Consider the following 51,664-nt stretch of genomic DNA (forward strand, 5'->3'; position numbering starts at 1 on the left):
GTGCCACATCCGCTTTTCAATGACTGGATGATCGGGGTCTATCACCAGATATTCACCGTTAGTCGCTTTGAGTACATGCCCGTATTCAGCCGATTTGTAGACACGATCAGTCAGTTCTGTGCTTTCAGAAAGCACTTCAACCAACACCGTGGCCGATTCGCACATATCATCGTATGTTCGGTTTTTCTCACAGGAAACCATCACATCCGGATATCGGAATGATTTTACAAAAGCCGATTCGACCTTGAGCTTGACGTCGGATGAGAACACATCGCAAGGCTTGCCCACCAAATGATTACCCAATAATCGTGCAATGTTGGTAATCATTTTTCCATGTCGGATTGAACCCCCAGCCATTGCAACCACATATCCATCGATATATTCATGCCGGGTTTCCTGGGCTGCCTTCTCGTGGGAAAGGTAGGCTTCCGGTGTGATCAGTACATGGCTGATTTTTCGGGGCATATGATGGTCCTTAATTAGCGAACTACGTTCAAATATCTCGACAAAGCCTCTTCCTGCGCCTGAGCGACCAGTACAATAAAATCCTGATAGTCTTGTTGAGTATGTGCCTTATCCAGCGCCTCATAATAGGCCAGCCGATGTTCAGTTTTGATAATAACCGGCAGATAGCCGCTGGTCATTAAGTCGAAATTCATAAGCAATCTGGCAGTTCTGCCATTGCCATCGACAAAAGGGTGTATGCCTACAAAGTCAACATGAAAACGGGCAGCTCGCTCAACTGGGTGAGCACCCTGCTGCTCATACCATTCAATCAGCCTCTCCATTTGATGGGGGACATGCAAATGATCAGCAGGCGTATGCTGAGCACCTGCGATGATCGCATTCTCAGTACGATAAGCACCAGCATTACTGTCATCAATGTTTTTCAAAACAAGATGATGGATAGACTTGATAAGGCGCTCACTCAACACTTCATGTTTCGCCACCACCGCCTCAACCCACTCAATGGCTTCTTTATGATTAATAGCTTCGAAATGCTCCCGCATGGATTTTCCACCCACCGTAATACCTTCCAGTATCACTTTGGTTTCTTTCAGCGTGAGCGTGTTGCCTTCTATTGCATTTGAGTGATATGTCCACTCCACGATTAGCGCTTCATGCAGTGACTTAACGCTGTGTCTGGGCAATGGTCGCAGGGAATCTAATTCCGACTTTAGTGTATTGATGGTTTCAAACATGATGACAATCAGCCTGATAAAGGGGACTCTTGCTCCATCTTAGAGTATGTATCTGGGTGATAGAAGCAGGATGAGGGGCATTAAATTCAACAGACTTTGATTTTCAATGCAATTCAAGTCTACAATAAATTACATTAAACGTAATAATTTGTAGACCTGAATGACCAAAAAAGACAAACTCTTAACCGTCTTGTCAGACGCTACTGCTGCCGGTGGAGGCATTTACACAGCACAGGAAATAGCCTATTTGATTGGAGAGAAGTACTCCCCTGCTTTGACTAAATTTCTTGCTGATTGTGCCAAAAAAGGCTTAATTCGCAGAGTGGCGGCGGGACTGTTTGAAAGTACGCTGACGCCACCCGCCCCAACAACAGCCATCTATAAAATAGCGAAGAAACTACGTAATCATGTCATTAGCTACATAAGCCTTGAAAGCCAGCTCAGTCATACAGGCACTATCTCTCAAATCCCCATGGGTCGGCTAACCATCGTAACAAAGGGTCGTAGTGGAACCTTTACAACGCCATACGGAGTGATTGAGTTTACTCACTCAAAAAAATCGGTCAGCAGTATTTCACCCAATCTGTATTTTGACAGCACTGTAAACATGTACAGAGCAAACACTTCGCAAGCCATTGCAGACCTGAAAGACTGCAAAAGAAACCTACATATGCTGGAACGTTAAAATGTTAACTACACAAATTCAAAGCATAGTGCAATCAAACCCGGAATTTGCCGCCATCACCCCTGTGATAGAAAAAGAAATTCTTCATCACGATATTCTGCACGTCATGATCAAGCAGGGGGCAATGCAGCCACTCACCTTCATAGGCGGAACATCCCTTAGAATGTGCTATAACAGCTCCAGATTATCGGAAGATCTGGACTTTAACGGTGGGCATGACTTCAAGCCAAGCAATTTCGATGGTTTGGAAAATGATATCCAAAACTACATACAGAACAAATACGAAACAAACGTATGGGTCAACAAACCCAGTCAAGACAAACAGGGCGACACTTCCTCATGGAAGATCAGTATAGAGAAAGAAGCTAATCGTCCGGATTTACCTAGACAAAAAATGCATATAGACGTCTGCGCCATTCCATCATTTGATGTGAAGAAAAAAGCGCTTGCCAACCACTACCCTATTGTCGTACCTACTGAAGGACTGCTTGTTCCCGTTCAGTCTCTCGAAGAAACACTTGCGGATAAATTTATTGCTCTGGCCTACCGAGCCAGACGCATTAAACCCAGAGATGTATGGGATATTGTCTGGATAAAACAAAAAGGTATTAACATTTCTACAGCGCTGATTGACAAAAAACTGGAAGCAAGAAATAAAACCAAAACAGACTTCAAACAAGCACTGCTCAGCCAAATGTTAAAACTACTAAAAAACGACGAAGTACGAACAGACTTTGCTGCTGAAATGAGTCGCTTTATTCCCGAAAATATCAAACAGAGAACGCTTGACAACCCAGAATACTGGACTTATGTACAAACAGAAATCGAAACTATGTCAGACTCGATTCTCAAAAATGACAAGCCTCGAAATAGATTTGATATGAGTGTCTAGCAGCAAGCGCCCATCCTACTGCCAGCAGTCGTTGAATACTGATTGTATGGAGAGGGTCTGAAAATCAGATCATAAAAAGGAGCTGCCATCAGCTGGCCATTGTCGTCCATTAAGAATAACCAGATTCAATTTCTGGTACTCGTAAGCACCAATATTTTTGAAGTTATATAGCTACAAAACAGTGTTAAACGCAACAAATGACTGTATATACAGTCATTATATAGGTTTGCCAGTTTATGGTGACCGTTGATCACCACCAATAATAACCCCTTCAAACGCTGTCTTTTTATCAACCCCATCGGAACTCTGAAAACACCCCACGTACCAGCGTCCGGACACCTCAGGTTCAAGCATTTTAAGACTTGCTGAGCAGACAGGGTCAAAACCCTCTTCGTAACTACGGACGAAAACCCGCTTATCTTCTGGAAGCTGCTTTAAAAGTGAAATAAGCTCTTTAACTGTCATCTAATCAAGCCTTTACGTCTTAAATATGAACGACCAGTTTAAACCAGAAGAACTGCTTATCACGACTTGGAGCAGCACAAATAACCACCCCATTCCTCGTGCAAAAAACGGAGTAAAAATCGTTCACTTGCCAACGAAACTGATCGTTACCGTTGATGAAGAGCGAACCCAACATGCCAACAAATTAAAGGCCTTAACCAAGCTGGCTGAAAAACTGGATAAACTGGCCGAGTCGAAGTAAACAACTAAGAATATCTAACCCATCATTCACATGTAGTGGCAAGCAGCTACAGGTAGCTTTCTTACAGCACTTGCTCATCTGCCTCGACCAATGATTTTTACAGAAACGTCGCTTTAGTACACGACCACGATCACCCTAAATTCTACTGCCACAGATAACGACGTCAGACAATTATCAGTATTTTTTTCTATCAAAAAATACCAAAACTCGTACTTTTTCCTATGTAAAAGTACGAAAACCGCAAGTAACATCGGAAGATTCTAAAAGCTCGACAGCACTACGAGCTATGAGCTATGAGCTATGAGCCACAGCATAACCTTGTGGATTATTTGACTGCCACCGCCATGTGTCGATCATCATGTCCTGCAAACTTTTCTCGGCAACCCAACCAAGCTCTCTTTCTGCAAGGCTCGCATCGGCCCAGCAAGCAGCGATATCGCCTGGTCTACGATCTACAATCTGGTATGGAACAGTCTGATCAGAAGCTTGCTCAAATGCATCGATCATTTCCAGAACACTGTGTCCTTCTCCCATTCCGAGATTCCACGCCTTGAGTCCACACTCTGTATTCAGCTTTTCAATGGCACGAACATGCCCTTTGGCAAGATCGACAACATGAATGTAATCTCTTACACCTGTTCCATCATTGGTTGAATAGTCGCCACCAAATACAGAAAGTTTGTCACGCATACCAATAGCCACCTGACTGATATAGGGCATCAGGTTGTTTGGAATATCATTTGGATCTTCACCAATCATGCCGGAATGATGGGCTCCAATTGGGTTGAAATAACGCAGAAGAGCAATATTCCAGCGGCTATCTGAACGATGGAGATCCTCCAGGATTTCTTCGACCATTAGCTTTGAACGACCATAAGGGTTCGTAGCACCTAGCGGAGAATCTTCTTTTATTGGCAGACTGGTCGGATCACCATAGACCGTTGCAGAAGAACTGAACACCAGATTGAAAACACCTTGTTCAGCCATCTCCTCACACAAAGTCACCGTTCCGCTGACGTTATTATCGTAGTATCTGAGCGGGACAACAGTGGACTCACCGACAGCCTTCAATCCGGCAAAATGGACAACAGAATTGAAGCGGTGCTCACTAAACAGCTGCTTGAGTAGTTTGCGATCCCTAATATCACCTTCAACGAAGGTTACTTTTGCATCAGTTATCAATTCAACCCTGCGAATTGCTTCCCGCGAGCTGTTGCACAAGTTATCAAGAACAACGACTTGATAACCGTTAGTCAGAAGTTCAACACATGTGTGGCTTCCTATGTAGCCTGCTCCTCCCGTGACAAGAACTTGCTTTGTCATTAACTAACAATTCCCTTCAGATATTCTCGAAATGCGCCATTCAGTTCAGGATGTCGTAAAGCATACTCCACATTCGCTTTCATGTGTCCGAGCTTGCTACCACAGTCATAGCGGATGCCATCGAATTCATAGGCATAAATGGCTTGCTCTTCAAGCAAAGCTGCGATGGCATCTGTTAACTGTATTTCATTACCGGCACCACGTTGTGTATTTTCAAGCAACTCGAAAATGCGTGGTTGAAGTACATAACGACCGACGATAGAAAGGTTTGAAGGTGCCTCTTCAACAGGTGGTTTTTCAACAACACCTTGCAACTTATACAGACGGTCACTCAGGTCAATCGGATCGATAACGCCATATTTATTGACCTTTTCCATTGGAACCTGCTCAACAGCGACTACTGAACTAGCATCTTCATTAGCGAGATTGATCATGGTGTCAAGACAAGCAGTTTCATCGCAGTAAATCATGTCATCAGCCAGCAAGACGACAAAAGGCTCATCACCGACAATATCTTTCGCACATAAAACCGCATGCCCGAGGCCAAGAGCCTCTTGCTGGCGGACGTAAAAACAGTTAACGCCCTTGGGTAAAATATTTCTTACCGTATTCAGCAGCTCTTTTTTGCCTGCTTCTTCAAGTTTGTATTCAAGTTCAAAGTTTTTATCAAAATGGTCTTCGATAGGTCGCTTTGTCCAGGATGTAACAAAGATCAGATCGGTAATACCTGCTGCAATAGCTTCTTCAACAGCATATTGAATGAGAGGCTTATCAACAACAGGTAGCATTTCTTTTGGGCAGGCTTTTGTGGCTGGTAGAAAACGAGTTCCCATTCCTGCGACTGGGAATACGGCTTTTTTAATTTGAACTGACATTATCAATTAATATTATAAATATTTGATTGGAGAAATTTTGTAGCAATTAAGCTTTCAAAGTTTTGTAGACTGTGTTTAATCTGAGCCAAATAAATCGCGGGTATACACCTTATCTGCTACACCTGCTAATTCTTCAACCATACGATTTGAAACGATGACATCCGATATGTGCTTAAACTCTTCAAGATCTTTAATCACTTTAGAGTGATAAAACTCATCTTCATCAAGTACTGGTTCGTAAACAACTACCTCAATCCCCATGGCTTTGATGCGCTTCATTATTCCCTGAATTGCGGAAGCACGGAAGTTGTCAGAGCCTGTCTTCATAATTAGTCGGTAGATTCCTACCACTTTGGGGTCACGCTTAATAATTGATTCGGCAACGTAGTCCTTTCTTGTACGATTGGCTTCAACAATAGCACCAATCATATTGTTAGGGACATCCTGGTAGTTAGCCAGTAGTTGTTTGGTATCTTTTGGTAGGCAGTAACCGCCATAACCAAAAGACGGATTGTTGTAATGACCGCCAATGCGTGGATCAAGCCCAACACCATCAATAATTTGGCGAGTATCTAATCCATGTGTCTCAGCATAGGTATCAAGCTCATTAAAATAAGCCACCCGCATTGCCAAATATGTATTCGAAAACAATTTAACGGCTTCTGCCTCAGTAGAGTCCGTAAACAGTACAGGTATATCTTTTTTCAATGCACAATCTTCAAGCATTCCTGCAAAGCGTCGTGCACGCTCAGATTGTTCACCAATGATGATACGGGATGGATAAAGATTATCATGTAATGCTTTACCTTCACGAAGGAACTCAGGTGAAAAAATAATATTTTCACTGTTAAGCTCTTCCTTGATACGCCGTGTATAACCCACAGGAACTGTGGACTTTATCACCATAATTGCATGGGGGTTAATTTCCATGACATCTTTAATGACTGACTCTACCGAGCTTGTATTAAAATAGTTGGTTTCTGGGTCATAATCAGTTGGCGTAGCGATAATGACATAATCAGCATCAGAGTATGCAAGTTTTTTATCTGTTGTTGCTCGAAGGTTCAGGTCTTTGTTTGACAGATAGTTCTCAATCTCAACGTCCGCAATAGGTGACATACGGTCATTAATCATATCTACTTTCTGATGAACGATATCAACAGCCATTACCTGATAATGCTGTGCTAATAAAACAGCGTTAGACAGGCCTACATAACCTGTACCTGCTACTGAAATTTTCATTTGATTAAAATCTACTTGGAATATAAATTGGTTACTGTGCTAAGCAGGCTCTTACATCTGTCATAGGCACACAAATAGAATCAGGTGCTAAAAAGCGACGAGAGGTGGAATAATCATCACTTTGCTTGGGTTTCAGACCTCGATTAAGCTCAGCAATATGCCAGCGAGTCCAAGACTCCCAATAATCCAACCTAACAGGCGATATACCTCCAACACCATGTCCCGTGCTTACGGCAGTCATCAGTGAATCAGGCCGATGAGCACCAAAGGTTAAAGGTTCTACCACTCTGTGCATGGCTTTGCGACCAAATACCAGTTTTAGTCTTGCCAGAAACTCACTATCTGCGCCTGTTCTAACCAGATCCCATAAACCCGCTTTTGACGCCACTAATTCGCGCCGAAACATAGGTGACGCAGGATTCAACCGTAACAAGGTGTGTACTGGCCTAGCATAGAAAATACCGTCATCCTGCATTCTTACCCAATGTGCTGTAGTAAATACCAGAGAGCTATTTTCGATCAAAGGTCGAACCTGACGCTCAATTTTTAAAGGATGTGACCAGTCGTCAGAATCATGACAAATAACGAACTCACCTTTGGCATGTTCGAAACCAATTCTTTTGGCTACATATGTGCCAACATTAACCGGCAACTTGATATAAATAATTCGTTTGTCTTCCTTTACTAGCTTTTGAACTATCTCGGAAGTTCTATCACTGCTGTCATCGTCAATGACAATCAGCTCAATATTTTCCCATGTCTGGGTCAACAAAGAGCGAATTGATGTCTCAACCCGTTCCTCAGATTGGTAGGTCGTCATTAGGATACTGACAAGAGGTCCACTCACCTTTGGCAACTCTTCCAAAGAAAGCAGGTTATTGGGGCCTGGAGCAGTTGCTTTATTCTTAAGCGCCAATGCAGACAAGCCATGTGCTGCAAGGAAATTATTTAAAGTGACAAGTTGTTGGCTAGGAGACTGCTGATCAGAATTACTAAGATAAAGCTCTAACTCTGGCGTAGATTGTTCTGAACATTTAAGCACTTCTTTTGCCACTTGACAGGCTTTCATGCTCTGACCATTAGCCAGTAACAAAGCTGTGCGTAATGTAGCCGGTGCGTTGATATTTTTTATTAGTTCTAGACTTAAGTCAGGCTGAAAAGGTGCTAAGGCATTTGCCAGAGAATACTGTTGACGCTCAGACACCCCCTTACTAACCAAACGACGGGTATGGTCAACGGCTTCACCATGTGCACCAACTGCTGAAAAACTCACCGCTTTCGCATACCCACCTCGCCAACTACGCCAGTCGCAGGTAGATTGAACAACAGTTTTATAAAGCCCTAAACGATAGCACGCCCAAAGCGAGGCATCATTTTTAGGCACTGGCTCACTTCCTAAACAGGCCAATGCATTAGCAAACCTATTACGATTAAAATAATGCCAAAAGCGTAAGCGCTTTATCATTCAACTTGAGCCTTAAGAACAGCTCTATCCTGACGAAAACTTCTAATTGTTCTCGACATTATAACAGGAAGCAGAGGCCAGCTTAGCGGATTTTTACTGCACTTAATTAACACAGTGCCAATACGATAAGAAAGATGCTTTTTAACTTCATCAGCTTTATAGGCATCAGCATAACTAGCAATAGGAGGCAGTATAGCTTTACTGTTTTGTAAAGCTTTATCAGTCCTGAATTTTTTAACTTCTGTTCCTAAGGCAAAGGGCATAGACAACCACCCTGTAATAGAGCGTGAATGCTGAATGACAGTATTACCTAATCGGTAAGACAGCTGTTTCTTTACTCGATCTTCAGCCCCATATAAGAATGTTTGATTAGCACTTGAACTATGCCTGTCTGTGCTGTTCATCCCGTTTCTTTTAAGTAGTTGATTTTCAAAATAGAGTTTTTCCAACTCATTTTGAACTTTTTGTAGTTGCTCAACGAGAACTTCATTTCCGACATGGAATGTATTTACTGAAACTGCAACATGCAATCCTGTACTCTCAGAAGGTTGAAACATTGCCTTCTGTTGTGCAAGTTGCTGCCTAAGCAATTGCAATTCATCATCACGCTCTTTAAGCTCTGCTTTAGCTTTTTTTGAATCCTGGAAATATTTTTCTAATTTTTCCTGAGAACAAAGCAGCTGCTCACGCTGTTTATTTTGTTCCAATAAAAGCTCCTTGTTTTCCAGAAGCTTATTCTCTAAATCATTCTGTACCAAATGCAGCTGTTGCTGCAGCTTCTCATTCATTACGTCACCATTGTCTACAAGCTGAACTACTCAGATCTTCTAGTAAAATATATCTACAGGTATAACCAACTGAATTTCATCAATTAAATGAAGAATTTCAAGTTAGAAAGAGGAAGCAATGTCAATTTCCAATTTTAAGGAAAACTGAGCCTAATACATTTGCGGTAGTTAAGTAGTCGCAAACGCATCAGGCTAAGAGAGAAGCCACCTCAACTATTAAACTACATTAATAGATGATCACTTTGCTGGATTTAGTATTAAGGCAGCCTGACTTGCTCTTCTAGAATGTACTCAAGATCTGGTGAGGTTGCACGATAATCATTCCAAATTTTTTGGCTGAGTGAACGCATAAAATCTGAAGCTTCCTCTCTGAGCTTTCCTACTTTATCCATAGGAACCTCGGGTACTCCAGAGTCAATTAGTTCAATAATTTTTCGATCGTTGGGGCTGAAGGCTAGTTCTTCCCTATCAATTGATTTTAAGAATTGCTTAGCTTTTACAACTGGATTTACACAGATAGTAGGTACACCATACATTGTTGCAACAATTGTCGTGTGAAGCTTCATGCTGAGAACAAGACTGCATGCACCTATAGCACGGCTGATTTCGTCAAGATCCTCACTATAGACCGTTTCCTTACCAGGTATTTCCAGAAGTTTTGAGTTTTCGAAATCTTTTTTCCCATGCTCGCGTACCCCTCCAATAATATGCTGAATACGCCAACCCTGGGAGGCCATTTTTGCACCAATTTCTGCCAATAGTACATATTCACGTGGGTGCTTAATGTGGCGAGTAACTATTCCTAAAATTGGGGCACCTTTAGGTTTAGTTGCTTGAGGCAAGGGTAGTGCACACACTAGATCCGGATGATGGCCGACAGGCTGACTAGGGCATATATTTTCTTCAATCCATGTGCTAGAGCCAGGGTCACGTGTTGTTATTGATTTAACATTTTCATGGTTCAGGAATGATTTCCATTTGTTTACGATATCTGGATTTTTGTCTGGACGGTTGCGTTCCACACCAATGCCTGCAACATGTAGTGGACGGCGTAAATAATGTGGATGAATAAAATCACGATCGACTTTTGGTTTGTAAGCACAAAGTAAGTCTCCCCCGCCCAAGACAATTGCATCCATCAAGTCAACACGAGCTTTTGAAAAATCATTAAAATATTCTGGTCGTGGCAAATTCGACATAAGATGGAGTTCGGCCCAAGGTCCAAACCAATGCTGATAGGTCTGAACATAGAGTTCATCACCATAATTTCCTCGACCAAATGAGCCTGTAATTCCTACTCTGGGTACTTTTCTTAAATGATCAGCCGAAACTGAAACTGAAATCGCTGACTTGCTTTTATTACTAATTAGGTTTGAGATATTCATTGTTTTCACTACTATTTATATAAAGAAAACGAACTGTATTCGCAAAAAAAATGGCTTGTACTAAGCCATACGAAAGGAGTGACGATAACCACAACTTCCCTATGAAAATCGCTTCGAATTTAAACTTTAGGGAATGATGAGAAGTGAGCTAGATACAATTAGAATGAAGTTCTCGTGAAATATATCTGATAATGGAGTCTAATTTCAACCCCAAAGATAATGTCTTAAAGATACTTCGAGAATAATAAAGTTAATTTATAGATTCAAACTTATTCATAGCCGAAATAATAATTTGATGCATATCATAATATTTATATTCAGCAAGCCTGCCACCAAAAACCACTGATTCACACTCTTTAGCCAATTTTTCATATTTTTTATATAATGCACTATTCTCTGTGTTACCTATAGGGTAATAAGGCACACTATCATCTTTCCATTCTGCTGGTATTTCTCTAGTTACCAATGATTTCTTCGATTTATTTCCGGGCTGAAAATGCTTGTGCTCAATAATTCTTGTCCATGGCACATTTGCATCAGAGTAATTTACTACAGCATTTCCTTGTACATTTTCGGCATCATGCACTTCTGTTTGGAACTCTAAAGTTCTATATTCCAGCTCGCCAAATCTATAATCAAAGAACTCATCCACTTTCCCTGTAAAGACAACTTTACCAGCCAGATCATTTAATTCTTTTTTATTTTTAAAATAATCTACACCCAATCTTACTTCAATGCCATCAAGCATATTTTCAAACATGGCTGTATAACCATTCTCAGGGATACCCTGATACTTATCATTGAAATAATTGTTGTCCCATGTCAGTCGGACAGGAAGCCTTTTAATAATTGATGCAGGAAGTTCTTTAGGGTCTTTTTTCCATTGCTTCTTTGTATAATCCTTGATTAAAGTATGATAGATATCATGACCAACCAAGCTTAGTGCTTGCTCTTCCAGATTTAATGGCTCTCTATCAAGCTTTAAGCGCTGAGACTCAATTTTAGCGACTGCTTCCTCTGGCGTTTTAACTCCCCACATCTGGTTAAATGTATACATGTTGAAGGGTAGAGAGTAAGCTTTATCTTGGTGAATCGCAATAGGGCTATTTCTAAAGTTGTTAAATTCAGAAAATCGATTGACAAAATCCCAAACTTTTTTTTCATTACAGTGAAAAATATGAGGTCCATAGACATGGACATCAATATCCATTTCATGCTTTGTATAGCAGTTGCCTGCAATGTGATTACGCTTGTCTATAATCAGGCATTTTTTCCCCGCATCAGTTGCAAGACGAGCAAAGGTTGCACCAAATAATCCGGCACCTACAATCAGGTAATCATACATAATAAAACTCTACTTTAATCTTTTGAAAGGAAAGCTATTTCTTTGTCTGAAAAATCTTCAAGCAACTCTTCAGGGATTCTGGTTCTAGCCCACTTTAGCAAATCTGCACTGAACTTTCGCCAAGTGGACTCAATTTCCGCAGGGACACAATATTGCTTTATTTTCTCATTGGTGTATTCCAAAGCTGAAAACACCGACATTCGCCTGCTATCGCTGATATTGGTGATTTGCTCTCGATTGCTAAATTTTCTATGAACACACACTTCTTCATTTTTGTGTGCAATACTTTTTGCTGCAGAAATACTATGCCAATGGTATGGGATATCGTTATGAACAACGGTTCCACCAAAGAAAATATTCTCGTCTAGCAGGAGCTTAGTTTTAATGATCCGATTCCATGGATAATTAATTAAACCAGCGACAGCTTTTTTACGCTCATCATGTCCATTGCAATTATCGACAATTTTCCATAGTTCTGCATCAGCATTAAACATTCCACGACTTTTGTTTTCTTCATAAAATTCAATTCTATATTTGAAAAACATCAAGTCATGCTGCTTTTTCTTAGCCGCAATCACAGAGCGTTCTAATGCATCAGGATAAATGTAATCATCCGCATCAAGGAAGTAAGTGTATTCACCAGTGCAAAGAGGGATTATTGAGTTTCTTGCTCGCCCAGCACCGCGGTTTTTTTGTTGAAACAGGATAACACGCTCATCTTCTTTTTCGATTTTTTTGACAATGTCTACTGTGCTATCAGTTGAGCCATCATCAATAACAAGAACATTGATGGAGATTTTTTTTATCGCTAGTACAGATTGAATAGTTGATCTAATAAATTCCTCACAGTTATACGATGGAATAACAACTGTTAAATCAATATCTTGATATGCTGCCGTGCACTGTTTTACTCTGTTCGCAAAATTAGCTCTATCACTGATTGGTTCAATAACACCTTTACATTTATTGTAAATAATGCTCATTTGCTTTCTGATTAAATTTTCAACACGCTTATCCGATTGTCTCGCTGCGATCCAGTCACAACGATACCAGTAGTCATAAAATTCACGGGCAACATTCTTATCCACTTTTGGTGCCTGACAAATTACCTTGCTGGCAATAGTGTTCAAGTGGCTACAAATCGCAGAAAGCTTATAGGTGGAAGCGTCCATAGTTTGCCCTTCCCTTGCCATTCTGTGATAACTGATAACCTTTTCACAAAATACCATTTTTTCTGTCTGGCTCAATACAAACCAGTGCAATGGGTTATCTTCGTAAAAATAATCCCCTTCTGGGTAGAGAATTTCTTTGCTCTTTAGAAAATCAGCTCTATACAGCTTTCTCCAAGGTACTGGTGAAATTCTGAAAACCTGTGGATATTCTTTCGCAGAAAGAACTTCACCAATGGGTATCCCTTGCCAACTTGCACTGTCATAGCTCTTTGCAACAGAACGGTCATCTTCATGAAATGTGCAAAAATCCCCAACGACAATTTCTGCGGAATGTTGTTCTGCACAATTTACCAATTCGGCTAGTGCATTTGGTGTAATCCAGTCATCACTATCAACGAAACCAATATATTTACCTTTTGCATGCTTAATACCAATATTACTTGGAATTCCTGCACCACCTAAAGTATTAAAGTCCAAATGTATTGCTTTTATTCTAGAATCTTGAGATGCATGCATGTCGATTATTTTTTTTGAATTATCTGTTGATGCATCATTGACAATAATCAACTCAAAGTCTGAAAAACCCTGATTCAAAACAGACAGTATACTTGCATCAAGGTAGGGGCCTACATTGAAGACAGGCATTACAATAGAAAGTAATAGCTTACTCTCATTCGCAGCAGATCTATTTGTTTTTTTTGCTATTAAATCTAAGTTAAATCTTGCAGTGTCCCCAAGAACATCACAATGCTTAACTTTTTCATATTCGGCAATAGCCTTATCATATTGTCCCTGGCGCAAATAATGATTGCCTGCACTTAAACTCACTGAATTCTCCGACTATGTGTTAATGAAACCTGTGCATATAGACATTTCGCACAAGCTTTTGAATGGATAAAGCACTATCAAAACAACACTATTACTATTTTTTAATGCTTTAACTGTTATTATTTAGAAAATTAATTACCGCCAATCAACAATACGCTTCTTTGTCAACAAATATTTTAGTATTGCAAATTTATTACTATTAAAATCAAAGCCTTAGCACTACAGCAGCACTCATCGCCACCTGATAGACAACTTGCATGATGTCACTGGTATACTGCATTGTTTTCAGGTCAATTTGTGGCATTACCAGAATTTCATCGCCCGGCTTGACTTCATACTTTGTTAAACCGCTACTAAATAATCCGTTTTTATATTCAATACGAGATATCGAACCATCCCGATGCAATACCAGCACACGTGACTGGTCAGCTTTCTGTGAATAACCACCTGATGCGTTTACATAATCATTAATGCTATTGCCATCATCAAACACCATGGCATTGGGGAACATGACTTCACCATGAACCTGCACCAGAACAGTATTATTTGGAATAACAATCCGATCCTGATCCTTAAGCATCACATCCATACGATTCTGGCTTTGACCTAGTAAAACCTGACCCCGTGGATTCACCTGCCTTGCTCTGGCTACAAACTGAAGAATAGACTCAGCATCAGACTGCCTTAGTTGAGCTTCTCCGACACTTTTACTTCGTGCAGAAAGTGCAGTTTGTTCCAGTTGCTGCAGTTGAACATCCAGCATGGCTTTCTGACGTTGCGCTACTTCTTCACGGAAAAGCTGCATAGCCTCAAGGTTAGATCGTTCATTAGGCTGTAATCGGGCCATCAGGTCATTAATCGTACTGCCATAAGGAAGAACATAAATAGCCTGACCGCTATGCTCACCTTCAACCGACACACTGATTGTGCCCGGCATCTTGTCAGACACTACTGTTACTTCGTCACCACTGCTGATATCAACGTTTCTAGCCTCTTCTAGTGGCAGGTAGTCAACACTACGCTTAGTCAGCTGGTTTCGCGCAATACGAACATGTGTAGCTTCAGGCATCAGGCCAACCATATGCAGAGCGTCGCCCAGTGCTATTTCGCCTCCTGCAAATTCAATCTGAACTGGATTTTCAACCAAGCCATTGAACGCCGCTATGCCCTGACGAGTATTTACTACCAGTGTGTCGCCATCCTGCAACTGTACCTGCTCAATGGTACCTGTGAGCAGGAAGTCATAAAGATTAAAGAAGGCTCTAGTTTTATTACCACGTTTAAGCTCAACGTTCAGATAACTACCAGACTCTGGGCGAATACCGCCAGATTTGGCGAGAAAGGCCAGAATGGAGTCAGAAGAGAAGCCGCCATAAAGTCCGGGAGACTGAACAAAACCAGTTACAAATATTTTAACCGGTTGGGTCGCATTCAGGCTGGCATAGAGATTCACATTGCTCTGGTACACACTGCGAACTTTCTTTTCTACTACTTTGTTCAGGTCTTTATTGGCAACACCTTGCAGCTTTACTGGACCAACCTGTGGAATGAAGACATTTCCCTGAGCATCAACATCCAGCTCAACCGCTACCTCATAGGCACCCCACATCTGCAGGTTGATTTTGTCACCAATGGCAATTTTATAATCCGGATTAAAGCCTTTAAACTCGGCCTGCCTGAATCCATCAAACAGATTTTGTCCGAAAACCGGACGAATAGTTGCCTGTTCAACAACCTCAGGGCCAGAAGTTTCGCTTTCAGGTGCAGGCACACTGGCATAAGAAGCAACGCTGAGCAGTAAAGCAGCAGCGCAGCCAAAAGCATGGGTCAGTTTCATTGTTTTGTTAGTCTCTATGCTCTCGAATTGTTGCGCGTATCATACGAACCAGGGCGTATATTGCCAAAAGGATCAACAGGATATTAATCAGGATATAGGCAACCCGTGGGTATTTGGCCTCTTCAGACAGGTGCGGGCTACTGACTACAACCAGTTGCTTTAATTTACGGCTGGCCTCAGTACGCGCACTTTCCAGTGCAACCAGTGCCGATGAATAAGCCTTGGTTGCGAGATCAAGATCAAGCTGAAGTTCCTGCTGCTGTGCAGCCAGATCGTTCAACGTCGTAGTCTCACTATCGGTCAACCTTATTTTTTCAGCACTCAGTTGCTTCTGTAAGGCGGCAATTCGTTGCTTCAATGCCACAACTTGGGAAGAATTTTCGTTCAGGTATGAAGTCAGTGTTTGTAGTTCGGTCTTACTACGAATAAGTTCAGCCTGTAACTCATTCATAATACTGTTTAAGGCAGCTCCCTGTTCTGTCGCACTTAACAACCCAGTCTCATTTTGAAAGGCAACCAGATTGGCTGTCATCTCTTTCAGCCGTTGTTCCGTTAACCCAACTTCCTGCTGTACAAACTTCAGTTGTTCAGCTGCAAGGCTATGGCTGATCTCGTTCACAAAAGCTTCACTACGCTCCAGTATTAACCGGGCAAGATTTTGTGCAAACTCAGGTGTAAAGCCCTGTGTTTCAAGATCCAGCATCCCATTGCTATCATTAAAGCGAATGCGTATATGATCACGATAAAATTGCAAGAAACGTTCATGGCTGGCATCTAGAGAAAGCCTGGACAGAGGATCGGCCTTATCAGTGTAATGCCTGCGCAAATCTGCCTGTTCATCCAGAAAGTACATCATGTCTGGTGATTTGATAAACGCCTCAAGAATTCTCTGGTCATTACCAGCCTGGGGGGTCACACCAAACAGACTCAACCCCTCAACGCTGCCAGCTCCACTGTCGCTTTTCTCAATCATAAAGCTGGCTTCAGACACATATCGTTCAGAAGCAATGCCAGTGTAGTAGGCAGCAGACAATGTCCACGGTATAACGACAAACCCAAGAAACCATCGGCCTGCCTGACGATAAAAAAGATGGCGTCTGGCGAGTTTGTACCACTTGTTGTTTTTCAGACCTGCCTTTTTCGACTTGGTTTTTTCTTTTCTTATAGTGAGTCGATTAGGAATAGGTGTCGCTTCTTTCGCTTTAGTCATTATCGATTCATTCTACATTAAACAGCATTGTAGGCTTTGATTGCATCGTCGATACTTTCATAAACATGAATCTTGCCACCCTTTATGAAAATACCAATATCACACTGACGCTTAAGCTCGTTCAGGTTATGAGAAACAAAGAGAAAATTTGCTCTCCCTTTTTTTTCTTCAAAAACATCATGACATTTTTGTCTGAAACGTTTGTCGCCTACTGCTGTTAATTCATCTATCAGGTAATAATCAAAATCAAATGCCATACTGACAGCAAATGAAAACTTTGACTTCATACCTGACGAATAGGTTTTCAGTGGCATTTCAAAAAACTTACCAATCTCTGAAAACTCTTTAATAAAATCCAAACGCTCTTTAAACTGTGCTTTACTTTTACCATAAACACGACAGATAAATTCTGCATTTTCACGACCTGTCATGCTGCCCTGATAACCAGCTAACCCCAAAGGCCAGGAAACATCTCCATCAACCTTAATTTTTCCCCTGTTAGGAAAATCAACACCTGCTAACAGATTCATCAGGGTACTTTTGCCACTACCATTAGCACCAAACACCCCAATATTTTTATCGCCAGGTAAAGTGAGCGTCACATCTTTAAGAATATAATGACGCCCACTCTTTGTAGGGAAATACTTTGTGACGTTGTCAAACGTAATCATACAGTCAGCATTTTTCGCCAGTTTGCCCTATACATCAACATGCCAAGTGTCAAAGCAAACAAAGTAAACAGTCGTAGATAATTCAAGCTCACCAATGATGAGTCATAGCCTACTGATAGGGTAGATCGAAAAAGTTCGAATGCATGGAGTAAAGGATTCCACAGTAAGAAATCATGAGTGACTGCGGGCATTTCATTGATTGAGAAAAAAGTACCTGAAATAAAAAATAATGGCCTTAACAAAAAAGGTACAAACTTAGCTGGTTCAGGGTAAAGTGTTGTAATCACACCAACAATCAGACTAATACCAAATGAGAGAAAACTTAGAAGTAAGTAAACCTGTAAAAACAGTATCGAGTCATACACAGCAACATCATAGCCAGCCCACCATGTACCAGCTATTAATGTGATAAGTACGACAAATGAAATGATCGCTTCCAGTAAAAAACGAACTAAAAATGCATCAAAAACTCTAACTTGTCGATATATGAACAAATTTCTGTTTGCAGAAACTGCACCAGATGCCTGATTGACAACCCTATTAAAATACTGAAAAGGAGCTAAGCCCGTTGCTAAAAATATAGGAAGAGCAAGACCACCAACTCCACTCATTCCTCTGAAATGAAACATCACCATAAAAAACAGCATTTGCATTAAAGGCTCTAGCAATGCCCATACAATACCTAAACGATACTGACCAAACCGAGTTTTCAATTCGCGCCTTGCCAAAGCATTAATAACAGCCAATTGAATTTGAAATGAAGAACGTTTTTCCATTAAAAATCTTATTTGAATTGAACTTAACCATCTGATGGCAGTATTGCACTATTACGACGCGAGCTAAAAACGAAATTATTTATAACCACCATTAGGTAGTAAAGCTCTGCTTATTCGTGAACCAAAAACCCGATTATTAATAACCACCACTTGATGGAGCAGCTTTTGCAGTTCGAGAGCTTAAAACCAGATTTTCAATAGCCCACGAGTGATATGAATATCACATAATATGAGAGAAAAAAGCCAACGCCTGTAGTATACTTCCTATTCTATAGGATCTTATATTATTCTTTTTATTTTTCTTGATTTTATATTCTTGTTTAGAGAAAAGGAACTTCAGGCCTTGAAGCTATTAGCCTGTACCTAAATCGCTCTTTATACAGAATGACTACCCTTGGATTGACACATTGCACGTCAATAGACGTTCAATATTCTAAATCTAAACACTTGCCTGATATTGTCTGCACGCTATGTTAGCCAAGGCTTTTGTTAGTTCGGATAATTTAGTGCCTGTCCGAAAACCCACAAACACTTGAAAACAGCAGCCTGTAGCCCCATATAGTACTCGAAGATTTTCCAAAACAAGCTGTTTTCACATTTATGCGCCAAACCATCAACCCACAAATGCAGTTGGGCGAAGTTGATATCTCTGCCATCACGTTTAATCCCAAGTCCAGAGACGACATTCCCCGTCTGCTTCGGGGCTGCAACATATCTGGATAACACCTGATCTGCGACACAGGGTTTTTCAGGTGCTTGAGAACATGATTCCTGCCAGTCGGCACAACGGTCGTCCCGGTATGGACCTCTGGAACATTCTGGTTTTCGGCACTCTGCGCCTTGTCACTAATTGTGACTATGACCGCTTGCAAGAGTTGGCTAATGAACATGGGACATTACGGAAAATGCTCGGTCACGGCCCATATTGTACCCATTCCTACCACATACAAACATTGCAGGATAACATCAGCCTCTTCACACCGGAGATACTGGATCAGATTAACCAGGTCACGGTGGATGCAGGTCACCAGCTGGTTAAAAAAAAGATGAGCCGCTACATGGCCGTGCCGATTCCTTCGTAGTCAAAACCGATGTCCATTTCCCCACGGATATCAGCCTTCTGAGCGACGCTTGCCGTAAAAGCATTGAGTTTGCATCCGCTCTCTCCAATCAGTACCAGCTTCCGGGCTGGCGTCAGAGCAAATATCTTAAAGACCAGCATCGCAAACGCTACAACAAGGCTCGAAACCTGAAGCATTCCAGCGCAACCTGTGAACTGAAACAACAGCAGCGGCAGCACGACATTGAAATGGCTCACCTTGAGTACATAAAGTACAGCCTTTCAATTGTCCGCAAAGCTGAAACGACCTTGTCCTTGCTGTTGAAAAAACAACCGGATGAGCCAAGGCTGGAAAACCTCAAATACCACATAGCCCACAGCCGTCACCAGATAAACCTGATTTACCGACGGGTGATAGAACATGAGCAGATTCCCCATAATGAGAAGGTGTTCTCAATCTTTGAGCCTCATACAGAATGGATCAGCAAAGGCAAAGCCGGAACTCCGGTTGAACTGGGGTTACGGGTCTGCGTGTTGCAGGATCAGTTCGGTTTTACTTTGCATCATCAGGTCATGCAAAAACAAACAGACGACCAGGTTACAGTACCTATGGCCGAGGCTGCCAAAAAGCGGTTCCCGACATTAAGCCAGGTGAGCTACGACAAAGGCTTCTGGAGTCCGGGCAATCTTGAAAAGTTGGAAGTTCTTCTGGAACGCCCGGTTCTCCCCAAGAAAGGCAGGCTGTCAGCCAATGACAAAAAACGGGAATGCCACCCGGAATTTATCCGGGCAAGAAGGAAGCACTCAGCCGTTGAATCCGATATCAACGCACTGGAAGCGAATGGTCTCGACAAATGCCCGGATAAAGGGATAGAAGGCTTTGAGCGGTATGTCGCACTGGCTGTTGTCGCCAGCAACCTGAAGCGGTTGGGTAAAATTCTGCTGACCAGAGATCGTCAGTAGCCTTTCAGTCAGGCTCCCGTCAGTTTACTTTTGATCATGCCAAGCATGAGAGATTACTGTGCTCGTAGATAGTCGAATCAGGTTGTATTTTGAGCAGCGCAGTACAAAAAACATCCTTTGTTCGTCTGGTAACTGAAATCCAGCCGTTATCAACTTCTGTCGGCCAGGAACGACTGCCATTTTTCAGAGGTTTTCTGACAGGCACAATTTAGGTACTGCTTTTTTGACCGTTTGTGTAGTTTTTTAAAATCAGTTCGGGTTATTCGATAACCTGACTGAATGACCGAAACCAGTTTTCGGGTTTATCTGAGTGTATATAGTTCGGGTAAATTTAGGGACAATACACGTTTTTCCATTGAAAATCTTATTTGAATTCAAAAACATACAGACAACAAACCCAACCAACTTATACCAAGTTCTTAAGTTTATAGACAATAGAAACATTTCTCTTGAATTTCTGAAACATTACTTAAGATATTTTTATTTTATGAAAAGCTTTTTATATTGACTAGCCAGTCAATCAATTTGAATTAACGCTTCACAAAAAAGCACACTACCGTCCATCAACTTATCACTGACTGGTTGAATAATATTCAATAAAATAAAGAGCATAGAAATGCCCTTCAACCAATACAGCATGTATATGTTGAAACAACAGGGAAAACGACTTATATCCCCGTAATTGTAAAAAAAATAAGGCAGCACGGTAACTGCGCAAACTCGCATCGAAATAGGGATAAACGCCTACAAATGATTTTTTAGTTAAAAAACATCAATAATTATGATCATATTACTGTTCAACAACCTGTTATTAGCCGATGGTTATCTTTGTTACAAATTCTAATCACTACTCTAAAAAAGCCATAGCGTAAGTATTTCACCATATGACCACAGGTATTAAAATCAATTATCGTTGAACGTCATTTATTAAGCGGGTTGTCTCGGGCTGAAAGGCCTGAAGAAAGTGAACTATGTCCAAGATCAATCAAGACAGACTTGTCCAACACTTCATTGACCTGGTGAAGATCAACAGCGAATCCCGTAACGAGAAAGCCATCTCGGAAGCTCTGGCTGAGCAGCTGGCTGACATGGGTTTTCGCGTTGAAAAGCTGCCGGTGCCAGCGGACATCTCCAATGGTTTCAATATTTACGCGAACCTGCCGGGCGATCTGGAAGGCAGCATTCTGCTCAGCTGCCACATGGATACCGTGACTCCGGGTAACGATATCGAACCTGTAATAGAGAACGGCATTATCCGCTCTGCAGGCAACACCATTCTGGGTGGTGACGACAAGTCAGGCATTGCCGCCATTATGGAAGCGGTGCGCTCTATCAAAGAGCAGGGTTTGAAGCACAAAACCATCGAGCTGGCCTTTACCGTTCATGAAGAAGGTGGCCTGCATGGTTCCAAGCACTTTGATATGTCTCATGTAGAATCCAAAAACGGTATCGTTCTCGATTCCGGAGGTCCGATTGGCACTATTATCACCGTTGCACCTGGCCAGCAGAACATCAAAGTAAACATCACTGGTCGTCCAGCGCATGCTGGTCTGGCTCCGGAAGAAGGCATAAACGCCCTGACGGTTGCTGCTGATGCCATCACCCGGATGAACCTGTCCCGCATTGATGAAGAAACCACAGCTAACATTGGTGTGGTAAAAGGTGGTCAGGCGACCAATATTGTAATGCCTGAGCTATTCATCGAAGCAGAAGCCCGTTCGACTAACGACGACAAGCTGGCTGCCCAGGTGGAACACATGATTACCACCTTTGAAGCCGCTGCCACAAAGCATGGCGCAGAGATCGACATTGTTTCTACCCGTGCTTATAACGCGTTTAAAATAGCCGATGATGACGAATTGGTTGAAGATGTAAAAGCCGCGTTCGCAGAAGCAGGTTTTGAGGCCAGAACCATGCCAACCGGTGGTGGTAGCGATGCCAATATTTTCAGCGAAAAAGGCATCAAAACGGTTAACCTGTCTACCGGCATGGCTAAAGTGCATACCACTGAAGAGTACATTGCCATTGAAGACATGGCAGGCATTACGGCCTTCATGCACACTTACCTGACTCGTTAACAGTGTTTGCTAACCCCTAAATGAGTCTGTTCATGCTGTGCTCAATGTCCGAGCATTGATAGCACAGCATGAGCCTTGAAAGTCGGATAAGACGTTTGGAAATGAAGCACGAACAGCTGTAGCTTCTGATACGTCTAACACACTCTAACCATTAATTTTTCCAACTAGTCCTTTTTAAGTATGTTGCGCCATAAGGAATCGTTATAGCCTGACACCACCGTGATCGACGATCATGCCCACAAACTGATGCAGTAAAGTAAGGTTCGGTGCATGGGAAGCACCAGCAGGCAGTAAACCTTTAGTTCCTGTGGCAAGTTGTCTGATAAAACAATAATAAAGACGAATAAATCAAACAATGCGACACACACACTCCTCCGGAAAAACGCTGCTGGCGATTGCTATTGCAGGCGTTTTTGCCGCCCAAAATGCTCAGGCTTTATCCTTTCAACCTTCAGACAACGTCTCTATCGACTGGGATACCACCCTGTCCTATGGCGCGGCCTGGCGGATGCAAAAGCCGGATGATGACCTGTTAGCCGATATTAATGGTGATGATGGTAACCGCAATTTCAAGAAAGGTTCCATGATCAATAATCGTTTCTCCATTATCTCTGAAGTCGATACCCGTTATAAAAACCTGGGACTGTTTTTGTGAGGCAGTGCGTTCTACGACGAAGCTTACTATGGCAAAAACGACAATGATTCCGCTGGCACCTATAACGGTTATGGTCAGCACAACCGTTTTTCCGACCAGCTGAAAGACTCCAACGGCAGCAAAGCTCGTATGCTGGATGCCTTTGCTTACGGCACCTTTGATATTGGCGAGCGCAGTCTGAGTTTGCGGGTAGGTCAACAGGTGGTTAGTTGGGGTACCAGCCTTTACATTCCGGGCATGAGTACAGCACAAAGTCCGGCCGATGCATCGAAAAGTGTTATTCCCGGTGTTGAAGTAAAAGACATTTATCTTCCAGTGGGTCAGGTTCTGGCGCAGTTTGATATGACTGATAACCTGAGCGTCTCCGCTTACTCCCAATGGGAGTGGAAAAAGACTGAAGTGAATGAGTCTGGTAGTTATTTCAGTTATACAGACATGCTGGATGAAGCAGGTAAATCAATTCTGATTGAAGGCCAGCCAGTTTCTTTTAGCAGAGGAACTGACATAGATGCGAAAGACACTGGTCAGTGGGGTGTAGCTTTTGAGTATTACGCTGAAAATCTGGGTTACGGCACAGATTTCGGTCTTTATTACATGAATTATCATGACAAAAACCCATCAGTTATTCGATCCTTTGGGCCTCATCCACAAGCTCCAAATGTGATCATTCCAACAACATACCATCTGGAATACGCTGAGGATATTAAATTAACAGGTGCCAGTTTTAGTACTGTGATTGGTAACACAAACATAGGCGGTGAAATTGCTCACAGAAAAGACGCTGTAGCCCTTGTGGATAGCCAAGCAGGCCCCGTTCCAAAAAGAGGCTCTACAGCTCAAGTCCAACTCAGTGCGATCCACTCTTTTGGTCAAACATCCTTTGCTGATGAAGTTCTGTTCACTGGAGAAATCGGTTACAACAGAGTTCTGGATGTTAAAGATGGTTCTGTATCGGATCTGACTGACGATCGCTCAGGTTCAGGCATGGGTGGCATGATCACTCTGAAGTACAACAACGTAGCACCAGCCACTAACCTGGAAGTCCCTGTCAGCTTCAGTAAAAACTTCAACGGACACTCTGCCGCCGGCACCTTCACCAACGGCCAGAACACTGACCGGATGAGTATTGCTGCCAAAGTCTTTTACAAAGACAACATTGAAGCCAGTGTTGCTTACACAGCTTACTTCGGCGATGCCAAGGATAATAAGTACACAGACCGCGACTTCGCATCCATCAACCTGAAGTATTCCTTCTAAGCAGCGCCACGGAGAGATAATAATGAAAATAAGAAAATCTTTGCTGGCAGTCACTATAACGAGTCTGTCACTTTTCGCTGGCAGCGTTTCTGCCGCGGTTTCGGAAGAAGAAGCGAAACAGCTGGGTACCACTCTGACCCCCATGGGTGCAGAAATGGCAGGTAATGCCGAAGGCACCATTCCTGCCTGGAACCCGAACTTCAAGACACCTGCCAGCTATAAAAAAGGCGACCGTTACGTTGACCCTTATGCTGACGAAAAGCCGCTGTTCACCATTACTGCTGAAAATATGGAGCAGTACAAGGACAAGCTGACGCCGGGCATGCAGGCCATGTTCAAGAACTATCCGGATACCTCCAAGATGCCGGTTTATCCGTCTCATCGTGATGCCCGTTATTCGGATTACAACATTGAGCAGACCCGCAAAAACGCAACCCGCACCACCTTGTCTGAAGACCAGAACTCGGTGGTTAATGCTGTAGGCGGCGCGCCGTTCCCTATTCCCCAAAGCGGTGCTGAAGTCGTATGGAACATAGGTCTTGCCAAGTCAGCCTACTCAACCTACAAGCAGGTTCAACAGGTCGTCACCTATCGTAATGGTTCCCAGCTGGTTGGCGGGCAAAACCGATACGATTATTACGCTTATCACGATCCTGACAGTGAAGTGGGTCAGTTTGATTCCAGCAAGAACCCGATTCTCTATACGCTGATTGAATCAACAGCACCTACCCGTGATAAGGGTAAGAGCTATCTGGTTCATGAGTTTATGGATCGCTCAACCAAAGCCCGTGCTGCATGGTCATACACACCTGGCGTACGTCGTGTACGTCGTGCACCGACCATTTCATTCGACACTCCACAGGGTCTCGCTAACTGGCGTACCACCGACGAGTCATTCGGATTCAACGGTTCACTGGAGAAGTACAACTGGACACTGGTTGGCAAGCAGGAAATGTACATCCCGTACAACAACAATAAGTTTGAAAACGCCGATGTTGAAATGTCTGAGCTGCTGACGCCCGGACATGCCAACCCTGAATTTATGCGTTATGAATTGCACCGGGTATGGGTTGTTAAAGCAAAGCTTAAGGAAGGTGAGCGGAATATATTCAAGACTCGTGTCTTGTATATTGATGAAGACACCTGGATCGCTGCCGCCGTTGACCAGTTTGACAACCGTGACAACCTCTGGCGCACGTCCATGGGTCTGAGCGCCAATCTGTACGATGTACAGGGTGTATTCCCAAGAACGTTCTTCTATCACGATCTGGTGTCTCGTGAATACTTTGCCGATGAATTGTACAACTACACGAAGCCTGCCCTTTATAACGAACAGCCCAAGGCGATCTCTTACTTCTCGCCTGGCACCCTGCGCAAGCTGGGCGTTCGCTAAGCGTTAAACCATTGCTGTGTAAAGCCGGGGCAGATTCGTCTGCTCCGGCTTTTTTGGTTTTCATACGTAGAGTCAGTTGCAAGGCAATGACTGGCGAATAAGAAGCTCCAGCTGGTCGAATCGAGTTTCAAGTTGGTCGAAGCGGGTTTCAAACTGGTCGAAGCGGGTTTCAAACTGGTCGAAGCGGGTTTCAAACTGGTCGAAACGACTCTCAAAGTTATCAAACCGCTCTCGATTCTCTTTTTGATTTTCCCTGACTTCCTTTACAAGCTCATTGTGTTGTTCATCGGCCCGCTTGAAGCCTGCATGGGTCGCTTGTGTTAATGCAACCAAGTCCGATTTAACACCCGAAGCATCAGACTTGATACCAGCAACATCTGTCTTTAAACCAGCGATGTCATGCTGGTTCGTCAGAGCGATATTTTTTATCTCTGCACAAACTCTCGCCAGTCCGTGCACTTCGGAATCAAGGTTGCGATGCTGTGCTTCCAGTTTATCCAGCCTTGCTTCTATCGACATGCCTACTACTCATTGTTATTGATTGAGCCACAAGCTTAGCAGCAAATAAACGATATGACGGGACGTTCAACCATTGTCGTCAGCCCCTGTTAGTACCCCCATCACAATAAAATATTGCGCCATGTAATAGGTCACCATAATCACAACACCTGCCCAGGCAAAAGGCATAATAAACTTGTTCACTGCAATCACCAGATCAGACACCGCAAACAATAGCGCTCCCAGAAACAACCGGTTCACAGGCCGGTCACACAACGCTGCGCCCATCAGCATGGCACCAATAGCCAGAATATAAGCCATCACTGGCGCCTGCATATCACCGGTGTAAGGCACTACAACCATACCTGCCACCGATATAAACACGAAAGCAAAAATAGCCAACCCGATTCGTCGTGTACCCGACACACGATGAGTCCAGAACAGTCCGGCATAGGTTAACTGCGCAATCAAAAAACTGCCCAGACCGGCAATAAACAAATCGCCACTGCCGCCATCCAGTGCCAGTAACACATCTCCCCCTGCAGAAAACAGCAGAGCAGCCAACATAGCGTTTCGCCAGACTCCGGTTAACTGTCTGAATGCCAGTAAAATCAACAGAACAATAGGAAGAGCCTTTATGCCTGCACCTGCATAGCCCGAAAGCTGATCCATAAAAGCGTGATTCATAAAAGCCTGATTCATAAAAGCCATGTAGAAGGCGCAAGACAGCAAATAAACGACAGTAAATGTTTTTTCATAGCCGGATAACTCATTTATAGTTTTATGTGGAGAGTTAACCGGTACTGTACCATCGACATCAACCTGCGATATAGAGACTCTTTTGCTGTCTGCGAAGTCTCACCACATGAACCATATAGGCGATACCGGCAGAGGCAGTGATCAGGACTGGAATCATCAGGCTACTGTAACGCAGAGACATAAACAGAAAAGCGCCAAGAGCACCGCCTGTCGTAAAACCTGTCAGTAACAGGCAATAAAGTAGCAATCGTCGTTTATCCATAGGGGCTCCCCTCAGCCATCGACCAAGCTTGGCACCAATATCCGTCAGAATGCCGGTCATATGGGTGGTTCGCAACACGGCGCCACTAAAGGTACTGACCATTGCATTTTGTAAACCACAGGCCAGCGATGCCACCAGCTGTCCACTGAATGAGCTGTGATGGTAAAGCCAGAGCGATATTAGTAACAGGCAGGATTCCAGAAGCAGGATAAAGCCATAACCTCGCCCCAGTCTTAACGTTTCCCCTTTAATGATCAGCCCACTCAGAAATGCGCCTACAAAAAAAGCCAGCACCACCGCCAGTAAATGTACTGTGCTCTGCCAGCTTCCCCTAGCGGCTTCAACAGAGGCAAGAGTGATAGAGCCGGTCACATGCGTTACCGCCTGACCGGTGAAGCTGAGATAAGCAATGGCGTTGACCATTCCTGCCGAGAAAGTCAGCAAAACGCCCCCGAACCATACCCAGGCAGGTAGTCGGTTAATCATTTCATTTATTCCGGAAAAATTGCAGGTAGAAAGGCTAACACAGCGACTTTCAGGGTCTATCGGCGATAGTCCTCATTCGGGTGCGAACTTTGGCAGGCCGTTAATCACTGGCTTCAATGCGATTGAGATAATGACTGGCACTGGTAAGCTGAAACTGACTGAAAACCTGAACACCATGTCTTTCCAGCAAAGCAGAAGTGACACCCATTCCGGCAATCCTGCGCCCCGAAAACGAGCCGGTAGTGGCACAGTTCTGTGATTCTAGCCCTGTCTGCTAAAATACGACATTCGGCAACTTTGAAAAATGCGGTTTAAAAATGTGCCTTACGCAAGTCCTCTGTACAACATGTGGCAGTAACCAAGTTCGGCCTTTCGGATACAGCACTCATGATGTTCCACGATACTATTGCTGTAATGACAAATGTGAAATCAAAACCTTCATGCTTGAATATCGCTACAAGGCCTGTGAGCCTGGCGTTAAAGAAAAAATCATCGATATGGCAATAAATGGCAGCGGAATCAGGGATACAAGTAAAGTACTCGGAATAAGCAAGACAACAGTAATAAAGACTCTAAAAAAAAAGAAAGCGGTCTGGTAAAGGTCAACCCAAATATTCAAACTATTGATCTCAAGTCAGATGCAATTATTCATGTAGGGCTTGTCTGCCAAGAGGCTGAGCTAGATGAGCAGTGGTCGTATGTTCATGATAAATCGAACCAACGCTGGCTTTGGTATGCTGTTGATCACGCTACAAATACCGTGCTTGCTTATGTTTTCGGAAAACGGAAAGATGAAGTTTTTAAAGAACTCAAAACACTTCTGAAGCCATTTGGTATTAATAAATTTTACACCGATGATTGGGGAGCCTATGAGCGACACCTTGATGAAAACATGCATATTATTGGTAAAGCAAACACTCAGAAGATAGAGCGTAAAAACCTTAATTTTCGGACTTGGATTAAACGGTTGGCCAGAAAGACAATTTGTTTTTCAAAGCTCGAAAAGATGCACGATATTGTTATTGGATTATTGATTAATAAAGTTGAGTTTGGGGTCAATATTCACGCGATATAACAGTTCTGGCCCACTACCAACGAGCCATCATACACTTCCGATGAGCCACAGGAAGGGCTGCCTTCCGCCAGAACAGCCATTTTAATGTGGTGCTGCCGACACAGGGACAACACCTTTTCTGCACCACTCATAAATGGAGCCGTGACATTTTCTCCTGCAATAGTGATCACTTCAGCGGTACCATCGACCACATCGCCTGCCTGACCGTCAACAATTTCAGCTGCCGCTCTGGGCACCGGTAGCCCTCCCTCCATTTCGGGGCAGATAGCCACCAGCCGACCCTGCCGTTGCCATTTATCCAGATACTGACTGTCAACGGTCAGAGACTTTCCGTTATATCGTACAGGTCTGCCCAACAAACAGGCACTGACCAACACTTTTTCCACGTTGTTAACCTCAATTCAGCAAACGCATGTTTTTGGTAAGAAGCTATTCTCAGGGTAGGCGCTTTCAAGGATGATTATGAATGAAAACACTATTTTTCGGTTCTGTCGGGCTGGCCTTTCTAACAGGGTTAACCACTGGAATACTGTCAGCAGAACCTGCTGAGCCAATAAAGACAACACTATCCAACGCTTTACCCCTTTCAGATTATGAACACCACTCCATTGAACAGGTGCTTACCAACCCTACCCATGAGAAGCCAGTTAAAATTACCGGCGAAATCATCCGGAAAATTGAGTGTGGTACCTACCTGTTTCGTGGTGAGGATGGTGATATCCATATCAAAATTGATACCCATGCCATTCCCGAACAGGGGCTTCCTTTTCGGGAGGCGACCGTCATCAAAGGCACAGTAAACCATAGGGAAGACCAGCTTCCGGTCATTGAAGCTGATCAGGTCCACTACATTTTCTAGGAATCGCAAAGTAAGGCGATGACACAATAGCGTCAGAAAATCATCCCAGCGCGTTTAAGGCATCCGGATTCCAGAAGGATGCCCAGTCTATTGACACATCACCCAACACCAGAAAATCCGAGTTTAATAAATGGTTCTTGAAGTTGTAGGCAAACCGTTCGCCTTCAGGATTCAACAACTGTCCACCAGCGCCTTCAACCACTCCCTGAACGGCAGCCGTATCCCATTCCGACGTTGGCCCGATACGCGGATACAGGTCAGCGGTTCCTTCTGCGACCAGACAGCTCTTCAATGCACTGCCCACTTTTTGCAGGGTAAGGTCTGGATAAGTTTCCCGGAGTCGTTCAATAAACTGTGCAGCTCCTGCCGTACCATAAGTACGACTGCCCAGAACAATAACATCATCGAGATTCAGAGCACGCGGCTGAATAGGCTCTACCGGTTCACTGCCGACCTGCTTAAAAGCACCGGACTGCTTGCCGCCCCAGTAGGTTGTATTGGTCACGGGCACATGCACGACACCAAACAATGGGTAACTGAAGCCATTGGGCGCTTTCTCCATCAGGGCAATATTCACCGTGAACTGCCCGTTACCATTAATAAATTCCTGTGTACCGTCCAAAGGGTCCACCAGCCAGTAACGAGACCAGGTTTGACGAACCGATAAATCAGCATGGGTCGATTCTTCTGAAAGAATCGGGTAAGCCACATCCAGACGCAGCAGGTTTTTCTCAATCACTTCATTTGCGCGAAAGTCCGCCATCGTCACAGGCGTAGCGTCTGCTTTTGTCTGAATGCCCAGTTCCTGTTGCTCATAAACATCAAGAATGGTGTCTCCCGCTTTACGGGCAATCTCTCTTACCGCTTTAATCAGTTCGTTCATTATCGCTCCTGAATGCGAGAACAGTTTTCAGAGGCCGTTTTGCAGTTTATCCCGAACCAGATACAGCGCTGCCAGTGTACGGGCTTCTGAAAAGTCCGGCCGGTCATTCAATGTTTGTAAATCATCCAGAGACCATTCAACCACTTCCATGATTTCCGGTTCATCACCTTCCAGTCTTTCCGGATAAAGGTCACGTGCCAGCACCACATGAATATGGTTTTTCATGTAATTAGGCGACACGGTAAATTCGGTAATGTAATCCCACTGTCTTGCACCAAAACCCGCTTCCTCTTTTAACTCGCGGTCGGCACCTTCAAACAACGTTTCATCCAGCTCCACCAGCCCTTTTGGCAAACTGAGCTGATAATCCTCAGTACCCGCAGCAAACTCTTTCACCAACAGAAAGCGATGGTCATCCAGCATAGGCACCACCATTACGGCTTTGCGGCCACTGCCGGAACCGGCCAGACGTTCATAGGTTCGCTGCTCACCGTTAGAAAACTCCAGTTCCAGAGCTTCAACACGAAACAGGCGGGTTTTGGCAATTTCAATACAGGACTTAATCCTGGGTCTGTCATTCACGACAGGCTTGTCATTATTTATGGGCATTTGTTGTCATCGTTCCCAGTCTCAAACTGAGGCGTTATTATAAGACAATGATCGTTCGTCCTCTCTATCGCTCTCGCTTTAAAACGACCTTTAACCCAAGAGTATTTCCAAATGATGAACTGGAATACCATCAATACCGTTCTGCTGGATATGGACGGTACCCTGCTGGATCTGCATTTCGACAACTATTTCTGGCAGGAATACGTCCCGCAAAAATACGCAGAGAAGCACAGCATCACCATAAAGCAGTCTAAAGACGAACTGGAACCCCGCTTTTCACAACAGGAAGGCCGGTTACAGTGGTACTGTCTGGACTTCTGGCAAAAAGAACTGGATCTGGACATCGTAGCCTTGAAAAACGAAGTCAACCACCTAATATCTTTCCGACCACACGCCCGGGAATTTCTCCACAGCCTGAAAGAGCGCGGCAAACAAGTCGTTATGATCACCAATGCACACCCTGACAGCCTGTCTCTGAAACTTGAAAGACTGTCGATGGCGCACTATTTTGATCGTTTAATCAGCTCTCACGACTATGGCTACCCGAAAGAATCCCAGGCGTTCTGGCAAAATCTGGAAGTCGATATCAGCCTTGATAAAGAAAGGGCTCTGTTTATCGACGACAGTGTACGAATCCTGAATTCCGCCAGAACCTATGGCATTCGTCATCTGCTGGCCGTCCGTTATCCCGATAGCAAGAAAGGGGCATGGGATACACAGGGTTATGAGGCCGTCGAAGACTTCAGAGAGTTAATAGCCCCCGAAAAAGTAGCGATTGAAAAAACGGTATGAGTCAATCCAGAAACAAAAGTGATCATCAGTCCGACAGTAAAATTCGTCTGGACAAGTGGCTGTGGGCAGCACGCTTCTACAAGACCCGCAATATTGCCAAAGAAGCCATCGACGGTGGCAAGGTTCACCTGAACGGCAGTCGCTGTAAGCCGGGCAAAGAACCCAAAGTCGGTGATGAGCTTCGCCTGCGAGTAGGCTGGGACGAAAAAACCGTGATTGTTCGTGCCCTGAGTGATAAGCGCCAGAAAGCCGAAGTCGCTCAACAGCTGTACGAAGAAACCAGCAACAGCATAGCCCGGCGTGAAGCCAGTGCCGAACAACGCAAGGCACTGCGTGGAGCAACACCAAGGCCAGAACGTCGTCCGGATAAAAAGCAGCGTCGCGATATTATGAAACAGAAAGCCGATTTTGGCTTTGACGACTGACTACCTGCTGCATCAATACTGACTGTCCGGGCTACGGGAGATAAATCACTCCCTCCCGGATTTCGTGCGGAATCGGGTTAAGCTTCTCTCCGGGGCAAGGCCCGGCAATGCATTCGCCATTGTGAATCAGAAACAGGGCACCATGGTTCGAGCATTGAATTAACCGCTGCTCGGAATCCAGAAACTGTTCTTCGTGCCATTCCAGGTTAATACCAAGGTGTGGGCAGCTGTTTTCGTAGACATAAACGTTATCGTCCTGACGTACTACAAACAGATGCCCTTTTTCGTTGTGAAAGCCTTTGCTGCCCGGATTGGTCAGCTCATCGACAGCACACAGTTTAATCATGCTCGGCCCGTCCGGTTTTTATTAAGTTAACTTAGGTTAGGTCAGAACCAGTGTATGCTGCTATAAAAAAAAGAGAAAGGATCAGAACTCATAACGTGCTTTGGCCGTAAAGCTGTGAGAATGGAAATTCTTTTTCCAGTTGTAGTTGTAACCGGTCTGGAATGTCCAGCTATTGTTCAGCTGTAGACCCAGTCCCAGCCCCATATGCAGCCTTATTTTATCCCGGTCAGGCCCGGTGACAATGAACGAATTTCCTCCGGCAAGATAGGTGGACTTAACAGTCACCCCGTCGGTGCCAAAATCGTAATAACCCATAAAGGTCAACTCGGGCTTTATCACGCCCCTGCGGAACCAGTACTCACCATTGAACTTCATGCCACCACCCAGCTCCCAGGTATTGTAGTCTTTACTCTGGATTTTCTGCTCAAAACCACTGTCGCCTTTTTCATCGTAGTCCTGAACTCTTATCAAGCCATAGTTAAACTCTGTCTGCGGAGAAATGGTCCAGTTACCTATGCGCCAGTTGTTACCACCAATAACTCTTACACCCCACTGATCTACCTCGAAGTCAGCTTTAATGCGATAACCGTCCACGGTTTTGGTCATATCATTCAGCGTATTACCCATGGACAGCATGGTATCAACAAAATAACCACGGGCATTCCAGCTGTTGTACCAGGTTCCCAGATAACCATAGTTCTTATTGGTGCTTCCATCTTTGCCATCCACCGTGCTGCGTACCAGTGAAACGGCGAGTCCCATTCGGACAGCAGGGTCGATCTCGGCATCAGCCCCCAGGGTGATACCCCAGGTCTGGCTGTCAAAACCATGTTCGTTATCAACCTTGCTCTGCTTACCGCTGTTATACAACATCTGTCCCCAGACTGAACCGTCCACAAACTGGTCACCGTAACTGATACCACGTCGCAAGCCGTGTATCCGGTTAAACACAATGTTATGGGCCGTATTGGCAACCCCCTGGGCTGACTTCTGCACTTCACCGGCTACACGTGGCTGAACCTGTTCAGACAGTTTTTTAACGTCGTAGTTGGTTGAATTCAGCTTGGCAAACAGCTTGTTCCCCTTGGTGGCATCTGCATAGCTTGCGGCATTGATAACATCCACTGCATTACCGAGGACTTCAGAAGCCCGGGAACCGGCTCCGGACTTCATTACGGATTGCTTGACGCTTGCTGCATCCCTTGATTTAATCTGCACCTGCAGTGTCCCCGCACTAGACACTACTTCTGTAGCCTCAATCAGAAAACTGCCTGAATCGACCGTCACCCGTCCGGCTAATCCCCCGTCAATACTGCCCGGGTCAACCAGAGTCAATAATGCACCACTTTTCATCAGCTTGTATTCGGTAGCCGAGGCTGGCTTGAACTGAATATTGCTGCCTGCTTCCATGGCATTCAAACGACCTGACACAGTCATCAGCGCATTGCTGTTCAGTTCATACACCGGATTATTATTGTTGTCCGTCACTCCCTGACCCTGGTCGTCCAGCTGCTGCTGTTTTACCAGTTCAATCGTTGTCTGGGCAGGCAGGGTAAAATTGCCCGACATGGTAATGCCTTTGGTGATGGTACTGACAACCAGATGATCAACATTCTGAATGGTTTCACCTTCGTAGCTACCGCCACGAAACGCTGCCCAGTCGTTCAGATGCTGGGCACTGGCAGAAATAATACCAGTGGTTTTGGCGTTATCCCCAATCTGCTCAAACATCATTGGTTTGTTTGAGGTGGTAAAATCCAGTGCAACATCCGTGGCACTGGCTGCGGTGATAAAACCGTTATCGACATGAATCTTACCAGTCAGGTCACCGCGAACGGTAATTGCACTACTGTCAGCCCCCGTCGCTTTTATCGTGCCACCGTCTTTGACGATAATGGCTGCGTCACTGTCAGTACGACCGGCAAAGCCACCCAACTGGGCACCATTTTCCACATACACTGCACTTTTATCGCTTGCAGTCGCTTCTATGGTGCTGAGTTCAGTGACTGATTTTTGCCCCATTACAACCACAAAGTCCGTGATCGAATTGTCATCCAGATAAATCGTGTGATCATTGGTAGACCGGGAAACACCACCATCAACCGTGGTATAGCCGCCAGACAGTGTAGCCGGATCATTCAGCGAACCCTGAGCATGATAAGCCGCACCCTGGGTAGCCTCATGAGTGCCACTGATGAAAATGCCTCCCTTAATATCGCCGTCATTATCAAAGGTGCCAGTGTAAGAACCGCTGATAAAAATGCCACCCTCAATATCACCGTCATTATCCAAGAGGCCGGTGTAAGAACCGCTCACCAGCAATGCTGCACCAGCAGACATTCCCCCCCCGGCTCCGGAAAGAACACCACTTGAAGAAATACCCAGATCACCGTTTGCCGTTCCGGCAATATCAATGCCCCGCCCCTGAGGCGCACTCAGGGTTCCATTAATAACAAAGCCATCACTGATTTGGGCATTTTCTGTCACGTGAACCGCTGCACTGCCATTTCCTAATGACATTAATGCACCATTGGCAACAACAAAATCTATGCTGGAGTGATCATCAATCAGTACCGCATGGTCGTTCATCACCTCGGTGACACCACCCTCAAGCACGACATAGCCACCCTGCAAATCCGCCTGATTGCCAGCATCCTGTCCAAGGCTCCAATAGGCCGTACCCGACTGGTGTATTGATTTACCCGAGATAAAAACACCGTCCAGAATCTCGCCTTCATTCTTCAGTGTTCCTGTCAGGGTGCCGCTTTCATCGATGAAAACAGTAGCTGAAGAAGGATTGAGAGATGAACCAAAAGGACCAGGGTTTGCATCAATCGTATTGCCCTGCTGAATGTGAATCCCACCAGACATGGCGTTAAGGGTAATCACTGCATCACCACCTGTTGCCGTCAGGTCTTCACTGACAATAATGACACTGGAATCGTTAACTGCCAGTTTATAGGGGACACTTCCCTGACTGAGATTGGTTGCATTGACTGGTGAAGTGACAGCTAAAAAAGCAGCTGTGCTTAACGCTGTGCGAACAAGGCATTTTGTTCGCAGACTGGTTCCCGAAAACATTCGCACGTCCCTGTGCCCCTTGTGTGATCGGTGGGAGATAAAGGTGGAATGGATGAAACCTTTATCCGGTATCTGCCTGTTTAATCGGTCTGCACGACAGAAACCTTAGAGGCCAGCCTATAAACGCCCGGATTCCACATCCTCGAAAAAACTCAGTAATGCCCGACGATAATTCTCCGGGTCATCCCACATACAACAGTGACTGCCGTTATCGCAGATCACGACCCTGCTGTGAGGAATGATGGAAGCCATCTGTTTCTGGTCGTCCGGTGACATGGTGTCGTAACGTCCCGCTATCACCAGCGTTGCGGTTCTTATTTCAGCCAGCTCATTCCAGCGATTCCAGCCCAGCAGATTACCCGTTGGAATGAACTCGTTTTTACCCAGCATTGCGTTGCAGACTCTATGATTCGTATGTTCAGATGCCCGGTTCAGGGCATCCGGCCATTCTGGCAATCGGCAGGTGTATTGCCGGTGGATATAATCGTCAAGCAGTCCCTGATATTTTTCATTATCAAGATCATCTTTGTCTTCAAACCACTTAATCTGCTCAAGGACGGCTTCGGGTAACTGTTCCCTTATATGGTTGATATGGGTGGTATAGGACTGAAGACTGCCGGTAATGCTGTTCAACACCAGTCCTTTCAGGTGGGCCTGGTGTTTCAGGGCGTATTCAATGGCAAACAGCCCTCCACAGGAGTGACCAAACAGGTAAAAGCCGTCCAGGTTCAGTGCCTTGCGAACCTGCTCGATTTCATCCACAAAACGATCCAGCTGCCAGAGCGAATCGTCATCGGGCTGGTCAGAACACCACGACCCCAGCTGGTCATAAAAAATAACTTCAATGCCCGCAGGCACCAGATACTCTTCCAAACACTCAAGATACTCATGGGAGCATCCGGGGCCACCATGTAACGTCAATACTTTTACGGCACCACAGCCAACCCTGAGCGTCCACACCCTGTAACCATTGTCCAGTTCAATCCATTGCACGCCAGACGCGCTGTGTTTGTTTTGTCTGGTTTTGAAAAGAGCGGTCATGGCAAAGGCTCACTGTCTATGAATGAAAATGTGTTTTGGCTCATGGTTATAGACCATCAGCAACATTGTTCATCACCATGCAGCAGGGAACGGCTGCCCCATGGATGGTTTTCTGTACGGCTTCAGTTTAGGTGTTTTTGTCGGTTGTGAAGAAACACAGAAAAGAGTGAGTCTCTGTCATGCATAAAAAGAGAGTCAGGATGACTTCCCTGCTTTTTTTCTGTCAGGAAGGGTCACATCGAATGGCAGCCCCTGCCGAAGGACTATCTGGCTAAAGTAAATGTTAATGGCTTGAGACGTGCTAATGCCCAGTTCCTTAAGCACTGCCTCGGCGTCTTCTTTCAAGGTTTCATCGATACGGGCACGAACGGTCGTTTCTTTAGCCATCAAATGACCCCCGGTTTCATGGTTTGACGAACTTCCATGAAAGCACAAAAAAGCCTGATACACCTTGCGCCATATCAGGCTTGGAGAATAGTTCACAGAGAAGGCTGTGAATCAGCCAAAGGTTGGCAACATTCCCATCAGGTTCACCACTTCCAGTACCAGCACGGTCAGACCAAAGCCGAACACCAGAGCGACTCTTGGCTTGCCGCCGGACACCTGAAACTCATCACGTTCGGAGCGACCTTTCAAAGCCATCAACACAGGCGACAACACACTAAACGTCACCGCACCAATACCTGCAAAACCGATCGCTGCAATAAAACCGTTTGGCAGCATGACACCCAGAACGGTTGGAGGAACGAAAGTCACTGCAGCCGTTTTCAGTCGTCCCTGTAAATCGTTGCTGAAGCCAAAGAAGTCGGCGATGTAATCAAACAAACCCATGGACACGCCCAGGAAAGAAGTCGCCACAGCCAGATGCGAGAACAGCTGTAACATCTTGGAAGTGCTCATGTTCAGACCGGTTTGCTCCAGCGCAAGAACCAGATCACCAATATTGCCACCGTCTGCGATGATAGCAGGGAACTGATCACGGGACAGATTGCCCAGTATCACCAGCTGCCATACCAGATAAAAAGCCAGCGTCAGTACTGAACCGATCAGAATGGCTGATTTCAGACTGCCACTGTCGCGCTTCATGTAACCGGTCAGGCTAGGCACACAGGTTTGAAAGCCAAAGCTGACCGCAATAAAGGAGATCATGCTCAGGGCAAACGGGCTGCTTTCAGACAATGGCAAACCGTTAAACAGGTTCTCTGTGCTAACACTGCCCATCAGTCCACCGCTGAACCACAGAAAAGCAATCACCATGGCACCCAGCATAACCGTGGTGGCCTTATCCACAGCCATCGGGCCAAATACCACAATAGAGCCCAGTACCAGTGCAAACAGAGTACCGGCCACCTCGGAATCCACATTGAGACCCGCGACCGACTGCAAAGTGTGGGCAATAATGGAGCTACCACCGGAAATGTAGGCATAAGTCAGGATATAGCAGACAAAACCAACGGCCAGACCGTTCACAAGGCGTCCGGTGTTGCCCAATGTTGCCTGTGCCATGGTGTCAAAACTGGCACCTTCCCGGTGACGAAGGTTGGCTTCCAGCAAATACAGTCCGGCGCTATACATGCAATACCAGCCGATCAGAAGCATAACCAGAGACCAGCCAAACCAGGCACCGCTGGTAATAACCGGCAGGGAGAACATTCCTGCACCAATGCTGGTTCCGGCAACAATCAATGCGCCTCCGAGCACCGATGCACCACGCTTCTGACCACGGGCTTCCGCGCCCGTCAGTATTGCTTCACTCATTTGCTCATTCCAAACTGCTTTATAAGGAATTCTTTATCCGCTGCATCCAGCGACTTGAGGTTGTTCGATCCTCGGGTGATTGTGGCAATGCTCACACCCAACTCAGCAGCAAGCTGTCGCTGGGACTGCTGACCGGCTAACAGCGCTTTCAGAACAGACAGGCGGGAAGCCACAGAGTCCCGTTCTTCAGGTGCCAGCAAGATCATTAACAGCTTTTCCAGGTCCCCGGCATTACTTTGTTTATGCAACAGTTCTGTAAGCTGATTCCACTGGGTGTCAGGCATGACTTCAATCCAAAAAAACCGTACTGGCGTAACAGTACACCAGTACGGTTTTTATTCTGATCGTGTTTTGTACCTAAACCGTACAAAACCGAAGGGCTTCAGCCAATTTGGACAGGTTTTATAACAATCCATACGCTTTGGCGGATTAGTGATAAACTTGGTGAAATTAACGACTCTCTAAAACTTGTACCCTAGGAGGATTCAGCTAAATGGGCCCACGCCATCAAACCCATTCAGTTAAGGTTGGACACATCACCATGGGAGGTGATGCCCCAGTGGTCGTTCAGTCCATGACCGATACGGACACCGCAGATGTCGAAAAGACCGTGGCCCAGATCAAACTGCTGGCCGACGCCGGCTCGGAAATTGTTCGGGTAACGGTTAACACAGAAGAAGCCGCCGCGGCAGTGCCCGAAATTTACCGTCAGTTGCGCGCCGATGGTTATCAGGTTCCTATCGTTGGAGACTTCCACTACAACGGCCATCTGTTGCTGACCAAATACGACGAAACCGCCCGGTTGCTGGACAAATATCGCATTAATCCGGGTAATGTTGGCTTTGGCAATAAGAAAGACGATCGTTTCAACGCCATGATCGACGTTGCCATCAAATACGACAAACCAGTGCGTATAGGCGTGAACTGGGGCAGTCTGGATAAAGAACTGTCTACCCGCCTGATGGATGAAAACGCCAAATCCGATAACCCGAAGCCTTCTCAGGAAATCCTGCACGAAGCACTGGTGCTGTCAGCTCTCACCAGTGCTGATGCAGCGGTTGAACGCGGTCTGGGAGCCAACAAGATTGTGATCTCCTGCAAGGTGTCCCGTGTGCAGGATTTGATCAGCGTTTATCAGATGTTGGCAAACCGCTGTCAGTACGCCCTGCATCTGGGGCTGACCGAAGCCGGCATGGGCAGCAAAGGGATTGTCGCATCCAGTATCGCCATGGGTATTTTGCTGCAGCAGGGTATTGGCAATACGATTCGCACTTCTCTGACGCCGGAACCCAATGGCAGTCGAGACCGCGAAGTCATTGTTTCTCAACAGATTCTTCAGGCACTGGAAGTCCGCAGCTTTGCACCGGAAGTGACCGCCTGCCCCGGCTGTGGCCGTACAACCAGCACGTTCTTCCGGGTTCTGACTGACGAAGTGGATGTCTTCCTGCGTACCAAAATGGTCACATGGCGACATGAACGGGTCGGTGTTGAGGACATGAAAGTCGCGGTAATGGGGTGTGTTGTAAACGGCCCGGGCGAAAGCAAACATGCCAATATTGGTATCAGCCTGCCCGGCACCGGAGAGGCTCCGTCAGCACCGGTGTTTGTCGATGGTGAAAAGGTCAAAACGCTCAAGGGCGAGAACATCGCAGAAGAGTACAAGCAGATGATCGAAGATTATGTGCATAAGACGTATCCGCCGCGCAGCGAACTGATTGCATCCAAATGAACTACCCCGGAGCAAGCTCCGGGGTATCAAGTTAGCTCTTGAGTAGTTCGCAGCAAGCTGCGGGGAATTAGACCCAAGGCTTCGCATTAAACAGCCTTATCTCCGGAAAAGCACAGCCTGTGCTTTTCCGGCTTACCTACCGGGCAGCCTCCTAGCCGCACATACCATTAACTGCTTAACTTTATTATGAAAAGTGAATTTACCTAATAAATAGCAGGGACAGTGATATGGTTTTCAGGCGCTCAACATCCAGCGAAAGTGTCGCTGGTTTTTCGTCTACTCAGCCCGAAGTGCCCGAAAATAGAAATGCCCGATTTCGTAGCTCCAGCGTCTCTGCTCAGGAAGGCAAGTCTTACTTAGGCACCAGCTCCCAGCTTCAGAGGCTTCCTACGGCACTGTCTGAGCGCACGGTAAAACATATCACCACCGTTAAAGCCTGCATTACATTGGCAAGGCTGCTGGCTGGGGTGAGTCAGAGTGCCCGCTCATTTGTCGTGTCACGTTCACAGGATCTCGTTTATACCCTTCTACAGAACAACACCCCACAAGCCAGAGAGTCCGCCCATAAACTCATCGACAAACTGGACAGACAACAGAAAGAACAAAACGAAGATCTGGCAGACTGGCGTTGCAATGCTTACAGCCAGCTTGGCCAGCAGTATGCCGAAGCAAACGACACCGATAAGCTGATTCAAATCGCTGAATCAATGGAAAATGAACTGTCCCATTGCTCTTCATCCCATAGTCGTCTCGTTCGAATGAGTCTGGCTAATACCTGCCAAACTATTGCAGAACAAACCATGAACCTGAAAACTCTGGCAGCCAATAAAAAAGCAGCTAACTATGTGGTGAATATTGCAAGGTTCAGCAATGACGCGACCGTTCAGGAGTGGCAAATACAGCGCGCAACAGATTTATTGAAGCCAATAACAAGCTCTTCGTCACCGGATGTACGCCATTTCGCTGTTCAGTTTATGAAAGATCTCGAAAACAACGCGAGCGACCCATTAAAAGTTAACCAGTTTCTTCAGCCTTATAAGTTCGATATTGCCCCAACCGCTTTTGCTACCGAGCATTTATCCTCTGACGAAACAATAGAGATGAAAGCCGATAACTCAACGGCTCCACAAAAAGTAGTAGTCTACGGCCGCAACAGCGATCAGATGATACAAAGGGTAGAAACATCTTACCAGTTAAACGGCCATGTTAAGGCTTCTGATAACTCATACAAACAATTGCCATTCAACTCCGGCTCGATTGATATTATGGCCAGTGAACCCGTCAGCCAGAGTGAAGCCTCTCTGGTTGCCCGCCAGCGGCTGGCTAAAAGATTTGATGCTGGCGATATTACACAGCTGCCATCGCAAGGAACAGACTACACAATGGCTCAGCTTGATCCGGGTGAATCAGATCGGATTTTGTTCTATACCGACATTGACGCCCCTTATCGCCAGCGTGAGCAGTGGCTGAGCGATCTGCAAAACTTTGCGGTCATGCTCAACTGCGACCCGGTTAACAAACAATCCAGATGGCAAAGAGTCCGTTTTCTGATTAACTGCGACGGCCTGACCAACCCATCAGACATAAACTTCCGCCGTCAGGGTATTATGGATGATGTGAATAGACTCCTAAAACCCATGGGTCTGACAATGGATGAAGGACACTTTGCCATGACCGCTACACTATCCAGAGAACTGCCAGAAGCCTACCGCGATGACTTTCACAGGCAGTTCACTCCGGGGGCTGAAATGACGTTTTCGGAACATCATCAACGAGGCTGAAGCGTCAGGGTGTGCAATGTTTTCTGCGGTAAAAACGGTGTTTTATCACCCTTCACCCAGTCCATATAGCCCCGGTTGTAAAAAGGCGACAATGGGTGACCACTCTGCCCCCCGGGCATATGAAAAATACCATCCTCTTCCCGCCCGGGAGCAACAATAATTCGCTCGGAAACGCCTGACGATAGTTGCTGTGCCTTGGGCATCCATAGATCACCCGTTAAAGGTACGGCTGGCATGTTCAGCCACTGCCCGATAACAGGAATGGCTGAACTGAGCGGATGATTAATTTTCGCCGTATTGCGCTGACCCCAAGTCGCCCGGGCCAGCGCTGTTTCACCACCAAGGTCTCTTATCACATCATCAATGGATTCAAGCAGCAGATCATCCCAGCTTTCATACTTTGGGCTTAACCAGTGCAATGGACGCTCGTCCAGCAGTCGCCAGATCATTTCTTCATCATGGTTTAACTTCTGCATCCAGCCATCATCATAATCCGAAGCAGTGCTTTCTGGCAGTGTTTGTCCGGAAAGAGAATAGAAGTAACGCCCCAGAGACTGTTGAATTTTAAGCATCACACTGTCGTTAAGTTCCCGCGCCAGACGATAGCCAACATCATCAACCCCAGCCTTTCCAGACCATTCAGACAGATATTGATAAAACGACTGACGACTTCTATTTCCAGCTCTGGCAGATTCAGTGAGCGTTTTCATAGCCAAATTGCGCCATTCACTCATGTAGATTGCCCTGTGATCCAGAGCAATTGTCATCATCGCTGCCTCATTGGCCTGATCCAGTCCCATCAGAGCATTGCGAATCTGTAGCTGCCTTGGGCCCGGAGCATAACCTCCATTGCCAAGTTTCTTAAGATTTTCCCCTGAAGCCACCCTGGCGTTTGCGGTCCATATCCGGTTCGATTCAGGGTTCATCACTGCCGGATACTCTTCCGGTGTCAACCAACGTGACCACTGAGCATCTGCCTGAGCCCAAGGAACAGGGTATGTGGAATCCAATTCAAGCTTTGAGGGCATTCGCCCTGCAATCGTCCATCCTATATTGCCTTTGCTATCTCCTGCGGTGAAGTTCTGGGGGGGAATACCACTGGCATTGGCAATCGTCATCGCCTGCTCTACTGTTGTTGCAGATTCCAACTCAATCAAGTTGAGATTGGTTGCATTGGGATTGTGTGCCGTCCAGCGTAATGCATAGGATGTGTTGCCAAACAGTGATTCAACCACTGGTCCCCAGCGGGTAGCCTGATAGTCAACAGTGACAGGTTTCTGACCTTTGACGGCAATGGTTTCTGACCACTGATACAAAGATTCATTGCCTTCCGGGGTCTGATAAACATTCCCTTCCATATCAAGAGAAATCAGATCAACCCAGTCGCCATAACTGTTCGTAAAACTCCACGCAACAGAACCATTACTGCCTACAACAATGATGGGAGTGCCGGGCAAAGAGACACCGGTTATCTTCACTTCTTTCAGAGAGTCTTCTGGATGAGGATAGCGAAACTGTGCCCGGTACCAGACATTGGGAACTCTGTGGTTCAGATGCATATCATTTTCAACCAGTGCACCACCATGGCTTGTGAGAGCACCAGACACTGCCCAGTTATTGCTACCCAGTACAGCATCTTCAAAACGCTCTCCTGTCAGGTGTTTATAAGTCATTAATGGTTTACTGCGAAGGTTGACCTGATCAGAAGCTGGCAGGGCAGGAGCCAAAAGGTTATCTTCAACAAGGGGCGAGTCCCAGCGTGTTGGCAATGGTGACAGAAACTCAATGACCTCTCTGGAAGCAACTTGTTCCAGATACCCCTTGGTGTTATCCAGATGGGCATCACCGTCGTTTAAATCCAGATACATGCTGAATACGGTTAAAAAAGTATCTTCATTCAGCCACGGCTGTGGCTTAACATTCAGTAACCAATATTCAAAAGGTTTGGAACCCAGATCTGTCAGGCCGGCATTGACGCCACGGGTATAAGCATTAAGGATGTTTTGATGTTTCTCTGAGAGGAGCTGCGCTGCTTGCTGGGCAACCAGTCTGAAGCGATGTTTCCTTTGTTTTTTATCGTGTTCCAGTGCAATTGAACCAACCAGTTCGGATAACTCTCCGTCGGAATTTCTTCGTCCAAGATCCATCTGAAAGAAGCGTTCCTGAGCGTGCAGATAACCGGTAGCAAAAGCGACATCTGTCCGGTTATTACCTGTGATCGTGGGAACCCCATAATAATCACGTTCAACAATAACCGGGTCATCAACACCTTGTACCCAGACATCACCATCCAGAACCGGCAAACTACTCCGTAGCGTGTTAACACTCCAAAGAACAAGAATCAGTAATAAGGCAAGAACCAGCAGAAGGACACGAACAAGCCACCGTTGTTTTGGCGACCTTGTTTTGAGAAACAAAGACATGACAGAACCTGTTTTTATTATTATTTTTTTCAGGGGTAAACGTAACATGACTGGGAAAAGGAAGTAAGGCTGATGCTGTTTGTCCATCAGCCTTTTTCTCAGAAATCGGTGTTAAAAGACTATCGTCTTTTTTTACGGGGTGCTTTCTTTGCGTCTTCCTGTTCTTCTTCTTCGGCTTTCTTCGCCATAAGAATTTCCATCTCTTTTTCAATGATGTCTGGTGTTTCCAGACTCAGGCGACCAAGGCCACCGCTGCGGAATTCGTTCAGAAGAATTTCAGACACCTTATGAGTATCGGCAATGCCTCCACGACGCATGCAGTTACGACGCTGGGCAATAACATCCATCAGCTCTATGTCATTATCAGGCAGTTCACTAATCTGGAAGCGCTGTTTCAGAGCGTCCGGGTAAGCCTTTAAAAAGTACTCGGCCGCAAAGTAAGCAATATCTTCATACTCAATAACGGCATCCTTGATCGCTCCGGATATTGCCAGACGATATCCACAGGCTTCAGGCTCCAGCTTTGGCCATAAAAAGCCGGGAGTATCCAGCAGGATCATACCATTGGGCAGTTTGATACGCTGTTGCTGCTTGGTCACTGCGGGCACATTACCGGTTTTGGCAATAATCCGGTTTGCCAGTGTGTTGATCATGGTGGATTTGCCCACATTAGGAATCCCCAGAATCATGGCTCGCAGCGGCTTCAGCTCCAGATTTCGGTTCACCATGCTTTCAGCCAGAGGCAACAGAGCGCGCACCTTGTCAGGCTGGTTGTTGGTGGTGGCAATAGCCTTTACGCCTTTTTCTTTCTCCATGTGCTGTTGCCACTGCTGGGTCACCACCGGATCGGCCAGATCGCTTTTATTGAGCACCTTGATGTAGGGCGTATCTCCACGCAGGGATGGCACCAGTGGGTTTCCACTGCTGAAAGGAAGCCGGGCATCCAGAACCTCGATGATCAGATCGACTTCCGGAATTACCTTTTTGATCTCCTTTCGAGCCTTGTGCATATGCCCGGGAAACCAGTTAATCGCCATAATAAAACCCTTAATCTCGTGAAGGCGGTATTGTAAAGGTTCGTTCCCAGAGTTCCAGTTTAATAGCCTAAAGATCGATCAACGGGGTCTGGCATGATGCCTTTTTCAAACTGCTGAATATAGGTGGCAATCTGCTCCATTGCCCTTTCCCTTGGGGTCGGCGCTGAAATATGGGGTGTAATGATCACCTGTTCGTACTGCCATAGCGGGTGATTTTCATCCAGAGGTTCGTGTTCAAACACATCCAGTACTGCTCCCCGCAGATGTTTTGTATCGAGCAGGCTCTGGACGGCCTCTAGATCAATGACTGAGCCTCGCCCACCGTTGATCAGGATGGAACCTTCTGGCAGACGAGACAATGAGTCCTTATTGAGCAGGCGATAAGTAGAGTCTGTCGCAGGCAATAACGAAACCAGCACTGTTGAATGTTCCAGCAGTTCCTGTAAGCCCTCATCGCCCGTGAACGTTCTGACACCGTCAATGTTCTTATTGCTTCGGCTCCAGCCATTCACTGGAAAGCCCAGATCTCTCATGTGAGTTGCGACGGCTTTTCCAATCGTGCCAAGTCCCAGTACACCAATGCTCCACTGGGACTGGTCAGGAATTTTATAACCTCTCCAGACATTATTTGCTTGTTGCCGACGATAAACATCAAAGCTGCGGTAAAAGTGCATAACGCCATAAGCCACATAATCAGACATCAGCTTTTCCATGCCGACACCGCGCAACTTATAAATCGGAAGATTTTCAGGAAGCCCCTCCATATTGATCAGATGATCAACGCCTACTCCCTGATTAAAAGCAGCTTTCAAAGCGGTTTGCTCTTTGAAGAATTCAATGGGTGGCTGCCAGATAACGCCATAGTCAGCCAGCCATCCTGTTTCCTGATTATTTTGCCATTGCCGAACATCGGCTTTGGGAAAAGCCTGTCTGACCGCCGATTCCCATTTATCACCGGCTTCTCTGTTATAAACAACGATCTTCAAAGCCTTTCTCCCTAGTCAATTATCTCTGCAGAAACAGTTTCTTAAGGCAAAAAAAAGAGTGCAGAACAATAGTTTGCACTCTTCCGGCTTCTTTTTATATCAGGAAGCTGTATTTCCGGCTACAACACTCGTAGTTGTTTCGGAAGCAGCTGCGGCGAGTTCGCCATTCTTGTTGAAAAGACCTTCCAGCATCAGGGTTATTGCACCGTCTCCGGTCACGTTACAAGCGGTGCCAAAACTATCCTGCAGAGCAAAAATAGCCAGCAGTAAGGCGACACCTGCCGGGTCGAAACCTAGAACACCAACAACAATACCCATTGATGCCATTACAGTGCCACCAGGTACACCCGGTGCTCCAATGGCGAAAATACCAAACAACAGAATGAATGTGATCATTGTGCCAAAGCCTGGTAATGCACCGTACAGCATGAGAGAGATTACCATGGCAAAGAAGGTTTCAGTCAGCACAGATCCACATAGATGAATGGTTGTGCCCAGAGGAACCATAAAATCAACAGTGTCCTTGGTCAGCACTTTTGATTTACGGGCGCAGCTCAGAGCCACTGGCAGTGTAGCGGCACTGGACATGGTACCCACTGCTGTTAAATAAGCCGGTCCATAGTGCTTTATGACTTCCAACGGATTCTTGCCTGAAATCGCCCCGGCAATGCTATACAACACACCAAGCCAGATAGCATGGCCAAGAAGAACCAGCACTACAACTTTCAGGAATACAGGTAACTGCTCAGTCAATGTTCCCTGATAAGCCAGACCAGCAAAGGTAGTCGCTATAAAAAATGGCAATACCGGGATAACCATTTTTTTCACAACCATCATCATGATCTTTTCGAACTCATTGAGCGCTCTTTCAAAGGATTCGGCTTTGGTACCCAACACGGTTATGCCCAGCAAAATGGCCGTTGCCAGTGCCGTCATAACCGACATTAACGGTGGAATATTCAACTGAAACCCAGCATCAGGCAGTGGACGTAATCCTTCTACAGACATAGGTACAGAAAGATGTGGAATAATCAAAAGCCCTGCTACATAAGCCATAACAGCGGCACCAACCGCTGAGAGGTAAGCAATACTGATTCCAGCTCCGAGCATTTTGTTAGCATTATGCCGTAGTCGTGTAATAGCCGGAGCAATAAAACCAATTATCACTAGCGGAATAGTGAAAAAGATAAATTGCCCAAGAATATGCTTGAACGAACCAATCACACCCATGACCGATTCATTGGCAAACAAGCCAATAGCTATACCTATAGCAATCCCGACCAATAGCTTATTAATAAGCCCCCACTCACTCTTTTTATCGTCCTTACTCATAACTTCCCCCTGAGGATAAGAGCATACTTCTGACGTTTATAGAGACACCTGCGCAGGTAATGACTTCAAGATTATTGTGAGAGAATGTTACATTTTGCGATTCGAAATCAGGTTGACCTTTATCAAGATATTTAGATGTTTTAGGTCACTGCCCGTTAATTCTTTTTTGATTTTGATCTTTTTCTAAACACAGTAAAAACCCTACTCATTAGGGTTTTCTATCTTTCATAGAGAATTGTTAACCACATTGTCGGTAATGCTTTCTTATATGCGCTTATTATTTTTCCGCAGAAAGCAAAAAGCCCGACAGATTTATCTATCGGGCTTCTCTAAATATTTGTCTGGCGATGACCTGCTCTTACACGGGTTCGTCTTCTTTGTACTTTTTTCCACACATAGCAAAAACCCTGACAGATTTCTCTATCAGGGTTTTCTAATGAGTGCCTGGCGATGACCTACTCTCGCATGGGGAATCCCCACACTACCATCGGCGATGCATCGTTTCACTTCCGAGTTCGGGATGGGATCGGGTGGTTCCAACGCTCTATGGTCACCAGGCAAAACTGGTTGAAGTTAGCTGTTCAGCTAGCTTCCGGAATCCAAAATCTGACCTCCAAGGATGGAGGAAATGCTGAACAACGTCTGGAACGTTGTCAGTAAAATAAGCTTTATTCTTGCTTTTACACTCTCTAGTGCATGGCACCAAATCGCTTTGGCGTTATATGGTCAAGCCTCTCGAGTCATTAGTACTGGTTAGCTCAACGCCTCACAACGCTTACACACCCAGCCTATCAACGTCGTAGTCTTCAACGTCTCTTATGTGGCCTCGAAGGCCAAGGGAAGTCTCATCTTGAAGGGGGCTTCCCGCTTAGATGCTTTCAGCGGTTATCCCGTCCGAACTTAGCTACCGGGCAATGCGTCTGGCGACACAACCCGAACACCAGTGGTTCGTCCACTCCGGTCCTCTCGTACTAGGAGCAGCTCTCCTCAAACTTCCAACGTCCACGGCAGATAGGGACCGAACTGTCTCACGACGTTCTAAACCCAGCTCGCGTACCACTTTAAATGGCGAACAGCCATACCCTTGGGACCGGCTTCAGCCCCAGGATGTGATGAGCCGACATCGAGGTGCCAAACACCGCCGTCGATGTGAACTCTTGGGCGGTATCAGCCTGTTATCCCCGGAGTACCTTTTATCCGTTGAGCGATGGCCCTTCCATTCAGAACCACCGGATCACTAAGACCTACTTTCGTACCTGCTCGACATGTACGTCTCGCAGTCAAGCTGGCTTGTGCCTTACACTAACCGCACGATGTCCGACCGTGCTTAGCCAACCTTCGTGCTCCTCCGTTACTCTTTGGGAGGAGACCGCCCCAGTCAAACTACCCACCACACAATGTCCCGATCCCGATAAGGACCCGGGTTAGAACCTCAATATTGCCAGGGTGGTATTTCAAGGTTGGCTCCATGCAGACTGGCGTCCACACTTCAAAGCCTCCCACCTATCCTACAAGCAAAACATCAAGATCCACTGTGAAGCTGTAGTAAAGGTTCACGGGTCTTTCCGTCTAGCCGCGGATACACTGCATCTTAGCAGCGATTTCAATTTCACTGAGTCTTGGGTGGAGACAGCGTGGCCATCGTTACGCCATTCGTGCAGGTCGGAACTTACCCGACAAGGAATTTCGCTACCTTAGGACCGTTATAGTTACGGCCGCCGTTTACCGGGGCTTCGATCAAGAGCTTCGATTCTCTTAAAAGAGAGTCTAACCCCATCAATTAACCTTCCGGCACCGGGCAGGCGTCACACCGTATACGTCCACTTACGTGTTAGCACAGTGCTGTGTTTTTAATAAACAGTCGCAGCCACCTGGTATCTTCGACCAGCCAGAGCTTACGGAGCAAGTCCTTCACCCTAGCCGGCGCACCTTCTCCCGAAGTTACGGTGCCATTTTGCCTAGTTCCTTCACCCAAGTTCTCTCAAGCGCCTTGGTATTCTCTACCTGACCACCTGTGTCGGTTTGGGGTACGGTCCCTTTTGACCTGAAGCTTAGAAGTTTTTCCTGGAAGCATGGCATCAACCACTTCCCAGCCGTAGCTGGTTCGTCATCAGTTCTCGGCATTCTCTATTAAAGAGGGACCCGGATTTACCTAAGACCCTTGCCTACAACCTTAAACACGGATAACCATCACCGTGCTGGCCTAGCCTTCTCCGTCACTCCGTCGCAGTCAAAAGGGGTACAGGAATATTAACCTGTTTCCCATCGATTACGTCTTTCGACCTCACCTTAGGGGCCGACTCACCCTGCGCCGATTAGCGTTGCGCAGGAACCCTTGGTCTTCCGGCGGGGGAGGATCTCACTCCCCTTATCGTTACTCATGTCAGCATTCGCACTTGTGATACGTCCAGCATGCCTCCCGGCACACCTTCAACCGCTTACACAACGCTCCTCTACCGCTCAACAGTAAACTGTTGAACCCGTAGCTTCGGTGAATAGTTTGAGCCCCGTTACATCTTCCGCGCGAGCCGACTCGACCAGTGAGCTATTACGCTTTCTTTAAAGGGTGGCTGCTTCTAAGCCAACCTCCTGGCTGTCTGGGCCTTCTCACATCGTTTCCCACTTAACTATTACTTTGGGACCTTAGCTGACGGTCTGGGTTGTTTCCCTTTCCACGACGGACGTTAGCACCCGCCGTGTGTCTCCCTTGATTGCACTCATCGGTATTCGGAGTTTGCATGGGGTTGGTAAGTCGGGATGACCCCCTAGCCCAAACAGTGCTCTACCCCCGATGGTGATACAAGAGGCGCTACCTAAATAGCTTTCGAGGAGAACCAGCTATCTCCGGGCTTGATTAGCCTTTCACTCCTATCCACAAGTCATCCCCTGGCTTTTCAACGACAGTGGGTTCGGTCCTCCAATCAGTGTTACCTGATCTTCAACCTGCTCATGGATAGATCGCCCGGTTTCGGGTCTATTCCCAGCGACTTGTTACTCTAAAAAGAGCGGCGCCCTATTAAGACTCGCTTTCGCTACGGCTACCCTATTCGGTTAACCTTGCCACTGAAAATAAGTCGCTGACCCATTATACAAAAGGTACGCAGTCACCCATCGCTCAATAAAGAGCAAGTAGGCTCCCACTGCTTGTACGTACACGGTTTCAGGTTCTGTTTCACTCCCCTCAACGGGGTTCTTTTCGCCTTTCCCTCACGGTACTGGTTCACTATCGGTCAGTCAGTAGTATTTAGCCTTGGAGGATGGTCCCCCCATGTTCAGACAACATTTCACGTGTGCCGTCCTACTCGATTTCACAATAAAGGTGTTTTCGTGTACGGGGCTATCACCCACTATGGCCACACTTTCCAGAGTGTTCCACTAACACCAAAATTGCTTAAGGGCTGGTCCCCGTTCGCTCGCCGCTACTAGGGGAATCTCGGTTGATTTCTTTTCCTCCGGGTACTTAGATGTTTCAGTTCCCCGGGTTCGCCTCCTAAACCCTATGTATTCAGGTAAAGGATACCGGCTTATGCCGGTGGGTTTCCCCATTCGGAAATCGTTGGGTCAAAGCTTGTTTATCAACTCGCCAACGCTTATCGCAGATTACCACGTCCTTCATCGCCTCTGACTGCCAAGGCATCCACCGTGTACGCTTAGTCACTTGACCATATAACCCAAAGCGATCTAATAAATTAGA

At 45.7% G+C, this 51,664-nt stretch carries 42 protein-coding genes, 2 rRNA genes and 2 pseudogenes (1 of these 46 only partly in view); 13 read left to right on the forward strand and 33 right to left on the reverse strand.

Going from position 1 to position 51,664, the window contains the following annotated elements:
• Both EZMO1_RS24410 and EZMO1_RS24415 read right to left on the reverse strand, forming a co-directional pair.
• A protein-coding gene (locus EZMO1_RS24410; RefSeq protein ID WP_051790273.1) for a Uma2 family endonuclease crosses the window boundary here: on the reverse strand, positions 1 to 465 show its 5' portion. Its footprint begins 108 nt before the window's first position; the window shows 465 of its 573 coding nt (coding positions 1-465); it begins with the start codon at positions 463 to 465; its stop codon lies beyond the left edge, outside the window.
• Between the two features lie 14 nt (positions 466 to 479).
• Positions 480 to 1,202: a Fic family protein gene (locus EZMO1_RS24415; RefSeq protein ID WP_034877717.1), complete on the reverse strand. Its 723-nt coding sequence runs from the start codon at positions 1,200 to 1,202 to the stop codon at positions 480 to 482.
• Between the two features lie 160 nt (positions 1,203 to 1,362).
• On the opposite strand from EZMO1_RS24415, the gene abiEi reads away from it, so the two are divergent.
• Both abiEi and EZMO1_RS24425 read left to right on the forward strand, forming a co-directional pair.
• Entirely contained in the window at positions 1,363 to 1,887 is a 525-nt protein-coding gene (gene abiEi, locus EZMO1_RS24420) for a type IV toxin-antitoxin system AbiEi family antitoxin (RefSeq protein ID WP_034877716.1), read from the forward strand.
• Between the two features lies 1 nt (position 1,888).
• Positions 1,889 to 2,779: a nucleotidyl transferase AbiEii/AbiGii toxin family protein gene (locus EZMO1_RS24425; RefSeq protein ID WP_034877715.1), complete on the forward strand. Its 891-nt coding sequence runs from the start codon at positions 1,889 to 1,891 to the stop codon at positions 2,777 to 2,779.
• Positions 2,780 to 3,013: 234 nt separating this feature from the next.
• On the opposite strand, the gene EZMO1_RS24430 is transcribed toward EZMO1_RS24425, so the two are convergent.
• Entirely contained in the window at positions 3,014 to 3,244 is a 231-nt protein-coding gene (locus EZMO1_RS24430; protein ID WP_034877714.1) for a hypothetical protein, read from the reverse strand.
• 25 nt (positions 3,245 to 3,269) lie between these two features.
• Between EZMO1_RS24430 and EZMO1_RS24435 the strand changes: the two genes are divergently transcribed.
• Positions 3,270 to 3,485 carry a peptide chain release factor family protein gene (locus EZMO1_RS24435; RefSeq protein ID WP_034877713.1) on the forward strand — a complete coding sequence of 72 codons (216 nt, stop codon included), beginning with the start codon at positions 3,270 to 3,272 and terminating at the stop codon, positions 3,483 to 3,485.
• Positions 3,486 to 3,776: 291 nt separating this feature from the next.
• Here EZMO1_RS24435 and galE read toward each other — a convergent pair whose 3' ends face one another.
• The 12 genes from galE to EZMO1_RS24495 all read right to left on the reverse strand — a co-directional run bounded on the left by galE (position 3,777) and on the right by EZMO1_RS24495 (position 18,402).
• The gene (gene galE, locus EZMO1_RS24440; protein ID WP_034877712.1) at positions 3,777 to 4,808 is read right to left on the reverse strand and encodes a UDP-glucose 4-epimerase GalE; all 1,032 of its coding nucleotides are present in this window, start codon (positions 4,806 to 4,808) and stop codon (positions 3,777 to 3,779) included.
• Positions 4,808 to 5,683 (reverse strand): UTP--glucose-1-phosphate uridylyltransferase GalU, encoded by an 876-nt coding sequence (gene galU, locus EZMO1_RS24445; RefSeq protein WP_034877710.1) that lies wholly within the window; start codon positions 5,681 to 5,683, stop codon positions 4,808 to 4,810. Before galU ends, galE begins: the two co-directional genes overlap by 1 nt.
• 75 nt (positions 5,684 to 5,758) lie before the next feature.
• Positions 5,759 to 6,925, reverse strand: a complete 1,167-nt coding sequence (locus EZMO1_RS24450) for a nucleotide sugar dehydrogenase (RefSeq protein ID WP_034877709.1) — start codon at positions 6,923 to 6,925, stop codon at positions 5,759 to 5,761.
• A gap of 31 nt (positions 6,926 to 6,956) precedes the next feature.
• On the reverse strand, positions 6,957 to 8,390 hold the full coding sequence (locus EZMO1_RS24455; protein WP_051790269.1) for a glycosyltransferase family 2 protein: 1,434 nt from the start codon (positions 8,388 to 8,390) through the stop codon (positions 6,957 to 6,959).
• Positions 8,387 to 9,178, reverse strand: a complete 792-nt coding sequence (locus EZMO1_RS24460) for a hypothetical protein (RefSeq protein WP_034877707.1) — start codon at positions 9,176 to 9,178, stop codon at positions 8,387 to 8,389. Before EZMO1_RS24460 ends, EZMO1_RS24455 begins: the two co-directional genes overlap by 4 nt.
• 257 nt (positions 9,179 to 9,435) lie before the next feature.
• Positions 9,436 to 10,563: a polysaccharide pyruvyl transferase family protein gene (locus EZMO1_RS24465; RefSeq protein ID WP_082212257.1), complete on the reverse strand. Its 1,128-nt coding sequence runs from the start codon at positions 10,561 to 10,563 to the stop codon at positions 9,436 to 9,438.
• Between the two features lie 250 nt (positions 10,564 to 10,813).
• Entirely contained in the window at positions 10,814 to 11,908 is a 1,095-nt protein-coding gene (glf, locus tag EZMO1_RS24470; RefSeq protein WP_034877706.1) for a UDP-galactopyranose mutase, read from the reverse strand.
• Between the two features lie 14 nt (positions 11,909 to 11,922).
• Positions 11,923 to 13,908 (reverse strand): glycosyltransferase family 2 protein, encoded by a 1,986-nt coding sequence (locus EZMO1_RS24475; RefSeq protein ID WP_034877705.1) that lies wholly within the window; start codon positions 13,906 to 13,908, stop codon positions 11,923 to 11,925.
• A 205-nt stretch (positions 13,909 to 14,113) separates the two neighbouring features.
• Positions 14,114 to 15,745, reverse strand: a complete 1,632-nt coding sequence (locus EZMO1_RS24480) for a polysaccharide biosynthesis/export family protein (protein WP_051790266.1) — start codon at positions 15,743 to 15,745, stop codon at positions 14,114 to 14,116.
• A gap of 7 nt (positions 15,746 to 15,752) precedes the next feature.
• Positions 15,753 to 16,955, reverse strand: a complete 1,203-nt coding sequence (locus tag EZMO1_RS24485; RefSeq protein WP_034877704.1) for a KpsE/RkpR family capsule polysaccharide export protein — start codon at positions 16,953 to 16,955, stop codon at positions 15,753 to 15,755.
• A 17-nt stretch (positions 16,956 to 16,972) separates the two neighbouring features.
• Positions 16,973 to 17,626, reverse strand: a complete 654-nt coding sequence (locus EZMO1_RS24490) for an ABC transporter ATP-binding protein (RefSeq protein ID WP_034877703.1) — start codon at positions 17,624 to 17,626, stop codon at positions 16,973 to 16,975.
• Entirely contained in the window at positions 17,623 to 18,402 is a 780-nt protein-coding gene (locus EZMO1_RS24495) for an ABC transporter permease (RefSeq protein ID WP_034877702.1), read from the reverse strand. Before EZMO1_RS24495 ends, EZMO1_RS24490 begins: the two co-directional genes overlap by 4 nt.
• Before the next feature lie 600 nt (positions 18,403 to 19,002).
• On the opposite strand from EZMO1_RS24495, the pseudogene EZMO1_RS24505 reads away from it, so the two are divergent.
• The 4 genes and pseudogenes from EZMO1_RS24505 (at position 19,003) to EZMO1_RS24525 (ending at position 25,808) form a co-directional block, all read left to right on the forward strand.
• Positions 19,003 to 20,425, forward strand: a pseudogene (locus tag EZMO1_RS24505) (ISNCY family transposase).
• Between the two features lie 971 nt (positions 20,426 to 21,396).
• Positions 21,397 to 22,503, forward strand: coding sequence for a M20/M25/M40 family metallo-hydrolase (locus EZMO1_RS24510; protein ID WP_034877699.1), 1,107 nt, complete (start codon positions 21,397 to 21,399; stop codon positions 22,501 to 22,503).
• 355 nt (positions 22,504 to 22,858) lie between these two features.
• Positions 22,859 to 24,415, forward strand: a pseudogene (locus tag EZMO1_RS24520) (DUF1302 domain-containing protein).
• Positions 24,416 to 24,437: 22 nt separating this feature from the next.
• Positions 24,438 to 25,808, forward strand: coding sequence for a DUF1329 domain-containing protein (locus tag EZMO1_RS24525; protein WP_034877698.1), 1,371 nt, complete (start codon positions 24,438 to 24,440; stop codon positions 25,806 to 25,808).
• 72 nt (positions 25,809 to 25,880) lie between these two features.
• Here the strand turns inward: EZMO1_RS24525 and EZMO1_RS24530 are convergent, their stop codons facing one another.
• From EZMO1_RS24530 to EZMO1_RS24540, 3 genes are all read right to left on the reverse strand, one after another.
• Positions 25,881 to 26,327 carry a hypothetical protein gene (locus tag EZMO1_RS24530; RefSeq protein WP_034877697.1) on the reverse strand — a complete coding sequence of 149 codons (447 nt, stop codon included), beginning with the start codon at positions 26,325 to 26,327 and terminating at the stop codon, positions 25,881 to 25,883.
• 66 nt (positions 26,328 to 26,393) lie between these two features.
• Positions 26,394 to 26,978, reverse strand: coding sequence for a lysoplasmalogenase (locus EZMO1_RS24535; RefSeq protein WP_222842166.1), 585 nt, complete (start codon positions 26,976 to 26,978; stop codon positions 26,394 to 26,396).
• 145 nt (positions 26,979 to 27,123) lie between these two features.
• Positions 27,124 to 27,813, reverse strand: coding sequence for a YoaK family protein (locus tag EZMO1_RS24540; protein ID WP_034877696.1), 690 nt, complete (start codon positions 27,811 to 27,813; stop codon positions 27,124 to 27,126).
• 317 nt (positions 27,814 to 28,130) lie between these two features.
• Between EZMO1_RS24540 and EZMO1_RS28395 the strand changes: the two genes are divergently transcribed.
• Positions 28,131 to 28,888, forward strand: a protein-coding gene (locus EZMO1_RS28395) for an IS1 family transposase (protein WP_420809906.1) whose coding sequence is annotated in 2 segments (ribosomal slippage) — positions 28,131 to 28,398 and positions 28,398 to 28,888 — 759 coding nt in all. Because the reading frame shifts where the segments join, the coding sequence is not laid out codon by codon here.
• On the opposite strand, the gene EZMO1_RS24555 is transcribed toward EZMO1_RS28395, so the two are convergent.
• A complete protein-coding gene (locus EZMO1_RS24555; protein WP_051790231.1) occupies positions 28,876 to 29,274 on the reverse strand; it encodes a 2-thiouracil desulfurase family protein in 399 nt (132 codons plus the stop codon). The two genes, EZMO1_RS28395 and EZMO1_RS24555, sit on opposite strands and share 13 nt — an antisense overlap.
• Positions 29,275 to 29,354: 80 nt before the next feature.
• Between EZMO1_RS24555 and EZMO1_RS24560 the strand changes: the two genes are divergently transcribed.
• Positions 29,355 to 29,747, forward strand: a complete 393-nt coding sequence (locus tag EZMO1_RS24560) for a NirD/YgiW/YdeI family stress tolerance protein (RefSeq protein ID WP_034877694.1) — start codon at positions 29,355 to 29,357, stop codon at positions 29,745 to 29,747.
• Between the two features lie 40 nt (positions 29,748 to 29,787).
• On the opposite strand, the gene cysQ is transcribed toward EZMO1_RS24560, so the two are convergent.
• Together cysQ and nudE are read right to left on the reverse strand one after the other, a co-directional pair.
• Complete coding sequence (gene cysQ, locus EZMO1_RS24565; RefSeq protein ID WP_034877693.1) at positions 29,788 to 30,630, reverse strand: 3'(2'),5'-bisphosphate nucleotidase CysQ; 843 nt, start codon at positions 30,628 to 30,630, stop codon at positions 29,788 to 29,790.
• A gap of 27 nt (positions 30,631 to 30,657) precedes the next feature.
• Positions 30,658 to 31,239, reverse strand: coding sequence for an ADP compounds hydrolase NudE (nudE, locus tag EZMO1_RS24570; RefSeq protein ID WP_051790229.1), 582 nt, complete (start codon positions 31,237 to 31,239; stop codon positions 30,658 to 30,660).
• A 111-nt stretch (positions 31,240 to 31,350) separates the two neighbouring features.
• Between nudE and yrfG the strand changes: the two genes are divergently transcribed.
• Complete coding sequence (yrfG, locus tag EZMO1_RS24575) at positions 31,351 to 32,031, forward strand: GMP/IMP nucleotidase (RefSeq protein WP_034877692.1); 681 nt, start codon at positions 31,351 to 31,353, stop codon at positions 32,029 to 32,031.
• Positions 32,028 to 32,456 (forward strand): RNA-binding S4 domain-containing protein, encoded by a 429-nt coding sequence (locus tag EZMO1_RS24580; RefSeq protein ID WP_034877691.1) that lies wholly within the window; start codon positions 32,028 to 32,030, stop codon positions 32,454 to 32,456. Before yrfG ends, EZMO1_RS24580 begins: the two co-directional genes overlap by 4 nt.
• Positions 32,457 to 32,487: 31 nt before the next feature.
• Here EZMO1_RS24580 and EZMO1_RS24585 read toward each other — a convergent pair whose 3' ends face one another.
• The 6 genes from EZMO1_RS24585 to trpR all read right to left on the reverse strand — a co-directional run bounded on the left by EZMO1_RS24585 (position 32,488) and on the right by trpR (position 38,966).
• Entirely contained in the window at positions 32,488 to 32,802 is a 315-nt protein-coding gene (locus EZMO1_RS24585; RefSeq protein WP_034877690.1) for a Rieske (2Fe-2S) protein, read from the reverse strand.
• 81 nt (positions 32,803 to 32,883) lie between these two features.
• A complete protein-coding gene (locus EZMO1_RS24590) occupies positions 32,884 to 35,883 on the reverse strand; it encodes an autotransporter family protein (protein ID WP_034877689.1) in 3,000 nt (999 codons plus the stop codon).
• Between the two features lie 117 nt (positions 35,884 to 36,000).
• On the reverse strand, positions 36,001 to 36,924 hold the full coding sequence (locus tag EZMO1_RS24595; protein ID WP_034877688.1) for a proline iminopeptidase-family hydrolase: 924 nt from the start codon (positions 36,922 to 36,924) through the stop codon (positions 36,001 to 36,003).
• A 195-nt stretch (positions 36,925 to 37,119) separates the two neighbouring features.
• Positions 37,120 to 37,311 (reverse strand): type II toxin-antitoxin system RelB/DinJ family antitoxin, encoded by a 192-nt coding sequence (locus EZMO1_RS24600; protein ID WP_034877687.1) that lies wholly within the window; start codon positions 37,309 to 37,311, stop codon positions 37,120 to 37,122.
• 111 nt (positions 37,312 to 37,422) lie between these two features.
• Positions 37,423 to 38,682 carry an aromatic amino acid transport family protein gene (locus EZMO1_RS24605; protein ID WP_034877686.1) on the reverse strand — a complete coding sequence of 420 codons (1,260 nt, stop codon included), beginning with the start codon at positions 38,680 to 38,682 and terminating at the stop codon, positions 37,423 to 37,425.
• Complete coding sequence (gene trpR, locus EZMO1_RS24610; RefSeq protein ID WP_051790226.1) at positions 38,679 to 38,966, reverse strand: trp operon repressor; 288 nt, start codon at positions 38,964 to 38,966, stop codon at positions 38,679 to 38,681. Before trpR ends, EZMO1_RS24605 begins: the two co-directional genes overlap by 4 nt.
• A gap of 209 nt (positions 38,967 to 39,175) precedes the next feature.
• On the opposite strand from trpR, the gene ispG reads away from it, so the two are divergent.
• A complete protein-coding gene (gene ispG / locus EZMO1_RS24615; RefSeq protein WP_034877684.1) occupies positions 39,176 to 40,411 on the forward strand; it encodes a flavodoxin-dependent (E)-4-hydroxy-3-methylbut-2-enyl-diphosphate synthase in 1,236 nt (411 codons plus the stop codon).
• Positions 40,412 to 40,638: 227 nt separating this feature from the next.
• Positions 40,639 to 42,192 (forward strand): hypothetical protein, encoded by a 1,554-nt coding sequence (locus tag EZMO1_RS24620; protein WP_034877683.1) that lies wholly within the window; start codon positions 40,639 to 40,641, stop codon positions 42,190 to 42,192.
• On the opposite strand, the gene EZMO1_RS24625 is transcribed toward EZMO1_RS24620, so the two are convergent.
• The 6 genes from EZMO1_RS24625 to EZMO1_RS24650 all read right to left on the reverse strand — a co-directional run bounded on the left by EZMO1_RS24625 (position 42,180) and on the right by EZMO1_RS24650 (position 51,634).
• Entirely contained in the window at positions 42,180 to 44,615 is a 2,436-nt protein-coding gene (locus tag EZMO1_RS24625) for a penicillin acylase family protein (RefSeq protein ID WP_051790223.1), read from the reverse strand. The two genes, EZMO1_RS24620 and EZMO1_RS24625, sit on opposite strands and share 13 nt — an antisense overlap.
• Positions 44,616 to 44,734: 119 nt before the next feature.
• Positions 44,735 to 45,652, reverse strand: a complete 918-nt coding sequence (ylqF, locus tag EZMO1_RS24630) for a ribosome biogenesis GTPase YlqF (RefSeq protein WP_034877682.1) — start codon at positions 45,650 to 45,652, stop codon at positions 44,735 to 44,737.
• A 59-nt stretch (positions 45,653 to 45,711) separates the two neighbouring features.
• Entirely contained in the window at positions 45,712 to 46,638 is a 927-nt protein-coding gene (locus tag EZMO1_RS24635) for a 2-hydroxyacid dehydrogenase (protein ID WP_034877681.1), read from the reverse strand.
• Between the two features lie 99 nt (positions 46,639 to 46,737).
• Entirely contained in the window at positions 46,738 to 47,970 is a 1,233-nt protein-coding gene (locus EZMO1_RS24640; RefSeq protein ID WP_051790220.1) for a dicarboxylate/amino acid:cation symporter, read from the reverse strand.
• Between the two features lie 442 nt (positions 47,971 to 48,412).
• Positions 48,413 to 48,528 (reverse strand): 5S ribosomal RNA (gene rrf / locus EZMO1_RS24645).
• A gap of 164 nt (positions 48,529 to 48,692) precedes the next feature.
• A 23S ribosomal RNA gene (locus tag EZMO1_RS24650) occupies positions 48,693 to 51,634 on the reverse strand.
• Positions 51,635 to 51,664: the final 30 nt, after the last annotated feature.

The sequence above is a fragment of the Endozoicomonas montiporae CL-33 genome (assembly GCF_001583435.1).
GTDB lineage: Bacteria > Pseudomonadota > Gammaproteobacteria > Pseudomonadales > Endozoicomonadaceae > Endozoicomonas_A > Endozoicomonas_A montiporae.

Coding starts and splice junctions, on each gene's coding strand:
- EZMO1_RS24415 (WP_034877717.1), bottom strand. CDS start 1,202: ATGTTTGAAACCATCAATACACTAAAGTCGGAATTAGATTCCCTGCGA.
- abiEi (WP_034877716.1), top strand. CDS start 1,363: ATGACCAAAAAAGACAAACTCTTAACCGTCTTGTCAGACGCTACTGCT.
- EZMO1_RS24425 (WP_034877715.1), top strand. CDS start 1,889: ATGTTAACTACACAAATTCAAAGCATAGTGCAATCAAACCCGGAATTT.
- EZMO1_RS24430 (WP_034877714.1), bottom strand. CDS start 3,244: ATGACAGTTAAAGAGCTTATTTCACTTTTAAAGCAGCTTCCAGAAGAT.
- EZMO1_RS24435 (WP_034877713.1), top strand. CDS start 3,270: ATGAACGACCAGTTTAAACCAGAAGAACTGCTTATCACGACTTGGAGC.
- galE (WP_034877712.1), bottom strand. CDS start 4,808: ATGACAAAGCAAGTTCTTGTCACGGGAGGAGCAGGCTACATAGGAAGC.
- galU (WP_034877710.1), bottom strand. CDS start 5,683: ATGTCAGTTCAAATTAAAAAAGCCGTATTCCCAGTCGCAGGAATGGGA.
- EZMO1_RS24450 (WP_034877709.1), bottom strand. CDS start 6,925: ATGAAAATTTCAGTAGCAGGTACAGGTTATGTAGGCCTGTCTAACGCT.
- EZMO1_RS24455 (WP_051790269.1), bottom strand. CDS start 8,390: ATGATAAAGCGCTTACGCTTTTGGCATTATTTTAATCGTAATAGGTTT.
- EZMO1_RS24460 (WP_034877707.1), bottom strand. CDS start 9,178: ATGAATGAGAAGCTGCAGCAACAGCTGCATTTGGTACAGAATGATTTA.
- EZMO1_RS24465 (WP_082212257.1), bottom strand. CDS start 10,563: ATGAATATCTCAAACCTAATTAGTAATAAAAGCAAGTCAGCGATTTCA.
- glf (WP_034877706.1), bottom strand. CDS start 11,908: ATGTATGATTACCTGATTGTAGGTGCCGGATTATTTGGTGCAACCTTT.
- EZMO1_RS24480 (WP_051790266.1), bottom strand. CDS start 15,745: ATGAAACTGACCCATGCTTTTGGCTGCGCTGCTGCTTTACTGCTCAGC.
- EZMO1_RS24485 (WP_034877704.1), bottom strand. CDS start 16,955: ATGACTAAAGCGAAAGAAGCGACACCTATTCCTAATCGACTCACTATA.
- EZMO1_RS24490 (WP_034877703.1), bottom strand. CDS start 17,626: ATGATTACGTTTGACAACGTCACAAAGTATTTCCCTACAAAGAGTGGG.
- EZMO1_RS24495 (WP_034877702.1), bottom strand. CDS start 18,402: ATGGAAAAACGTTCTTCATTTCAAATTCAATTGGCTGTTATTAATGCT.
- EZMO1_RS24510 (WP_034877699.1), top strand. CDS start 21,397: ATGTCCAAGATCAATCAAGACAGACTTGTCCAACACTTCATTGACCTG.
- EZMO1_RS24525 (WP_034877698.1), top strand. CDS start 24,438: ATGAAAATAAGAAAATCTTTGCTGGCAGTCACTATAACGAGTCTGTCA.
- EZMO1_RS24530 (WP_034877697.1), bottom strand. CDS start 26,327: ATGTCGATAGAAGCAAGGCTGGATAAACTGGAAGCACAGCATCGCAAC.
- EZMO1_RS24535 (WP_222842166.1), bottom strand. CDS start 26,978: ATGGATCAGCTTTCGGGCTATGCAGGTGCAGGCATAAAGGCTCTTCCT.
- EZMO1_RS24540 (WP_034877696.1), bottom strand. CDS start 27,813: ATGATTAACCGACTACCTGCCTGGGTATGGTTCGGGGGCGTTTTGCTG.
- EZMO1_RS24560 (WP_034877694.1), top strand. CDS start 29,355: ATGAAAACACTATTTTTCGGTTCTGTCGGGCTGGCCTTTCTAACAGGG.
- cysQ (WP_034877693.1), bottom strand. CDS start 30,630: ATGAACGAACTGATTAAAGCGGTAAGAGAGATTGCCCGTAAAGCGGGA.
- nudE (WP_051790229.1), bottom strand. CDS start 31,239: ATGCCCATAAATAATGACAAGCCTGTCGTGAATGACAGACCCAGGATT.
- yrfG (WP_034877692.1), top strand. CDS start 31,351: ATGATGAACTGGAATACCATCAATACCGTTCTGCTGGATATGGACGGT.
- EZMO1_RS24580 (WP_034877691.1), top strand. CDS start 32,028: ATGAGTCAATCCAGAAACAAAAGTGATCATCAGTCCGACAGTAAAATT.
- EZMO1_RS24585 (WP_034877690.1), bottom strand. CDS start 32,802: ATGATTAAACTGTGTGCTGTCGATGAGCTGACCAATCCGGGCAGCAAA.
- EZMO1_RS24590 (WP_034877689.1), bottom strand. CDS start 35,883: ATGTTTTCGGGAACCAGTCTGCGAACAAAATGCCTTGTTCGCACAGCG.
- EZMO1_RS24595 (WP_034877688.1), bottom strand. CDS start 36,924: ATGACCGCTCTTTTCAAAACCAGACAAAACAAACACAGCGCGTCTGGC.
- EZMO1_RS24600 (WP_034877687.1), bottom strand. CDS start 37,311: ATGGCTAAAGAAACGACCGTTCGTGCCCGTATCGATGAAACCTTGAAA.
- EZMO1_RS24605 (WP_034877686.1), bottom strand. CDS start 38,682: ATGAGTGAAGCAATACTGACGGGCGCGGAAGCCCGTGGTCAGAAGCGT.
- trpR (WP_051790226.1), bottom strand. CDS start 38,966: ATGCCTGACACCCAGTGGAATCAGCTTACAGAACTGTTGCATAAACAA.
- ispG (WP_034877684.1), top strand. CDS start 39,176: ATGGGCCCACGCCATCAAACCCATTCAGTTAAGGTTGGACACATCACC.
- EZMO1_RS24620 (WP_034877683.1), top strand. CDS start 40,639: ATGGTTTTCAGGCGCTCAACATCCAGCGAAAGTGTCGCTGGTTTTTCG.
- EZMO1_RS24625 (WP_051790223.1), bottom strand. CDS start 44,615: ATGTCTTTGTTTCTCAAAACAAGGTCGCCAAAACAACGGTGGCTTGTT.
- ylqF (WP_034877682.1), bottom strand. CDS start 45,652: ATGGCGATTAACTGGTTTCCCGGGCATATGCACAAGGCTCGAAAGGAG.
- EZMO1_RS24640 (WP_051790220.1), bottom strand. CDS start 47,970: ATGAGTAAGGACGATAAAAAGAGTGAGTGGGGGCTTATTAATAAGCTA.